The 55,826-nt window shown below is 63.6% G+C and carries 58 protein-coding genes (2 of these 58 running past the window's edge); 33 read left to right on the forward strand and 25 right to left on the reverse strand.

Annotation, left to right across the window (positions count from 1 at the left end):
• The 4 genes from FJ986_RS21820 to petA all read right to left on the reverse strand — a co-directional run.
• Positions 1-4: the 5' end (the start) of an alpha-hydroxy acid oxidase gene (locus FJ986_RS21820; protein WP_140517004.1), read on the reverse strand. The gene continues 1,142 nt to the left of window position 1, outside the view; the window shows 4 of its 1,146 coding nt (coding positions 1-4); its start codon is at positions 2-4; its stop codon lies off the left edge, out of view.
• Positions 5-190: 186 nt separating this feature from the next.
• A complete protein-coding gene (locus FJ986_RS21825; RefSeq protein ID WP_140649708.1) occupies positions 191-1,063 on the reverse strand; it encodes a cytochrome c1 in 873 nt (290 codons plus the stop codon).
• Between the two features lie 27 nt (positions 1,064-1,090).
• Positions 1,091-2,392 (reverse strand): cytochrome b N-terminal domain-containing protein, encoded by a 1,302-nt coding sequence (locus tag FJ986_RS21830; RefSeq protein WP_140496035.1) that lies wholly within the window; start codon positions 2,390-2,392, stop codon positions 1,091-1,093.
• Positions 2,393-2,408: 16 nt separating this feature from the next.
• Entirely contained in the window at positions 2,409-2,969 is a 561-nt protein-coding gene (petA, locus tag FJ986_RS21835; protein ID WP_140496036.1) for a ubiquinol-cytochrome c reductase iron-sulfur subunit, read from the reverse strand.
• Between the two features lie 311 nt (positions 2,970-3,280).
• Here petA and FJ986_RS21840 point away from each other — a divergent pair, with 311 nt between their 5' ends.
• Together FJ986_RS21840 and FJ986_RS21845 are read left to right on the forward strand one after the other, a co-directional pair.
• The gene (locus tag FJ986_RS21840) at positions 3,281-3,625 is read left to right on the forward strand and encodes a cupin domain-containing protein (RefSeq protein WP_140496037.1); all 345 of its coding nucleotides are present in this window, start codon (positions 3,281-3,283) and stop codon (positions 3,623-3,625) included.
• A 146-nt stretch (positions 3,626-3,771) separates the two neighbouring features.
• Positions 3,772-4,656: an alpha/beta hydrolase gene (locus tag FJ986_RS21845; RefSeq protein ID WP_140496038.1), complete on the forward strand. Its 885-nt coding sequence runs from the start codon at positions 3,772-3,774 to the stop codon at positions 4,654-4,656.
• Here FJ986_RS21845 and FJ986_RS21850 read toward each other — a convergent pair.
• The 5 genes from FJ986_RS21850 to FJ986_RS21870 are packed head-to-tail and all read right to left on the reverse strand — an operon-like array spanning position 4,637 to position 9,771.
• Positions 4,637-4,948 (reverse strand): DUF6665 family protein, encoded by a 312-nt coding sequence (locus FJ986_RS21850; RefSeq protein ID WP_140496039.1) that lies wholly within the window; start codon positions 4,946-4,948, stop codon positions 4,637-4,639. The genes FJ986_RS21845 and FJ986_RS21850 overlap by 20 nt on opposite strands.
• A 2-nt stretch (positions 4,949-4,950) precedes the next feature.
• Complete coding sequence (locus tag FJ986_RS21855) at positions 4,951-5,418, reverse strand: GNAT family N-acetyltransferase (protein ID WP_140561394.1); 468 nt, start codon at positions 5,416-5,418, stop codon at positions 4,951-4,953.
• A 4-nt stretch (positions 5,419-5,422) separates the two neighbouring features.
• On the reverse strand, positions 5,423-7,306 hold the full coding sequence (locus FJ986_RS21860) for an ABC transporter ATP-binding protein (RefSeq protein WP_140675594.1): 1,884 nt from the start codon (positions 7,304-7,306) through the stop codon (positions 5,423-5,425).
• A 13-nt stretch (positions 7,307-7,319) separates the two neighbouring features.
• The gene (locus FJ986_RS21865) at positions 7,320-9,221 is read right to left on the reverse strand and encodes an ABC transporter ATP-binding protein (protein ID WP_140649707.1); all 1,902 of its coding nucleotides are present in this window, start codon (positions 9,219-9,221) and stop codon (positions 7,320-7,322) included.
• 28 nt (positions 9,222-9,249) lie between these two features.
• Positions 9,250-9,771 carry a hypothetical protein gene (locus FJ986_RS21870; protein WP_181165223.1) on the reverse strand — a complete coding sequence of 174 codons (522 nt, stop codon included), beginning with the start codon at positions 9,769-9,771 and terminating at the stop codon, positions 9,250-9,252.
• A gap of 283 nt (positions 9,772-10,054) precedes the next feature.
• Here FJ986_RS21870 and FJ986_RS21875 point away from each other — a divergent pair, with 283 nt between their 5' ends.
• Both FJ986_RS21875 and soxR read left to right on the forward strand, forming a co-directional pair.
• Complete coding sequence (locus FJ986_RS21875; RefSeq protein WP_140496042.1) at positions 10,055-10,528, forward strand: tRNA (cytidine(34)-2'-O)-methyltransferase; 474 nt, start codon at positions 10,055-10,057, stop codon at positions 10,526-10,528.
• A 150-nt stretch (positions 10,529-10,678) separates the two neighbouring features.
• A complete protein-coding gene (gene soxR / locus FJ986_RS21880; RefSeq protein WP_140496043.1) occupies positions 10,679-11,149 on the forward strand; it encodes a redox-sensitive transcriptional activator SoxR in 471 nt (156 codons plus the stop codon).
• A 69-nt stretch (positions 11,150-11,218) separates the two neighbouring features.
• Here soxR and FJ986_RS21885 read toward each other — a convergent pair whose 3' ends face one another.
• A complete protein-coding gene (locus FJ986_RS21885; protein WP_023770299.1) occupies positions 11,219-11,476 on the reverse strand; it encodes a hypothetical protein in 258 nt (85 codons plus the stop codon).
• A 119-nt stretch (positions 11,477-11,595) separates the two neighbouring features.
• Here FJ986_RS21885 and hemF point away from each other — a divergent pair, with 119 nt between their 5' ends.
• The 3 genes from hemF to FJ986_RS21900 all read left to right on the forward strand — a co-directional run bounded on the left by hemF (position 11,596) and on the right by FJ986_RS21900 (position 13,482).
• Positions 11,596-12,510 (forward strand): oxygen-dependent coproporphyrinogen oxidase, encoded by a 915-nt coding sequence (gene hemF, locus FJ986_RS21890; protein ID WP_140556107.1) that lies wholly within the window; start codon positions 11,596-11,598, stop codon positions 12,508-12,510.
• A gap of 309 nt (positions 12,511-12,819) precedes the next feature.
• Positions 12,820-13,080, forward strand: a complete 261-nt coding sequence (locus FJ986_RS21895) for a DUF1344 domain-containing protein (RefSeq protein WP_140516926.1) — start codon at positions 12,820-12,822, stop codon at positions 13,078-13,080.
• A 216-nt stretch (positions 13,081-13,296) separates the two neighbouring features.
• A complete protein-coding gene (locus FJ986_RS21900) occupies positions 13,297-13,482 on the forward strand; it encodes a DUF1059 domain-containing protein (RefSeq protein ID WP_140496047.1) in 186 nt (61 codons plus the stop codon).
• 58 nt (positions 13,483-13,540) lie between these two features.
• On the opposite strand, the gene FJ986_RS21905 is transcribed toward FJ986_RS21900, so the two are convergent.
• Genes FJ986_RS21905 through FJ986_RS21915 form a run of 3 tightly spaced genes read right to left on the reverse strand, consistent with a single transcriptional unit; the run spans position 13,541 to position 16,078 of the window.
• Positions 13,541-14,806 (reverse strand): CCA tRNA nucleotidyltransferase, encoded by a 1,266-nt coding sequence (locus tag FJ986_RS21905; RefSeq protein ID WP_140657069.1) that lies wholly within the window; start codon positions 14,804-14,806, stop codon positions 13,541-13,543.
• Positions 14,803-15,435 carry a CoA pyrophosphatase gene (locus tag FJ986_RS21910; protein ID WP_140524963.1) on the reverse strand — a complete coding sequence of 211 codons (633 nt, stop codon included), beginning with the start codon at positions 15,433-15,435 and terminating at the stop codon, positions 14,803-14,805. Before FJ986_RS21910 ends, FJ986_RS21905 begins: the two co-directional genes overlap by 4 nt.
• 13 nt (positions 15,436-15,448) lie before the next feature.
• Positions 15,449-16,078: a DUF1285 domain-containing protein gene (locus tag FJ986_RS21915; protein ID WP_140675691.1), complete on the reverse strand. Its 630-nt coding sequence runs from the start codon at positions 16,076-16,078 to the stop codon at positions 15,449-15,451.
• A gap of 135 nt (positions 16,079-16,213) precedes the next feature.
• Here FJ986_RS21915 and FJ986_RS21920 point away from each other — a divergent pair, with 135 nt between their 5' ends.
• The 4 genes from FJ986_RS21920 (at position 16,214) to FJ986_RS21935 (ending at position 23,165) form a co-directional block, all read left to right on the forward strand.
• Positions 16,214-17,218 carry a MoxR family ATPase gene (locus FJ986_RS21920; RefSeq protein ID WP_140496049.1) on the forward strand — a complete coding sequence of 335 codons (1,005 nt, stop codon included), beginning with the start codon at positions 16,214-16,216 and terminating at the stop codon, positions 17,216-17,218.
• Complete coding sequence (locus FJ986_RS21925) at positions 17,218-18,204, forward strand: DUF58 domain-containing protein (protein WP_140675597.1); 987 nt, start codon at positions 17,218-17,220, stop codon at positions 18,202-18,204. The genes FJ986_RS21920 and FJ986_RS21925 overlap by 1 nt, the downstream gene beginning before the upstream one ends.
• The gene (locus FJ986_RS21930; RefSeq protein WP_140496051.1) at positions 18,201-21,023 is read left to right on the forward strand and encodes a DUF4159 domain-containing protein; all 2,823 of its coding nucleotides are present in this window, start codon (positions 18,201-18,203) and stop codon (positions 21,021-21,023) included. Before FJ986_RS21925 ends, FJ986_RS21930 begins: the two co-directional genes overlap by 4 nt.
• A 63-nt stretch (positions 21,024-21,086) precedes the next feature.
• Positions 21,087-23,165, forward strand: a complete 2,079-nt coding sequence (locus FJ986_RS21935; protein WP_140675600.1) for a hypothetical protein — start codon at positions 21,087-21,089, stop codon at positions 23,163-23,165.
• Positions 23,166-23,211: 46 nt separating this feature from the next.
• Here the strand turns inward: FJ986_RS21935 and clpS are convergent, their stop codons facing one another.
• From clpS to FJ986_RS21955, 4 genes are all read right to left on the reverse strand, one after another.
• Positions 23,212-23,517 (reverse strand): ATP-dependent Clp protease adapter ClpS, encoded by a 306-nt coding sequence (clpS, locus tag FJ986_RS21940; RefSeq protein WP_140496053.1) that lies wholly within the window; start codon positions 23,515-23,517, stop codon positions 23,212-23,214.
• A 100-nt stretch (positions 23,518-23,617) separates the two neighbouring features.
• A complete protein-coding gene (locus FJ986_RS21945; protein ID WP_140675603.1) occupies positions 23,618-23,941 on the reverse strand; it encodes a hypothetical protein in 324 nt (107 codons plus the stop codon).
• 212 nt (positions 23,942-24,153) lie between these two features.
• Positions 24,154-24,387 carry a hypothetical protein gene (locus FJ986_RS21950; RefSeq protein ID WP_140496055.1) on the reverse strand — a complete coding sequence of 78 codons (234 nt, stop codon included), beginning with the start codon at positions 24,385-24,387 and terminating at the stop codon, positions 24,154-24,156.
• Between the two features lie 38 nt (positions 24,388-24,425).
• Positions 24,426-24,728, reverse strand: coding sequence for a hypothetical protein (locus tag FJ986_RS21955; protein ID WP_140556114.1), 303 nt, complete (start codon positions 24,726-24,728; stop codon positions 24,426-24,428).
• 280 nt (positions 24,729-25,008) lie between these two features.
• On the opposite strand from FJ986_RS21955, the gene FJ986_RS21960 reads away from it, so the two are divergent.
• Together FJ986_RS21960 and FJ986_RS21965 are read left to right on the forward strand one after the other, a co-directional pair.
• Entirely contained in the window at positions 25,009-25,725 is a 717-nt protein-coding gene (locus tag FJ986_RS21960) for a response regulator transcription factor (protein ID WP_140561408.1), read from the forward strand.
• Positions 25,722-27,131, forward strand: coding sequence for an ATP-binding protein (locus tag FJ986_RS21965; protein WP_140496058.1), 1,410 nt, complete (start codon positions 25,722-25,724; stop codon positions 27,129-27,131). Before FJ986_RS21960 ends, FJ986_RS21965 begins: the two co-directional genes overlap by 4 nt.
• Before the next feature lie 15 nt (positions 27,132-27,146).
• Here the strand turns inward: FJ986_RS21965 and choV are convergent, their stop codons facing one another.
• The 4 genes from choV to FJ986_RS31115 all read right to left on the reverse strand — a co-directional run bounded on the left by choV (position 27,147) and on the right by FJ986_RS31115 (position 30,417).
• Positions 27,147-28,328 (reverse strand): choline ABC transporter ATP-binding protein, encoded by a 1,182-nt coding sequence (choV, locus tag FJ986_RS21970; RefSeq protein WP_140631799.1) that lies wholly within the window; start codon positions 28,326-28,328, stop codon positions 27,147-27,149.
• Positions 28,325-29,179, reverse strand: a complete 855-nt coding sequence (gene choW / locus FJ986_RS21975) for a choline ABC transporter permease subunit (protein ID WP_140516938.1) — start codon at positions 29,177-29,179, stop codon at positions 28,325-28,327. The genes choV and choW overlap by 4 nt, the downstream gene beginning before the upstream one ends.
• Before the next feature lie 139 nt (positions 29,180-29,318).
• Positions 29,319-30,254: a choline ABC transporter substrate-binding protein gene (locus FJ986_RS21980; RefSeq protein ID WP_140496061.1), complete on the reverse strand. Its 936-nt coding sequence runs from the start codon at positions 30,252-30,254 to the stop codon at positions 29,319-29,321.
• A gap of 37 nt (positions 30,255-30,291) precedes the next feature.
• Positions 30,292-30,417, reverse strand: coding sequence for a hypothetical protein (locus tag FJ986_RS31115; protein ID WP_263483040.1), 126 nt, complete (start codon positions 30,415-30,417; stop codon positions 30,292-30,294).
• Between the two features lie 75 nt (positions 30,418-30,492).
• Here FJ986_RS31115 and FJ986_RS21985 point away from each other — a divergent pair, with 75 nt between their 5' ends.
• The 8 genes from FJ986_RS21985 (at position 30,493) to FJ986_RS22020 (ending at position 41,556) form a co-directional block, all read left to right on the forward strand.
• A complete protein-coding gene (locus FJ986_RS21985; RefSeq protein WP_140516940.1) occupies positions 30,493-31,104 on the forward strand; it encodes a thymidine kinase in 612 nt (203 codons plus the stop codon).
• A gap of 136 nt (positions 31,105-31,240) precedes the next feature.
• Complete coding sequence (locus FJ986_RS21990; protein WP_140556116.1) at positions 31,241-31,630, forward strand: cytochrome c family protein; 390 nt, start codon at positions 31,241-31,243, stop codon at positions 31,628-31,630.
• Between the two features lie 326 nt (positions 31,631-31,956).
• Positions 31,957-33,045: a hypothetical protein gene (locus FJ986_RS21995; protein ID WP_140496064.1), complete on the forward strand. Its 1,089-nt coding sequence runs from the start codon at positions 31,957-31,959 to the stop codon at positions 33,043-33,045.
• Positions 33,046-33,086: 41 nt separating this feature from the next.
• Positions 33,087-34,232: a hypothetical protein gene (locus FJ986_RS22000; RefSeq protein ID WP_140516944.1), complete on the forward strand. Its 1,146-nt coding sequence runs from the start codon at positions 33,087-33,089 to the stop codon at positions 34,230-34,232.
• 772 nt (positions 34,233-35,004) lie between these two features.
• The gene (locus FJ986_RS22005) at positions 35,005-36,915 is read left to right on the forward strand and encodes an ATP-binding protein (RefSeq protein WP_140516946.1); all 1,911 of its coding nucleotides are present in this window, start codon (positions 35,005-35,007) and stop codon (positions 36,913-36,915) included.
• Between the two features lie 42 nt (positions 36,916-36,957).
• Entirely contained in the window at positions 36,958-38,256 is a 1,299-nt protein-coding gene (locus FJ986_RS22010) for a DUF6638 family protein (protein WP_140516948.1), read from the forward strand.
• 103 nt (positions 38,257-38,359) lie between these two features.
• Positions 38,360-39,484 carry a DUF2333 family protein gene (locus FJ986_RS22015; protein WP_140516950.1) on the forward strand — a complete coding sequence of 375 codons (1,125 nt, stop codon included), beginning with the start codon at positions 38,360-38,362 and terminating at the stop codon, positions 39,482-39,484.
• A gap of 392 nt (positions 39,485-39,876) precedes the next feature.
• Complete coding sequence (locus tag FJ986_RS22020; protein WP_140496069.1) at positions 39,877-41,556, forward strand: formate--tetrahydrofolate ligase; 1,680 nt, start codon at positions 39,877-39,879, stop codon at positions 41,554-41,556.
• Positions 41,557-41,625: 69 nt separating this feature from the next.
• Here FJ986_RS22020 and FJ986_RS22025 read toward each other — a convergent pair whose 3' ends face one another.
• Positions 41,626-42,270 carry a cysteine hydrolase family protein gene (locus FJ986_RS22025; RefSeq protein ID WP_140516952.1) on the reverse strand — a complete coding sequence of 215 codons (645 nt, stop codon included), beginning with the start codon at positions 42,268-42,270 and terminating at the stop codon, positions 41,626-41,628.
• A gap of 132 nt (positions 42,271-42,402) precedes the next feature.
• Here FJ986_RS22025 and FJ986_RS22030 point away from each other — a divergent pair, with 132 nt between their 5' ends.
• Complete coding sequence (locus FJ986_RS22030; protein WP_140675606.1) at positions 42,403-43,398, forward strand: helix-turn-helix domain-containing protein; 996 nt, start codon at positions 42,403-42,405, stop codon at positions 43,396-43,398.
• 15 nt (positions 43,399-43,413) lie between these two features.
• Here FJ986_RS22030 and FJ986_RS22035 read toward each other — a convergent pair whose 3' ends face one another.
• Positions 43,414-43,971, reverse strand: coding sequence for a sugar O-acetyltransferase (locus FJ986_RS22035; RefSeq protein ID WP_140675609.1), 558 nt, complete (start codon positions 43,969-43,971; stop codon positions 43,414-43,416).
• 133 nt (positions 43,972-44,104) lie between these two features.
• Here FJ986_RS22035 and FJ986_RS22040 point away from each other — a divergent pair, with 133 nt between their 5' ends.
• The 6 genes from FJ986_RS22040 (at position 44,105) to FJ986_RS22065 (ending at position 51,828) form a co-directional block, all read left to right on the forward strand.
• Positions 44,105-44,566, forward strand: a complete 462-nt coding sequence (locus FJ986_RS22040) for a DUF4126 domain-containing protein (protein WP_140666039.1) — start codon at positions 44,105-44,107, stop codon at positions 44,564-44,566.
• The gene (locus tag FJ986_RS22045) at positions 44,563-45,939 is read left to right on the forward strand and encodes an FAD-containing oxidoreductase (protein ID WP_140675612.1); all 1,377 of its coding nucleotides are present in this window, start codon (positions 44,563-44,565) and stop codon (positions 45,937-45,939) included. Before FJ986_RS22040 ends, FJ986_RS22045 begins: the two co-directional genes overlap by 4 nt.
• A 198-nt stretch (positions 45,940-46,137) precedes the next feature.
• Positions 46,138-47,313, forward strand: coding sequence for an MFS transporter (locus FJ986_RS22050; RefSeq protein WP_140675615.1), 1,176 nt, complete (start codon positions 46,138-46,140; stop codon positions 47,311-47,313).
• A gap of 95 nt (positions 47,314-47,408) precedes the next feature.
• The gene (locus FJ986_RS22055; protein ID WP_140657054.1) at positions 47,409-48,464 is read left to right on the forward strand and encodes a succinylglutamate desuccinylase/aspartoacylase family protein; all 1,056 of its coding nucleotides are present in this window, start codon (positions 47,409-47,411) and stop codon (positions 48,462-48,464) included.
• A 221-nt stretch (positions 48,465-48,685) separates the two neighbouring features.
• Positions 48,686-50,875, forward strand: a complete 2,190-nt coding sequence (locus FJ986_RS22060; protein WP_140675618.1) for an anthranilate synthase — start codon at positions 48,686-48,688, stop codon at positions 50,873-50,875.
• 5 nt (positions 50,876-50,880) lie between these two features.
• Complete coding sequence (locus FJ986_RS22065; protein WP_140631781.1) at positions 50,881-51,828, forward strand: cation diffusion facilitator family transporter; 948 nt, start codon at positions 50,881-50,883, stop codon at positions 51,826-51,828.
• A gap of 338 nt (positions 51,829-52,166) precedes the next feature.
• On the opposite strand, the gene FJ986_RS22075 is transcribed toward FJ986_RS22065, so the two are convergent.
• The gene (locus FJ986_RS22075) at positions 52,167-52,370 is read right to left on the reverse strand and encodes an AbrB/MazE/SpoVT family DNA-binding domain-containing protein (protein ID WP_246678996.1); all 204 of its coding nucleotides are present in this window, start codon (positions 52,368-52,370) and stop codon (positions 52,167-52,169) included.
• A 108-nt stretch (positions 52,371-52,478) separates the two neighbouring features.
• On the reverse strand, positions 52,479-53,570 hold the full coding sequence (locus FJ986_RS22080; RefSeq protein WP_140675621.1) for a hypothetical protein: 1,092 nt from the start codon (positions 53,568-53,570) through the stop codon (positions 52,479-52,481).
• A gap of 102 nt (positions 53,571-53,672) precedes the next feature.
• Here FJ986_RS22080 and FJ986_RS22085 point away from each other — a divergent pair, with 102 nt between their 5' ends.
• The 5 genes from FJ986_RS22085 to FJ986_RS22105 all read left to right on the forward strand — a co-directional run.
• Positions 53,673-54,110, forward strand: coding sequence for a DsrE family protein (locus FJ986_RS22085; protein WP_140675624.1), 438 nt, complete (start codon positions 53,673-53,675; stop codon positions 54,108-54,110).
• 68 nt (positions 54,111-54,178) lie between these two features.
• Entirely contained in the window at positions 54,179-54,970 is a 792-nt protein-coding gene (locus FJ986_RS22090) for an SDR family oxidoreductase (RefSeq protein ID WP_140516976.1), read from the forward strand.
• Positions 54,971-55,033: 63 nt separating this feature from the next.
• Positions 55,034-55,342 (forward strand): putative quinol monooxygenase, encoded by a 309-nt coding sequence (locus FJ986_RS22095; protein WP_140496083.1) that lies wholly within the window; start codon positions 55,034-55,036, stop codon positions 55,340-55,342.
• Positions 55,343-55,347: 5 nt separating this feature from the next.
• A complete protein-coding gene (locus tag FJ986_RS22100; RefSeq protein WP_140675627.1) occupies positions 55,348-55,575 on the forward strand; it encodes a type II toxin-antitoxin system prevent-host-death family antitoxin in 228 nt (75 codons plus the stop codon).
• A gap of 86 nt (positions 55,576-55,661) precedes the next feature.
• On the forward strand, positions 55,662-55,826 hold the 5' end (the start) of the coding sequence (locus FJ986_RS22105) for an AbrB family transcriptional regulator (RefSeq protein ID WP_140675629.1). The gene runs 939 nt beyond the window's last position; 165 of the gene's 1,104 nt are visible here — the first part of the coding sequence; it begins with the start codon at positions 55,662-55,664; its stop codon lies beyond the right edge, outside the window.

Below are 55,826 nucleotides of genomic sequence, written 5' to 3' on the forward strand. Positions count from 1 at the left end.
GCATCATGGAACCCCAAACGCCCTATAGGCGGCAAAGCTTTCGCCGCCGTCGGGGCGTCGAATAGCAATCGCCTGCCGCGCTGCCAACCGGCTTGTTCGACAACAAAGCGATCACCTCACGCGCCAGCCTCTTCGGCAAGCAAAAAGGGCGCTTCGCGGGCGCCCTTTCTTCAATCTCCGGCCGCGCGGCTTAGTGCGCGACTGCTTCCCAAACCTTGCGCTTGGTCATGTAGACCAGTGCGCCGAACAGGAGCAGGAACACCAGCACCCGGAAGCCGGTTTTCTTGCGGGCTTCCATATGCGGCTCAGCCGCCCACGCCAGGAAAGCGGCGACGTCGCGGGAGTACTGGTCGACGGTCTGCGGCGCGCCGTCGTCATAAGTCACCTGGCCGTCGGAAAGCGGCTTGGGCATCTTCAGCGACACGCCGGACATGAAGTACGGATTGTAGTGCGTGCCTTCCGGGATGACCATTCCAGCCGGAGGCGTCTGGTCGTAGCCGGTCAGCAGCGAGTGGATGTAGTCAGGGCCGCCGGCATCATACTGGGTGAAGATGTCGAAGACGAACTGCGGAAAGCCGCGCTCCACGCCCCGCGCCTTGGCCAGCAGCGACATGTCGGGCGGGGCTGCGCCGCCATTCGAGGCTGCCGCGGCTTCCTCATTGGCGAACGGCGCCGGGAAATGGTCCGACGGCTTGCCGGGACGGTCGAACATGTCGCCGGCGTCGTTGGGGCCGTCATGGATGGTGTACTCGGCCGCCAGCGTCTTGATCTGTGCGTCGGAATAGCCGAGGTCCGAAAGCGTGCGGAATGCCACCAGGTTCATCGAATGGCAGGCCGAGCAGACTTCCTTGTAGACCTTGAGGCCGCGCTGCAGCTGCGCCTTGTCATAGGTGCCGAACGGGCCGGTGAAGCTCCAGTCCATTTCCTTCGGTTCGTTGATCGGGAAATGCGTCGGCGCCGCCGCGTTATGCGCCTCTTCGGCCGCGGTCGCCCAGGTGCCCGGAGCCCCAAGGCCGGCGGCCACAAGGCCGATCAGCGCAAGCGAGGTGAGAATCTTTTTCATGCCAAATCCCCTTAGATTCTCTACCGCTCAGCCCTTGGTCTCAGGTGCTGCCGTGGCGCCCGCCGGATGCCCGCTGCCGCCCTTGTTCTTCTCGAGCACCGCCTCGGTGATCGAGTTCGGCAGCCTGCGTGGCGTCTCGATCAGGCCGAGCACCGGCATGATGATCAGGAAGAAGGCGAAGTAGAACAGCGTCGCCATCTGCGCCATGAACACGTAGCTGCCTTCCGCCGGCTGCGAGCCCAGCCAGCCAAGCAGGATGGCATCGGCCACGAACAGCCAGAAGAACAGCTTGTACCAGGGCCGGTAGACCGCCGAGCGCACCTTGGAGGTGTCTAGCCACGGCACCAGGAACAGCATGGCGATGGCGCCGAACATGCACAGCACGCCGCCGAGCTTGGAGTTGATCGGCCCGATGTTGAAGGTGATGGCGCGCAGGATCGCGTAGAACGGCAGGAAGTACCATTCCGGAACGATGTGGGCCGGCGTCTTCAGCGGGTTGGCGACCGTGTAGTTGTCAGGGTGGCCGAGATAGTTCGGCAGGTAGAAGACGAAATAGGCGAAGAAGAACAGGAACACGATCATGCCGAACGCGTCCTTGATGGTCGCGTAAGGGGTGAAGGCGACGGTGTCGGTCTTCGACTTCACCTCGATGCCGGTCGGGTTCGACTGGCCCACGACATGCAACGCCCAGATGTGCAGCACGACCACGCCGGCGATCATGAACGGCAGCAGGTAATGCAGCGCGAAGAAGCGATTGAGGGTCGGATTGTCGACCGCGAAACCGCCGAGCAAAAGCTGCTGGATCCAGTCGCCGACTAGTGGAATGGCGCTGAAGAAGCCGGTGATGACGGTGGCGCCCCAGAAGCTCATCTGGCCCCACGGCAGCACATAGCCCATGAAGCCGGTCGCCATCATCAGGAGGTAGATGATGCAGCCGAGGATCCACAGCAGCTCGCGTGGCGCCTTGTAGGAGCCGTAATAGAGGCCGCGGAAGATATGGATGTAGACCGCGACGAAGAAGAACGACGCGCCGTTGGCATGCATGTAGCGCAGCAGCCAGCCGGAATTCACGTCGCGCATGATCTTTTCGACTGAATCGAAAGCCAGATTTGTGTCGGACGTGTAGTGCATGGCCAGCACGATGCCGGTCAGGATCTGCGCCACCAGCATGATCGACAGGATGCCGCCGAAGGTCCAGGCATAGTTGAGGTTGCGCGGCACCGGATAGGCGACGAAGCTGTCATAGATCAGCCGCGGCAGAGGCATGCGCGCATCGAACCAGCGCTCGATACCGGTCTTGGGCGTGTAGGTCGAGTGTCCCTCGCTCATCGAAATATCCCCTGCCTCAACCGATAAGGATCTTGGTATCGGAAATGAACTTGAATACCGGCACAGCCATGTTCTCGGGCGCCGGGCCTTTGCGGATGCGGCCGGCGGTGTCGTATTGCGAACCGTGGCACGGGCAGAACCAGCCGCCGAAATCGCCTTCCTGGCCGAGCGGAATGCAGCCCAGATGCGTGCAGACCTGAACCATCACCATCCAGGCTTCCTTGCCGGGCGTGGTGCGGTTGGCGTCGGTCGCCGGCGCGTCGGCCGGCAGGTTGGCGTTGCGGGCGATCGGATCCTTGAGATCGGCGAGATTGACGGCCTCGCCGTCCTTCATCTCCTTTTCGGTGCGGTTGCGCACCACGACCGGCTTGCCGCGCCACTTGACGATCAGCGACATGCCCGGCGTCAGCGAGGAGACGTCGACCTCGACCGAGGCGAGCGCCAGCGTCGAGGCATCGGGGCGCATCTGGTCGATGAACGGCCACGCGACGGCGCCCGCGCCGACCACGGCGGCCATGCCCGTGGCGACGTAGAGAAAATCTCGACGGTTGGGATCCTGGGTGTCGGTTGCGCTCACGGGTGCCTGATCCTTTCGCCTCTTCCGTGCCGGTGGGCGAGCCTTGTTCCCCGCTCATTCACGCCAACCCGACAGCGCATGGCGAACAGGCTAGCGAATTCCTCCGGCATTTGGACTTCGGTTTATGCGTGAAGCCCGTTTTTGTCCAGACGGGTGAAGGCACAAGGGCAGATTGTCGCGGGGACGAAATCCGGCACCCCGCGACAAGACGGCGGATGACCGTGAAACACCGCCAAACAGCGGGGAACAGTAGCGAATCCGGGGGTCAGCTTCGCCTCGACACCTGGCTCCGGGGGGTCTATCCTGCCCCCATGGCGCATGTCATAGACCGCGAGGAATGGGCTGTTCGCCCCGACCGCTGGAAGGGCGAGTTGCAATGTGCCCCCTACGGTTCCAACTCCTGCCTGATCTTCAACTACCTGCCGGAGACCGGCGGCGGACCGCGCCTGCATTCCCATCCCTACGCCGAGATCTTCATCATCCGCCAGGGCATCGGCCTGTTCACGGTCGGCGGTGAGGAGATCGAGGCCTCTGCCGGCCAGATCGTCATCGTGCCGCCCGGCACGCCGCACAAATTCACCAATCTCGGCCCCGGCCCGCTGGAAACGACCGACATCCACGAGAACGGCACTTTCATTACCCAGTGGCTGGAGTGATCCAGGACCAGGTGATTCCTGGAAAAGCGCAATTCCTGGAAAAGTATGAAACGGTTTCCGTCCGCAAACGGGTCAAACAATCCAGCCCTGTCGGTCTTCCGATCGCCGCCTAGATCTATGGCATAGGCAGCCGGCAGGGTCAGGACATGCAAACCTCGAACATCGAAATCGAAGGGCTTAGCATAGCGATCCGCGAGGCGGGCCCGGCTGAAGCGCCTGCATTCCTGCTGCTGCACGGCTGGCCGCAAAGCTCCTATGCGTTCGAAGGGGTGATCGGCCGGCTGGCTGCCGAGTACCGTGTCGTCGCACCTGACCTGCCGTGCATCGGCGGCTCGCAAGGCATGCCTGAGGCCGGCGACAAGAGAACTCTGGCGAGGCTGATGAGAGGCGTTGCCGAGGCCTGCGGGCTGCGGCACCTCTTGGCGGCCGGTCATGATGTCGGCGGCCAGATCGTGTTCGCCCTGCTGCGCGACCATCCCGAGATCCTTTCCGGCGCGGCGATCATGGATGTCGCTGTTCCGGGTGTCGCGCCATGGGAAGAGGTCATTCGCAATCCGCGGATCTGGCACTTTGCCTTCCATGCCGTCCCGGCGCTGCCGGAAACGCTGGTGAGCGGCCACCAAAGCACCTATTTCGACTTCTTCTTCAATGTGCTTTCGAAGGATCGGACATCGATCCCGGCGCAGGCCAGGGAAATCTATGCGAGAGCCTATTCCCGGCCTGAAAGCCTCCAGGCCGGTTTCGATTGGTATCGCGCCTTCCCCGAAGATGCCAAAGCCAATGCCGCGCGGCCCGCGACGCCTACAGCGATTCCGGTGCTGTATCTCAGGGGCTCGGCCGAGTCCGGCGACATCGGCGACTATGTCGAGGGCCTCAGGGCCGCCGGGCTGTCGAATGTCGAGGGCGACATCATTGCCGACAGCGGGCACTTCGTCCCCGATGAGAACCCCGAAGCGCTCGCCAGCCGCCTGGCGAGATTCCACAGGGAGATCGGCGCGGCAAGCGCCAACCCTACATGGCGCCGAGCCTGACCAGCACCGCCTTCGGGATGTTGTATTCGCGGATGACGGCATCGTGCTTTCGAAGGCCGCACAGTTCGCGCTGGATGAAGTAGCCATGCACCGCCACCGCCGCCTCCTTGAGCAGCCGGGGACGCAACTGCTCGTCGCCATTGTTGCGCAGTCGGGCCAGCGTTTCTTCGACGCGTTGTCCGGCGCGGCCGAGTGCCGCCGCCTTCTCGGCAAGGACTTCATGGCCGAGCGCGTCGAAGGCGGCTTCGGCGGCCGAGGCACTGGTCAGACGGGACGGCGGGCGCAGGGACATTTTCAACCTCCTTTCTCGAAGATCATCCGGTGCGTGACGAATTCTTCGCCCGCCACCGGCGCGAAGCCAAGCCGCTCATAGAAGCCGAAGGCTTCCTGCGGCGCACGGGTGTTGAGCACGGCGAAATAGCGGCGTGCCCTGTCGACAACGGTCTCGACCAGCATGCGGCCAAGGCCCGTGCGCCGATGGCGCGCGCCGACGAACAAATGCCGGACCCGGCCATGGTCCCTGCCCTCGAAATAGGGATCGATGTTCAGCCCGCACACGCCGGCGAGTTCGACGCCGTGCCATGCTCCGAACAGTGCCTCCCCCTGTTTCAGGAACTTGTTGCGGCCGCCTGCCCAGCCGTCGCGGAGCCGCACCAGCATCCAGTAGCCTTCCCGCCGGCTCTCTTCCATCAGCGCATCGAAGGCCGGTGTCGTCGGCCGCAGCCGTTTCAGCAGATAGTCGGTCTCATGCGTCGCGCCCATGCCGCTACTCCGCCGGCCGCGTCTCTTCCAGCACGGCTTCCTCGTGATAGAGGAAGCCGCCGGACTGACGCTTCCACAGCCGCGCGTAGAGCCCGTCGAGCGCCACCAGTTCGTCATGCGTGCCTTGTTCGACAATGCGGCCGCCGTCGAGCACGACGAGGCGGTCAAGCGCGGCGATCGTCGACAGCCGGTGGGCGATGGCTATGACCGTCTTGCCTTCCATCAGCCGCGTCAGGTTTTCCTGGATCGCCGCCTCGATGTCGGAATCAAGTGCCGAGGTCGCCTCGTCCAATATCAGGATCGGCGCATCCTTGAGGAAGACACGCGCGATCGCCACGCGCTGGCGCTGGCCGCCCGACAGTTTGACGCCGCGCTCGCCGACATAGGCCTCGTAGCCCTGTCGGTCGCGATTGTCGCGCAAGGTCAGGATGAAATCATGCGCCTCGGCTTTCCTGGCCGCCGCGATCACCTGCGCGTCGGTGGCGTCGGGCATGCCGAGTTTGATATTGTCGCGCAGCGAACGGTGGAAAAGTGCCGTGTCCTGACTGACGACGCCGATATTGGCGCGCAGCGAATTTTGCGTCACCTGCGAGACATCCTGGCCGTCGATGGCGATCTTTCCGCCTTCGAGTTCGTACAGCCGCAGGATAAGGTTGGCGAGCGTGGTCTTGCCGGCGCCGGACGGCCCGACCAGCCCGACCTTCTCGCCCGGCCGCACCACGAGATCGATGCCGTTGAGCACGCCGAACCCCTTGCCGTAGTGGAACTCGACATTCTTCACCTCGATGCGCCCGCCGGCCACGACCAGTTCCCGGGCGTCGGGTGCGTCGACCAGACCGAGCGGCTGCGAGATCAGCGCCTTGGAATTCTCCAGCACGCCGAGATTGCGCAGGATGCTGTTGAGCTGCATCATCAGCCGGCCAAGCAGCATGTTGAGCCGCAGCACCAGCGACAGCGTGAAGGCGACCGCCCCGACGGTGATCGAGCCCTCGACCCAGAGATAGACGGCAAAGCAGCCGATCGCCGTGATCATGATGCCCGACAGCGTCGTCAGCGCCATGCGCACGCCGGTCAGCCGGCGCGTGAACGGGCGCAACGCGTCGAGATAGATGTCGAAGCCGCTCCTGATGTAGCGGTCGTCGCCATCGGCGGAGAACAGTTTCAGCGTCTGTACGTTGGAGTAGGAATCGACGATGCGGCCGGTGATCATCGACCCCGCCTCGGCGGTCGCCTCGGCATGTTTGCGGATTGCCGGCAGATAGAGCCTGGCCAGCCAGGCGAAGGCCGCGATCCAGATCACCACCAGCACTGCGAGCCTGATATCGAGCCCCGCGACCAGCGCCAGCGTCGTCACCGTATAGACGACCATGAACCAGACGACCTCGATGAAGCTTTCCATCAGGTCGCCGGTCGCTTGCCCAGCCTGCCAGACTTTTGTCGCGATGCGGCCGGCGAAATCGTTCTGGAAGAAGGAGTAGGACTGGCGCGCCACGTGCCGGTGCGCCTGCCAGCGCACCAGATTGTAGAAGCCGGGCGTAATTGTCTGCTCGTCGACCAGGGCCGACAGGCCGACGACGATGGTGCGGACGACCAGCACCACGACGATCATGAACACAAGTTCCGGCCCGGCGGCCGTCCACAGCGCATGCCAGCTGCGTTCGCCGGGAAGCTGGTCAAGGATGTCGACCAGCCGCCCGACAAAGTAGAACAGCCCGGCCTCGACCAGCGGCGCGATGCCGCCGATGACCAGCATGGCGAAGAAGGCGAACTTGGCCTGGCCGACATAGTGCCAGAGAAAACCGGCGACGCCGGACGGCGGCCGAAGATTCGTGGGCTCCCTGAACGGATAGACCCAGTTCTCGAACCAGCGATAGACGGCTGTCATCATGCGGCGGCGGCCATCATTCAGCGGCTTGTCCCTTTGCGCCAACGTCATTGGCAACAACGTCGTTTGCGGCACCGATCGGGCCGTCATCCAGCAGGAAACCGCCCGACTGGCGCTGCCAGAGCTGCGCGTAGAGCCCGCCCTTGGCCACCAATTCCTCGTGCGAACCTTCCTCGATGACGCGGCCTTGGTCCATCACCACAAGCCTGTCCATCGCCGCGATGGTCGACAGCCGGTGGGCGATGGCGATGACGGTCTTGCCTTGCATGAGCTTGTAGAGGTTCTCCTGGATGGCCGCTTCCGCCTCGGAATCCAGCGCCGACGTCGCCTCGTCAAGGATAAGTATGGGCGCGTCCTTCAACATAACGCGAGCGATGGCGATGCGTTGCCGCTGGCCGCCGGACAGTTTGACGCCGCGGTCGCCGACATAGGCGTCGAGTCCCTTGCGGCCGCTATGGTCCGAAAGCCCGGCGATGAAGTCCAGCGCCTCGGCGCGCCGCGCAGCCTCGACAAGCATGTCGTCGCTGGCGTCGGGCCGGCCATAGAGGATGTTTTCGCGCACCGAACGATGCAGCAACGAGGTGTCCTGCGTGACCATGCCGATCTGGGCGCGCAGCGAATCCTGTTTCACCGCCGCGATCTCCTGGCCGTCGATCAGGATACGGCCGGCTTCGAGGTCGTAGAACCGCAGCAGAAGATTGACCAGCGTCGACTTGCCGGCGCCGGAGCGGCCGACAATGCCAACCTTCTCGCCCGGCTTCACCGCCAGCGACAGGTTCTCGATGACGCCCTTCTGCTTGCCATAGTGGAAGCGGATGTCCTCGAAGCGTATCTCGCCTTTGGAGACCGTGATCTCCTTCGCACCGGGCCTGTCCTCGACAAGGCGCGGCAGCGAAATCGAGGCGATGCCGTCCTGCACCGTGCCGATATTCTCGAACAGGCCCGACATTTCCCACATGATCCACTGCGACATGCCCCACATCCGCAGAACCAGGCCGATGACCACGGCGACCGCGCCGATCGTCACCGCCTGGCCCAGCCACAGCCACAACGAGATGGCGGTAACCGAGAACAGGAGAAGCGCATTCAGGATGTAGAGCGAGCCGAACAGCACCGTCACCAGCCGCATCGACCGGTAGACCGTGTCGAGGAAGCCCATCATGCCCTCCTTGGCGAAGGAGGCCTCGCGGCGGGCATGGCTGAACAGTTTGACCGTCTGGATGTTGGAGTAGCTGTCGACAACGCGGCCGGTCATGACCGAGCGCGCATTGGCCTGTTCCTCGCCGACCTTGCCCAGCCGAGGAATGAAATAGCGCAGCAGAAGGATGTAGCCGACCATCCACACGCCGAGCGGTGCGGCCAGCCGCCAGTCGGCCGAGCCGACGATGAGCAGCATGCCGAGGAAATAGACGATGACGTAGTTCAGGACGTCGATCACCTTGATCACGCATTCGCGCACGGCGAGCGCCGTCTGCATCAGCTTGGTGGCGATGCGGCCGGCGAATTCGTCCTGGTAGAAGCTCATCGACTGCTTGAGCAGATAGCGATGCACCTGCCAGCGGATACGCATGGGATAGTTGCCCATCAGCGTCTGCTGGTTGAGCAGCGAATGCAGCCATACCGTGCCAGGCAGCGCGAACAGCACGATGAAGGCCATGCTGGCGAGCTTCCAGCCCTCCGTCTGCAGGAAGGTTTCGCGGTTCTGCGCCGAAAGCCAGTCGACGATGCGGCCGAGGAAGCCGAACATCCACACTTCCGCGATGGCGATTGCCGCCACCAGCACCGCATCGACCAGGATATAGGGCCATGCGCCGCGCGTGTAATGCAGGCAGAAGGCAACCAGCGTCTTGGGCGGCTCGACCGGCTCCGCGCCCGGGAACGGATCGAGCCTTTTTTCAAACCAGCTAAACAACAACATAGGTCATGCTCATGAAATCTGTTTCCGCTCACGCGGCGCGTGAACGTGCGAAGTCCTCGGACCGCATGGCGCCGAGGGCCGACGGTCCGGAATCATCCGGACCGTCGGCCCTGCTTCGCGCTATATAGGGGTTCGCGGGCTTTTCGCCGACAGGCTCTTTTGTTGATCCTGACGGTGCGGTGTCGACAAGGCGGATCTTCGCGCCCGGCCGGATCGCCCGGATGAGACGGCGCACCAACGAGGGCCGGCTCGGGTCGGGAACCGCGCGCGAGAAATCGACATCCGGCAGCATGCCGCGATGCGGACGCCGGCGAACCTCGGCGTGGACCGCCGACGAATAGGTTTCGCCGATCAGCAGCGCCCAGGTCGGCAGCCGGTGGATATGCAGGCTCCTCGAGCCCGGTATTCTGTAGGGATCGAACATCGGTCCGTCCTCCGTGCGAAAATAGAGATAAAAAGGGTGTTCGACGTCCTGCCGCGGGATCGGCAGCTGATCAGTCGAGACGCGTTGGGGCGGGGCCATCGGCCCCTTCGGCAGCTTGAAAAACATCGCAGGATTCCTTCGAAGACCAGGGAATGGTTTCGGCGGAAATCGGTGCGGAAGCGTCTAAGAGATCAGGAGAACCGTCGTACCGAAACCGCCAGCGGGCATGTAGGCCCACGGAGAGGGTGCTGGATGTGCATGGCCATCATGAATTACCCCTCCTTCGGTTCGGGTTGACAATGTACGCTGTATACCCGAGTTCGCAGAAAATGGCCACCCGCAGGTCCAGCAATTTCCAAAACCGCGAAGCCGCTGTGGCCAATTTGCCACTTAATAGAAGGATGCGGAAATGAACGACCGTCTCCGCATCGCCCTCTACCAGCCTGACATCGCCGGCAACACCGGCACAATCCTGCGCTTCGCCGCCTGCCTCGGGATCGGCGTCGACATCATCGAACCGGCCGGCTTTCCGCTCTCCGATAAAGCGCTCAGGCGCGCCGGCATGGATTATCTCGAAATGGCTGCCCTGACCCGGCATGTCGACTGGCACGCCTTCGAGGAGTGGCGCAAGGCCCGCGCGCGCCGGCTGGTGCTGCTGTCGACCAAGGCCGCGACCCCATACACCAGCTTCAACTTCGCCACTGGCGATATCCTTTTGTTCGGCCGTGAATCCGCAGGCGTGCCGGATCCGGTCCATCAGGCGGCGGACGCGCGGCTGACGATCCCGATGCAGGCCGGCGCGCGCAGCATCAATGTGGCCCTCTCCGCCGCCATGGTGGCCGGCGAAGCCACGCGACAACTGGGCCAGAATGCCATCCGCTGAAGCGGCGGCCACGGTCCCGCCGGCGCCCGCGACACGGCCCTCGCCCGTCATTCTCACCCAGGCGCACATAGCCATCTCCTGTCGTTTGCATGTCGATGGCTTCTTCGCTACAAGCTCAACTTAACTTGAGGTCAAGCGGAAAAGTGCGAGATGGCGCCAGCAGCGGAATTAACGGTTGGCCAAGTGGCCGCGCGCAGCGGTGTCGCGGTGTCGGCGCTGCATTTCTACGAAGCTCGCGGCCTGATCCGCAGCCACCGCACGTCAGGCAACCAGCGCCGCTACGGCCGCGACGTGCTAAGGCGCGTGGCCATCATCAAGATCGCGCAGGAGGTCGGCATTTCGCTGGCCGAGATAGCGACGGCGCTTCAATCCCTACCCGAGGGCCGCACCCCGACGCGCGACGACTGGAGCCTGCTGTCGACCGCCTGGCGCGACGGGCTCGACCGCAAGATCGGTCAATTGAAGAAATTGCGCGACGGGCTGACCGACTGCATCGGCTGCGGCTGCATGTCGATCGACAAATGTCCGCTCCGCAACAAGGATGACCGGCTGGCCAGGGAAGGAACAGGGGCGAGAAGGCTGGTTCTTCCTTCTCTCGGTTCACGGAGAGAAGGTGCCTGAGCGTAGTGAAGGCGGATACAAGGGGCCGCGCCTGTATTGGGTTGTCCCCGTAAACAGGGCGAGGAAATCCTAATCCGCCGCCGGCAGGCGCCTTATGGTGAATTCGATCAAATCGCCCGGCCGTTCGAACCAGCTTTCGATCTCGGTCCAGTAAGCCTGCTTGGGGAAGCGCTCGAACCATTCCTTTGCCTTGAGGCGAGCGTCCGAACGCGGCAGGACGAAGGTCTCGCGCAAAAATCCGTCGCGCGGCATGCGCGCGCGTTCAGCCCGGCTTTGATCGAGCCTTTTCTTCAGGCCATCCAACGGCGGTCTTGCCGGGGTGCGCACGAAGGTCTCCTTGCTCCGATCAGATCAGACTTGACCCTTTCCCCTAAGAGATTAGGGATCGCGCCGGCAAAAGACGAGTCATTTGTAGGGGCCGGCCGCCCCGAAACCGGAGACAGCACTTGGAACGACCTGAAATACCGGTTGGCCTGCCCGCCGACATCGAAGAAAAGAAGATGAAGGCACGGCTGTGGTTCGAGGCGCTGCGAGAACGCATCTGCGGCGCCTTCGAGCAGATCGAGCAGGATCTCCAGGGCCCGCTCGCTTCATGGTCGCCGGGCCGGTTCGAAAGGACGCCGTGGGAGCGTGACTCCGGCAAGGGCGGTGGCGGAACCATGTCGATGATGCACGGCCGAGTCTTCGAGAAGGTTGGCGTCCACACCTCGACGGTTTACGGCGAATTCTCGCCCGAATTCAGGAAGCAGATGCCCGGCGCCGAGGAGGACCCGCGCTTCTGGGCATCCGGCATTTCGCTGATCGCGCACCCTTGGAACCCCAACGTTCCGGCCGTGCACATGAATACGCGCATGGTCGTCACCTCGCGCCACTGGTTCGGCGGCGGCGCCGACCTCACCCCGGTGCTCGACCGACGCCGCACACAGGACGACCCTGACACAATGGCCTTCCACCGCGCCATGCAGTTCGCCTGCGAGAAGAACGCCGGCATCGCCGACCATGCGAAATTCAAGGCCTGGTGCGACGAGTATTTCTTCCTTCCGCATCGCAACGAGCCGCGCGGCACCGGCGGCATCTTTTTCGACTGGCTGCATTCGGGCGAGGACAAAGGCGGCTGGAATGCCGATTTCAACTTCGTCCAGGATGTCGGGCGCGCTTTTCTCGTGGTCTACGGCCATCTGGTGCGGGGTAATTTCAACGAGAACTGGACCGATGGCGACCGCGACGAACAGCTCATCCGTCGCGGCCGTTACGTCGAGTTCAACCTGCTTCACGATCGCGGCACCATCTTCGGCCTGAAAACCGGCGGAAACGTCGCCTCGATCCTCTCCAGCCTGCCGCCGGAGGCTCGCTGGCCGTAAAAAGATGGTGAGCGCGCCGTGAGCCGCATTGATGTCCCATTCGCTGCGAAATGGGCACCGAATGTGGCGCGGGAGCCGTCGCAAAGTTTCTTTTTCGTCTAATAGGCATCGGAAAAGACTAGGCTATTTGTCGGGACGGGTCGGGAAGCGCCGGCGGTTCGCCTGCGCAATTCCAGGAGTGCAGAGCGGTTCTCCGTTCGGAATTGCGTCAGAACGAAGCGGATCGCGACTCGACGCAACCGGACGGCCCAGGACGATGCGGGACACCTCTGCCAAAAGGGTGCCCGCGCTTTCCAGGAGTACTTCGCAATGCGCAAGATCATTGTTTCGGCCGCAGCGGCTGCCCTTCTTGCTTCCGGTTCGGTGGCATTCGCCGCCGTCAAGCACACCACCGGCACGATCAAGACCTTTGATACGGCGGCCAAAAGCCTGGTTCTCGACAATGGATCGTCTTTTACGCTTCCCCGGACCTTCAAGGATCCTGGCCTGAAGGTCGGCGAGAAGGTCAGAGTTTCATGGGACATGAGCGGCAAGGATAAGGTTGCCGAGGCAGTCAAGATCATGAAGTGATGACCTGCCCATAGGGCTGGCGTAAGAGGGCGGAGCAGCGCTGCTCCGCCTTTTTTTCCGTTGACGGCAATCAATGCCACCCCATCTGTGTTATGGTTTCACCCGCTTGCGGTCCAACCGGTCTTAGGGTCGGACAACGTGCCAAGAAGATGCGGAGTCCCTGCCGCCTTTTGCAGGACGGTCGACCGGACTCCATGGAGGAAAAGGAGAAATCCCATGAAGGAATTCCACTGCGGCTCGCTCGTTCCAGGTTGTGAATGGCACACGCGCGCCGAGGAGGAAGCCGAGGTCATGCGCCGTGCCGTCGAACATATGCGCGAGACGCATGGCGAGACGATCATCCGCGAAACGATGATCGAAGCGATCCGCTCGCGCATCGAGAAGGTCCGCGACGCGGCCTGATTTGGAGCAAGTTCCGGAAATCGCGGCGATTTCCGCCCGGATTGCGTTGACGAATGCTCTATCCGGCCTTCAGGGCCTGCGCGGCGCGCTTGAGCAGCGCGTCGCGATCGGGCCCAAACCCGGCATCGACCCATTCCACTTCGAGATTCCTGAGGATCGCGCCGAGTTTTGGCCCGGGCATCCCCCCGATCGCCGTCAGATCGGCGCCCTTGAGCGGAAACACGGGCCTTTCCCATCTCAATGCGAAGGCGAGAAGTCGGGAAAAGCCGCCTGCCTCGATGAGCGCATCGGTCTGGTCCACCGCGCGCACCCGTGCCGCTGCGAGTGACAGGCGAAGCCGGTCGACGACCCCCTGCCGGTCGCCGCGGTAGAGCGTCTTGGCCAGTTCGCCTTCGGTCGTTTTCGGCTCGATTCCCGGCGTAAGCGCCCAGTCGCGCAAACGGTTTGCTTCCGCCGTCGACAGTCTCAGCCGCTCGGCCAGCGTCTTCATGCGCGCCGCATCCGGCGGCACGATCGCCTCCAGCCTGAGCAGCGGGTCCGCGGTCCAGCCCAGATCCTTCTCGGCTCTGGCCAGGCCGTGGATCGCGTCGATGCCCCATTTCTCGCTTTCCGGCAGCACGCTGGTCAAAACGCTTGCCTGCCGCATCCACAACAGCGCGCGGGACGGATCGGCCGCCGACAACAGCTTCTTGAGTTCGGACCAGACGCGCTCGGCCGAGAGCTGCACGAGCCCTCCCTTCAGCCGGGCGCAAGCCTTCAGCCCCTCAGCGTCCGGCCGGCCTTCGCCATACCAGGCGAAGAAGCGGAAAAAGCGCAGGATACGCAGATAGTCCTCGCGGATGCGCGCTTCCGGATCGCCGATGAAGCGCAGCCGGCGCCCCTCTATGTCGGCGACGCCGCCGACCAGATCGACGACCGTGCCGTCGGCTTCCGCGTAGAGCGCATTGATGGTGAAGTCGCGCCGTTCGGCATCAAGCTTCCAGTCTCGCCCGAACGACACCTTGGCGCGGCGGCCGTCGGTCTCGATATCCGCGCGCAGCGTGGTGATTTCATAAGGCTTGCCGCCGGCAATCACGGTGATCGTGCCGTGCTCGATGCCGGTCGGAACCGTCTTGAACCTCGCCGCCTCGGCGCGGCGGATCGTCTCCTGCGGCAGGCAGGTGGTGGCGATGTCGATGTCGGCGACGGGCTGGCCGATCAGCGTGTTGCGCACCGCGCCGCCGGCGACCCGCGCTGCCTCGCCGCCACTCGCCAGAATGGCAAGCAGGCGCTGCAGATGCTTGTCGCCGAGCCAGTCGGCCCTGTCAGCGATCGAGACCTTCACCCATAGAGCCTTTCATAGAGCGTGCGGATGATGCCGGCGGTGACGCCCCAGATGCGCCGGTCGCCATAGGGCATGTCATAGAAGAACCATTCGAGATCGTTCCAAATGCGGCTGTCCCTGATGTGGTTGGCCGGATCCATGAGGAAGCGCAGCGGCACTTCGAAGGCCAAGTCGACCTCCTCGGCATTGAGCGTCAGCTGGAAAGGCGGCCGCACGATGCCCAGCACCGGCGCGATCCTGTAACCACTGCCCGCGACATAATCGGGCATGCGGCCGATGACCTCGATATGGTCCCGGCCAAGGCCGATCTCCTCGAAAGCCTCGCGCAGCGCCGCCGCTTCCGGACTGGCGTCGGTCGGATCGATCGTCCCGCCGGGAAAGGCCACCTGCCCGGAATGGTTGCGCAGCGTCTCGGCCCGCTTGGTCAAAAGAACCGTGGCATCGTCCTGGTGATCGACGATCGGGATCAGCACCGCCGCTTCGCGCAGCGGTTTCGCCCGGTGGAGGCGCGGATGGCCTGGATTGAAGCGATGATCGCCATAGTCGTCGCCGGCATGCGCCTGCGGCTGCGCGGCAAAGCGCGCGCGCAAATCGGCAATGGAAAAGGGCGTCGGCGTCACCTGGTCCATCATGAACTGTCCGTCACGCGCTCAGCTGCCTCAGCCTGTCGGCCGGCATGATCGGATAGGCCTGGCCTTTCGAACGAACGGCAAACATCAACCTGCCGCCGATCTCGATCTCCTCGCCATGCTCGACCAGTTCGTACATCACCGGCCGCGCCACCAGCGCCTCCAGCCGCCCGCGCACCAGCACATAAGGCTTCAGCCCGCCGGTCTCGTGCTCGTCGACGAAGCGCAGCGGCCGCTCCGGTCCGGCCTCGACGACGTCGCCGACATTGGTGCGGAACGTGATGATCTGGCCCTCGCCGCTGCCCGAGACATCCATCTCGACGGCGATGAAGGGTGCGTCGGCGATGCGGATGCCGACCTTTTCCACCGGCGTCACCAGATAGGTCCTGCCGTCCGCGTCCTTGCGCAGCACCGAGGAAAAAAGCTGTACCAGCGGCATGCGGCCGATCGGCGTGCCGAGATAGACCCAGGTGCCGTCAGCCTTGATTTCCATATCCAAATCGCCGCAGAAGTCAGGATTCCAGCGCTCCACCGGGGCCGGCCCCTTGCCGGCGCGGGCCGCACGCGAGATCAGCGCCTCGAGGCCGCGCGCCTCGGTCGCGGCCGCCAGGCTTTGCTGTCTTTGTTCGGAGCCCTCTGCCATCGTCACGAAATAGTCACTGTTGTTGCGCTTGTCAGCCTAACTCTGTGATTTAAATTTGAAGGCAGGCGCCAGACGGAGCCGAATCGCGGCATTCTGCGTCAAGCTGGTATTTCCAACCACAAGGATCGATGCTGCATGAGCGTGATGGTCAAGGAAAGCCCGATCAGCGAAAAAGACATGATCGCCGAGGCCGAGAAGGCGCTGGCCGACATTTCCAGGGTCCGCGACGGGGTCGGTCGCATCATCTTCGGCCAGGAAAGTGTCGTCGAACGCGCTCTGGTGGCGCTTCTGGCCGGCGGCCACGCGCTGCTGGTCGGCGTGCCGGGCCTCGCCAAGACCAAGCTGGTCGAGACGCTGGGCATCGTGCTCGGCCTCGATTCGCGCCGCATCCAATTCACCCCCGACCTGATGCCCTCGGACATTCTCGGCTCCGAGGTGATGGAGCAGGACGAATTCGGCAAGCGCTCCTTCCGCTTCATTTCCGGGCCGATCTTCGCGCAATTGCTGATGGCCGACGAGATCAACCGCGCCTCGCCGCGCACCCAGTCGGCGCTGCTGCAGGCCATGCAGGAGTATCACGTCACCATTGCCGGTGCCCGCCACGACCTGCCCTCGCCTTTCCATGTGCTCGCGACGCAAAACCCGCTGGAGCAGGAAGGCACCTATCCGCTGCCCGAGGCACAGCTCGACCGTTTTTTGATGCAGGTCGACATCCTCTATCCCGAACTCGAGGCCGAGCGCCGCATCCTTTTGGAAACCACTGGGGTCGAGGACGCGAAGGCACAGAATGTGCTGCAGCCGGCGCGGCTGAGGGATATTCAGACGCTGATCCGCCGCATGCCGGTGCCTGAAAGCGTGGTCGAGGCAATCCTGGCCCTGGTGCGCTCGGCGCGCCCCGGCCAGGGCAATGCCGAAACCGACAGGCATGTCGCCTGGGGCCCGGGTCCCCGCGCCAGCCAGGCACTGATGCTGTGCACGAGGGCGCGCGCGCTCTATGATGGGCGGCTGGCGCCGTCGGTCGACGATGTGCGTGCTCTGGCCGAGCCGGTGCTCCAGCACCGCATGGCGCTGACCTTCGCCGCCCGCGCCGAAGGCACCAGCGTGCGCGACGTGGTGGCCAAGCTCGTGAAAGGGATTTGATGGCGCGCATCGGCGAGCTCCAGGCTCCGGCAGCGACGCGCGACGCGCTCGCCCGCGGCCGGTTGCGGGCTTCGCTCGTGCCCGACTTGCTGGTCGAGGCGCGCCGCATCGTCAACACCGTGATCGCCGGCTGGCATGGCCGCCGCAAGCGCGGCATCGGCGAGAATTTCTGGCAGTTCCGGCCCTATGTCGAAGGCGATTCCTCCCGCATCGACTGGCGCCGCTCGGCCCGCGACGACCACACCTATGTACGCGACCGCGAGTGGGAGGCGGCCCATACGGTGTGGCTGTGGGCCGATCCCTCGCCGTCCATGCTCTACAAATCGACCGGTGCCGCCGTTTCCAAGCAATCGCGCGGCCTGGTGCTGGCGCTGGCCATGGCCGAGCTGCTGTCGCGCAGCGGTGAGCGCATCGCCTGGCCCGGCCTTACCGATCCGTTCACCGCCCGCAACGGCGCCGAGCGCATCGCCGCCCAGCTCATGCATGCCGGCGACTTGCCGGCCAAGCCCGATCTCTCCGGCATCCGCCGCTTCTGCGACATCGTCATCGCCAGTGATTTCCTCGACCCGGTCGAGGAAACGATGGCCTGGCTCGACGTGCTCGCCCGCCATGGCGTGCGCGCGCATCTGATCGAGGTCGCCGACCCGGCCGAGGAGACATTCCCCTATGCCGGCCGCACCGAATTCACCGACCCGGAGAGCGGCGACAAGCTGACCGCCGGCCGCGCCGAGATGCTGGCCGATGAGTATCGCCTGCTCTATGGCGCCCGACGCCAGGAACTGGCCAGCTGGTGCAAGCGGCTCGGCTGGAGCTTCACCGTCAACCACACCGATCGGCTGGCTTCCGACGCCCTGGTACGCCTGCACATGGCGATGACGGATGGCGGTCAGCCCGGGCTGACCGCTATTGGCCACGTCGGCATGATCGCCGGTGGCGATCAGCCCAGGCCGATCGCTGGCGATCGCGCCGGAAAGGCCGTCGCATGAGCTGGCTGCCGCTTTCCTTTGGCGCGCCCATGCTGCTGTGGGGTCTTTTGGCGCTGCCGGTGATCTGGTGGCTGCTCAGGCTGACCCCGCCCAGGCCGCAGACCGAGGTGTTTCCGCCGCTGAAGATCCTGGCGCGCGTGCTGAAGCGCGAGGAAACCCCGCAGCAGAGCCCCTGGTGGCTGACGCTGCTCAGGCTGCTGATGGCGGCGCTCATCGTCGCCGCCCTTGCCGAACCGGTCTTCAATCCGCGCGAGAAACTGCCGGCCGAGGGCGCGGCCCTGGCGCTGGTCGTCGACAATGGCTGGGCAAGCGCCGCCGACTGGAACAAGCGCATCGCAACCGCCGAGCGGCTGATCGCCGACGCCGGTTCGAACGGCGTGCCGGTCATCATCGCCTTCACCGCCGAAAAACCCAATGCCGAGATCGGCCCCTTCGATGCGGCCGCGGCGCTCGACCGCCTGCGCGCGGCAAAGCCGCGGCCGATCCCGACCGACCGGCCGGCGGTCTACGCCCGCGTCGCCGCCGCCCTGGAGCGCCTGCCGGGCGCCAGCGTCGCCGTGCTGGCCGACGGACTGGCGGCGAAGGGCGACGAGGCCGCCTTCAACACGCTCCTGTCCAAAAACGCCGCCCGCGTCGTGTGGGCCGTTGCCGACCGGATGTCGCTGACCGGCCTGACAGGCGCCGAGAACGACGTCGACGGTTTTGCCCTCACCGCCATCCGCGCGCCCGGCGATGCGGCCCCGGCGCAAGTCACCGCTGGCGCCTTCGACGACAAGGGCCGCCGCATCGCCGATGCGACGCTGACTTTCGCACCCGGCCAATCCACCGCCACCGGCACCATGGCGGTGCCGTTCGAGCTGCGCAACGATTTCGCCTCGATCGCGCTCGATGGCGAGCGTCAGGCGGGCGCGGTGCGCGTGCTGGACGAAAGCTCCAAGCGCCGCCGTGTCGGGCTCCTGTCGCAGGCCGAGGCCGACCAGGCGCAGCCGCTTCTGTCGCCGCTCTACTATATCAGGCGCGCGCTCCAGCCCTTCGCCGACCTGGTCGAACCTTCCAGCGCCGACCTGGCCGACGCCATTCCGCAGATCCTCGACCAGAAGCCGGCGATGATCGTCATGGCCGATATCGGCACCATTCCCGCACAGATCAGGCCAAGGCTCGTCGACTGGGTTGAAAAGGGCGGCACCCTGGTGCGTTTCGCCGGGTCGCGGCTGGCCGCCGCCGGCAATGACGACGACCTTCTGCCGGTGCGTCTGCGCACCGGCGAACGCTCGCTCGGCGGCGCATTGTCATGGACCACGCCGCAGCCGGTCACCGAATTCCCCAAGGCTGGCCCCTTCGCCGACCTGGCGCCGCCGACCGAGGTGACCGTTTCCAGGCAGGTGCTGGCCGAACCGACGCCCGATATCGTCGAGCGCACCTGGGCAGCGCTTGCCGACGGCACGCCTCTGGTCACCGGCCTGAAGAAGGGCAAGGGCACGCTCGTGCTGTTCCACGTCACGCCCGAAGCGACCTGGTCGAACCTGCCGATCTCCGGCAGCTTCGTCGAGATGCTGCGCCGCATCGTGCAGTTGTCGCGCAACCAGGGCGCCGCCATCGCCAATGCGGAAGCCGCCGCCACCTCGCTGGCGCCCTACCGCATGATAGCGGCCGACGGAATGCTGGTGCCGCCGACGCCGGATGCGCGCCCGCTGGTGCCGGGCGCCGGTACACTGCCGGTGACCTTCGAAAACCCGCCCGGCCTCTATGGCTCGGAAGCCGGCGTTTTCGCCCACAATTTGCTCGATGCGACAAGCACGCTTGCGCCGCTGGCGCGCCCGCAAATCACTGTCCCGGTCACCACAATTCAGTATGCCTTTGACGAATCGCGCAATTTGAAGGGCGCGCTGGTGGCCGCCGCGCTGGCGCTGATGGTGCTCGATACGCTGGCGGTGTTCTGGATGGGCGGCCTGTTGACGCGCAGGCCGCGCCGCGCTGCGGCCGTAACCACCATGGCGGCCATTCTGATCGGGCTCGGCGCGCTGTTCGGCCATGTCGGCCCCGCGCGCGCCGACGATGCCAAGCCTGGCGACACCGCCGCCATAGAGGACATCTCCAAGACCCGGATCGCCTATGTGCTGACCGGCGTGCCCGGCGACGATTCGATCAGTCGCGCCGGGCTCGAGGGCCTGACCCGCTTCCTCATCGAGAAGACCGCGCTCGAGCCGGGCGCGCCGGCCGGCGTCGACATCTCCAAGGACGAGCTTTCGTTCTTTCCCCTCATCTATTGGCCGATCGATCCGGCCGCAGCCATGCCCAGCCAGGCCGCGATTGCCCGTATCGATGCCTATATGCAGCAGGGCGGCACCGTGCTGTTCGACACGCGCGACCAGTTCGCCAACGGCATCGGCGCCGACTCGACCAGCCCCGCCACCGAGCGGCTGCGCGACATCCTCGGCAACCTCAACGTGCCGCCGCTGGAGCCGGTGCCGTCGGATCATGTGCTGACCAAATCCTTCTTTATCCTGCCCGAATTCCCCGGCCGCTTCGCCGGCAGCCCGCTCTGGGTCGAGGCATCGCTCGACGCCAGCAATGCCGAAAACCGGCCGGTGCGTACCGGTGACGGCGTCTCGCCGATCATGATCACCGCTAATGATTTCGCCGGCGCCTGGGCCGTCGACGAGAATGGCGACCCGCTGCTGCCGACCGTGCCCAACGACCCGATGCAGCGCATCTATGCGTTGCGCGCCGGGGTCAACATCATGATGTACATGCTGACCGGCAACTACAAATCCGACCAGGTGCACGTGCCCATATTGCTTGAACGGTTGGGCCAGTAAGATGACGCTCCTTCTTGCGCTCGCTCCCCGGATCGGCCCTCCCTGCAAGGGGGAGGGTAAGGCATGAACTGGTCGATCTCCTTCGAACCGCTGATCTCCTGGCCGCTGCTGGCCCTTGTGCTGGTGCCGCTGGCCCTGCTCGCGGCCGTCGGCCTGTGGTTTCGCCAGCGCGGCGCGGTCCTGCGCCTCGTCGCATTGCTGGCGCTCGCCGCCGCTCTCTTCAATCCGGTGTTCCTCAACGAGGAGCGCGAGCCGCAGCAAAGCGTGGTTGCCCTGATCGTCGACCGGAGCCAGAGCCAGGACATCGGTGAACGGACCAAACAGACCGACGAGGCGCTGGCCGGGCTTGAGCAGCGCCTCGGCCGCTTCAAGCAGTTCGACGTCCGCGTCGTCGAGGCCGGCAAGTCGGAAGCCGCCGAGGAACGCACGGAAACGCGGCTGTTCGGCGCGCTCGAAAACGCCTTCCGCGACGTGCCGCCCTCGCGCATCGGCGGCGCCGTCATGATCACCGATGGCGAAGTGCATGACGCACCCGCCGGCGCGCCTGATTTCAATGCCCCGCTGCACGCCTTGATCACCGGCAACGACCACGAGAAGGATCGCCGCATACGTTTCGAGAACGCGCCCCGCTTCGCCCTCGTCGGCAAGCCGCTCGATATGACCTATCGCGTGATTTCAACCAGCAACGAGACCGGGCCGGTCGATGTGCGCGTTTCGGTCAATGGCGAGCAGGTCGCGGTCGAGCATGCCACCGTCGGGCAGGCCATGCCGCTGCACGTGACCATTCCCGGCGCTGGGCGCAACATCATCGAACTCGCCATCGATCGCGAGCCGGGCGAGCTCACCGACACCAACAACCGCGCCATCGCGCTGGTCGACGGCATTCGCGAGAACCTGCGCGTGCTGCTCGTCTCTGGCGAGCCGCATGCGGGCGAGCGCACCTGGCGCAATCTGTTGAAATCCGACGCCTCGGTCGATCTCGTCCATTTCACCATCCTGCGGCCACCGGAGAAGCAGGACGGCACGCCGATCAACGAATTGTCGCTGATCGCCTTCCCGACGCGGGAACTGTTCGTCGAGAAGATCAAGGATTTCGACCTGATCATCTTCGACCGCTACCAGCACCGCGACGTGCTGCCGATCCTCTATTACGACTACATCTCCGAATATGTCGAAAAAGGCGGCGCGCTGCTGATTGCGGCCGGACCCGAATATGCCGGTGAAAGCTCGATCGCGCGCACGCCGCTGATGTCGGCGCTGCCGGCGATGCCGACCGGCGAGGTCGTCGACAAGGCGTTCTACCCACGCCTCACCGACATCGGCCAGCGCCATCCGGTGACGCGCGGTCTCGACGGCTCTGCCAGCGAGCCGCCGCACTGGAGCCGCTGGTTCCGCACCATCGGTGTGCAGAATCCCGAAGGCGAGGTGGTGATGAAGGGAGCCGACAACCGGCCGCTACTCCTGCTCGACCGCAAGGGAGAAGGCCGCGTCGGCATGCTTCTGTCCGACCAGGGCTGGCTGTGGGCGCGCGGCTTCGAAGGCGGCGGCCCGCATGTCCAGCTCTACCGCCGAATCGCCCACTGGCTGATGAAGGAGCCAGAACTCGAGGAGGAACGGCTGACCGCCGACGGGCGCGGCATGGTGCTGGAAATTCGCCGCCAGACCATGGCCGACGACCCCGGCCCGGCCCAGATCATCACGCCCTCCGGCAAGACCATCACCGTCAAACTCGAGAAATCCGAACCCGGTGTCTTCCTGGGCAGCGCCCAGACCTCCGAGATCGGCCTTTACCAGGTCGGCAATGGCGACCTTACCGCTCTCGCCCATGTCGGGCCGGTCAACGCACCCGAATTCGCCGACGTCGTTTCCACGCAGGACCGGCTGAAGGCTCCCGCCGAAGCCACCAGCGGCAGCGTTCGCAGGCTTGCGGGATCGACCCTTGGAGGCGGCGACGTGACCTTGCCCTCGATCGTCCCCGTACGGTCCTCGGGAGAAGCGTCCGGCGCCGACTGGATCGGCCTGCGCACCACCGACGACAGCGTGCTCAAGGCGGTCTCGCGCGTTCCGCTGTTCGGCGGCTTTCTCGGCCTCGGCCTGCTGCTGCTGGCGATGGGTTCGATGTGGTACCGCGAAGGACGATAGGAGCATTTTCCCTCCTCCCCTTGTGGGAGAAGGGAAGAAACCTGCTCTACTCTTCCGGCTCCGTCGTGAACATCAGCGGATAGCCCTTGGCCTTGCCGGCGTCGGTGGCCCGTGTCGCCTTTGTCTCGGCGACGTCCTTGGTGAAGACGGCGACGACGCAGACGCCGCGCCGATGCGCCGTGATCATCACCCGATGCGCCTGGTCTTCGCTGAGCTTGAACTCGCCTTTCAGCACCGTCACCACGAATTCACGCGGCGTGAAATCGTCATTGAGCAGGATGACCTTGTAGAGCTTCGGCCGCTCGGTCTTGGGTAGGGTCTGCGTACGGGGCTTTGTCGTGATTTCAGGCATGGGAACCGGCAATTGCGCGAGCCTCGGCTTCGCCCCTATTTTCGCACGGGCGAAAGCGAGCGTCCAATCACAGAGCTATGTGGGAGGTATGGCCCGCGGTTCAACGGCCCTGGCGGCCGAAGCCCCGTCGGGAGGGCAAGTTTCCGGCCGCATCGGACCGGCGTTCCATCCAGGACGCAACCGGCCAGGCGACGACGCAGATCAGCGTCACGCTGGCAAGTGCGATGAGCAGCCACGTCTGCGCGGGCGTGATGTAATCCCAGTCGGTTGAAATCACAGGTGCGAACAGTGACGGCTCGGTGCGGCCGCTGGCCGGATCCGGCACGGGACTAGCGGTGAACAGGATCATAAGCCGGGCGGCGCCGGTGGCGACCAGGCCGCCGAACACGATCGAGCGCAGAACGGACGAAAGCCGCCTCTTCATGCGGATTGTCCTACGGCGCCGGCCTTGCAATCGGGTTAAGGCCGATCGAGACAAAGCCGCCGGCGCCGGCTTCGGCCACATCGTTGGGACCTGTCCGTTCGCTTCACTGCCGATACACGGCCTTCGGCTTTTTCGGACAGGAAGAAGGCCGCTCCAGCAAAACGCGACTGGAGCGGCCTTGTCATAAGGCAGGCAGTTGCGCCCGACCTGGATTAAGCCTTCGGAGCGACCTTCTTGTCGGTCTTCTTGACAGTCTTCTTCGCCTTCTTGTGCTTCTTGGCAACGACCTTCTTCACAGGAGGCTTGGCGGTCGTGGTCGCCGGAGCGGTGGTCGTCGAGGAAGCAGCCGGAGCGGCGGTCGTGGTGGCAGCGGCGTTGCCGAGAGCCGGCATGGCGAAGGCAAGAGCAACGGCGAGACCGGTGGCGGAGAGGATGGACTTTTTCATGGCTTCATTTCCTTTTCATGCGGGTCGGGTTTCGAGTGTCACTGAACCGGGTCGTTCGGTGTCACCCCCAGCAACTTCAAAGCGTTGGCGAGCATCCGGATGCCCTGTGCCTGTTTCTTGGCGGCGCAGTACCGGTTGCCCTTTCTCTGAAGTGCCTTTGCCGCGGTGACCTGCGTTGCCGTGGCATGGGTTTCGAGGGCTTCGTCGAATTGGTGGCTGAGATTGGCACACCGCTCGGTCCGGGTGGTGGGCGTCACTTTTGCATCCGATTGTCCAGCAGCGGCTGTGACGAGCGAAATGCCCATCAACGCACCCAACAAACTGATCGACAACCTTGGCATCGGTTAATCCGTGAACCCGGAGACTTGCGTCGCGGCCAAATGACCTGACCGCCACGGCACCGTTATGCCGGCCTAGTTTTTCAGGAGTTTTTCCCGATTATAGAATTTTGTTTCTGGATTGTGTCTGTGCGCCCCGGCGGGAGGCCTCCAGCGCATTCGGTGTGGAGATTGCCAGATTTACCTTGCCTTGAAATCCAAGGCACTGGCCAACATATGGCCCGAATTCTATCGTGTGGGTGGCCGCCTGCCGGCTTGGCAGGTCAACGAAGACAGGATCCCCGTGAAATCCGACGCACACATACTGATCGTCGACGACGACAAGGGCATTCGCGACCTGCTGCAGGAGTTCTTCCAGAAGCGCGGCCTGCACACATCGGTTGCCGCCGACGGCACCGAGATGGAAACGATCCTGCGCCGTGCACAGGTCGATCTCATCGTGCTCGACGTCATGCTGCCCGGCAGGAGCGGGCTGGAACTGTGCCGTGACATCCGGGCCCAGTATTCGACGCCGATCATCATGTTGACCGCCGTCACCGAGACGACAGACCGCGTGGTTGGCCTCGAGATGGGCGCCGACGACTATGTGCCCAAACCTTTCGACCCCCGCGAATTGCTGGCCCGCATACGCGCCGTGCTGCGGCGCAACGGTGCCCCCGAGCCCAAACGCGTCACATCGAAGCAGATCTACCGCTTCGCCGGCTGGACGATGGATTGTTCGCGGCGCCGGCTGACCGCGCCCGACGATGTCAGGGTCGAACTGACCATGGCGGAGTTCAATCTGTTGCAGACCTTCGTCAAGAGCGCACAGCGCGTGCTGACCCGCGATCAGCTCATCGAACTCTCCGGCGGCGATAGCGATTATTCCTTCGACCGCAGCATCGACATCCTGGTCAGCCGGCTGCGGCGCAAGATGGAAGATGACCCCAAGACGCCCAAGCTGATCCTGACGGTGCGCAGCGGCGGCTATCAGTTCCTCCCCGAAACGACTTCCGAATGAGACGTTTCCTGCCGCAGACCCTGCCTGTGTGGGTGCTGCTGATCGTCATTGCCGGCCTGTTGATCAGTCAGGTCGCGACGCTCTACATCGTGTCGCGCGACCGCGCGGCCGCCAATGACGTGGTCGATCTCTACCGCCTCAACGACCGCGCCTATTCGCTGGTGCAGCTGATGCATGCCGCCACGCCCGAGGAGCGCAAGGCGACCGCATCCGGCCTGTTCAACGCCACCTACGCTCTCACGGTTTCAGACACCCCCGCGGTCACCTCGTCGATCGCCGGCGACGATGAACTCGCCGAGCTGGAAGACATTCTCGTTGGACGGCTGTCGAAGTTCGGCGTCACCGACGCGCGCGTCCGGCGCGATCCGGCGACGCAGGAATCCGACAGCCCCGGCGGCGAGGTCATGAACAGGGACGTCGGCCAGGTGGAACGCGATCTCCTGGTGCTGGCGGCGAATTTCGCCCAGAGTGACAAGCTGACCGCCTCGCTGCGCTTCGCCGACGGCCAATGGCTGAACTTCACCGAGCCGATCACGCCGGTCGGCCCGATCCTGAGCTTCGACAGCCTGCCGCTCTATTCGCTGATAGCGGGGCTGGTGGTGATCATGTCGATCTGGTCGCTGCGCCGGCTGACCGCGCCCTACCGGATGATGGAAACCGCCGTGAACCGGATCGGCAATGACCTCAAGAGCCCGCCGATCGCCGAAAGCGGCAGCCGCGAGGTGCGCGCCGCCGCCAAGGCGATCAACGCCATGCAGGCGAGATTGCGTGAATATGTCGAGGACCGTGAGCACCTGGCCGCCGCGCTGGCGCACGACCTGCGCACGCCGATGACCAGGATGCGGCTGCGCCTGGAACTGTTGCGCAAGTCGGCGGTTCGCGAGGCGCTGGCGCACGATCTCGCCGATGTCGAGAGCATCGCCAGTTCGGTCATCGACTTCGCCACTTTCGAGGTGAACGAGGAAAAGAGCGAGCGCATTGACTTTTGGTCGCTGGTGGAATCGATCGCCGACGGCTACGCCGAGGTCTCCTTCGACAATGATGATACGCGCTCGCGCGGCCTGATCTGCATGGCGCGACCGGTCGCGCTCAAGCGCTGCGTCACCAATCTTGTGCAAAATGCAGTTACCTACGGCAAGAAGGCGCATCTCAGCCTGTACCGGTCGGGCGACATGATCACGCTGGCCATACGCGACGAGGGGCCGGGTATTCCGCAAGCCCAGATCGACGCCGTGTTCGGATCTTTCGTGCGCCTGGAACAGTCCCGCAACCGCCAGACCGGCGGCCTCGGCCTCGGCCTCACCATCGCCCGCAACATCGCGCGTGCCGCCGGCGGCGAGATCCGCCTGTCCAACCATCCGGACGGCGGCCTGCTGACGGAGCTGCGCCTGCCGCTGGCGACTTGAGACGCGACTGAGGGATTACCGCCGCAGCACCGCGCTCAGCACGTCCCTGATGCCGATCGCGCCGACGAAGCGCGACTGGTCATCGAACAGCGCCACGGGCGCAGTCTGCGACCGGTGCATGGCCAGCATCACGGTCTTCAGCGACGTTCCGGGATTGGCCCAGAACACCTGGGCCGCTTCCTCGGGCTGGCCTTCGACGTCGGCGCAGGACACCCATACCGCCGGCTTGCCGTCACGCTCAGCCGCCGCCACAAGGCCATGGTCGTCGATCTTGAAGCGCGTCGTCTTGCGCCGGTCGAGCCACACCCAGCCGTCCTTGCCCTGTTCGAGATCGCGGCGATCGCGCATCACGTTCCAGGCGGTCAGCACCGACAGCGGATTCACATTGGCGATGAAGTCGCGGACATAATCGTTGGCGGGCTTGAGCACGATGTCCTCCGCCGCGCCGGTCTGCACGATGCGTCCGCCCTCCATGATTGTGATGTGGCTGCCGATCTTCAGCGCTTCCTCGAGGTCGTGGCTGACGAAGATGATGGTCTTCTTCAGTTCGGCCTGCAGCTGCAGCAACTCGTCTTGCAGCTTGGTGCGGATCAGCGGGTCGAGCGCCGAGAACGGCTCGTCCATCAGAAGGATCGGCGCCTCGGTGGCGAAGGCGCGCGCCAACCCGACGCGCTGCTGCATGCCACCCGAAAGCTCATGCGCGTATTTCTTCGACCACTGCTCGAGATTGACCAGCTTGAGCTGCCTGTGGACGCGCTCCTTGCGCTCGGCATCCGGCACGCCGGCAAGTTCGAGGCCAAGCCCGACATTCTCTTCCACCGTCCGCCACGGCAGCAGGCCGAACTGCTGGAACACCATCGCAACCTGCTTCTGCCGCAGGCGCCGCAAGGTAGCCTCGTCGCAGGTGACGACATCGACGGTGCGGTCGCCATCCTTGACCAGAACCTGGCCGCGCGAGACGACGTTCAGGCGATTGACCGCTCTCAGCAGTGTCGACTTGCCCGAGCCGGACAGACCCATGAGGACGGAAATCTCGCCCTCATGCACGGTAAGGCTGGCGCCGGCACAACCGAGCACATTGCCGGTCTGCTCGAGGATCTCGGCGCGCGTCGCGCCCTTGTCGATGAGCGCCAGCGAACCCGCCTGGTCGGCGCCGAAGACGATATCGACGTTCCTGAAATCGACGGCGACGGTCATTTCTTGCCTCCAACGCCAATGCGGGTCATGCGGTCGAGCACGATGGCGAGCACGACAATGGCGAGCCCGGCCTCGAGGCCGAGATCGATGCGGCGCGAACCGAGCGCGCGGTTGATCTCGGTGCCGAGCCCGCCGGCGCCGATCAGCGCTGCGAACACCACCATCGACAGCGACAGCATGATCGACTGGGTCAGGCCCGCCATGATGGTGGGCAGCGCCGAGGGCAGTTCGACCTTCCACAGCAGCTGGCTCCTGGTGGCGCCGAACGCCTCGCCGGCCTCGATGATCGATTTGGGCACGGAGACGACGCCGAGATGCGTGAGCCGGACCGCGGTCGGGATGACGAAGATGATGGTGACGATGAGGCCGGGCGCGTTGCCAAGGCCGAACAGGGTCAGCACCGGGATCAGGTAGACGAAGGTCGGCAGCGTCTGCATCAGGTCGAGCACCGGCAGCATGAAGCGGTAGACCTTCGGCTTGTGCGCCGCCCAGATGCCGAGCGGCACGCCGATGGCCATCGCCATGGCGGCGGCGGCCACGACCAGCACCAGCGTCTGCACCGTCTGTTTCCACAGGTTCTGGTTGATGATGAAGATCAGCCCGAGGAAGACGCCGATCGCGAGCGGGCGCGAACGCTGCAGCAGCCAGGCGATGATGGCGATGATGAGCGCCAGCAGCACCGGCGGCACCACCAGCAGGAGGTCGACCAGGCCGTCGAGGATGAAGTTCAGGCCGTTGGAAAAGGCCCTGAAGACGTTGTCGAAATTGTCGGTGAGGAACCCGAAGAACGCCTTGCCCCATGGGCCGATGGGAATCTTGTAGCTGACCAGGAATTTGGAAATCGGATCCATCTTGCCCCCTCTCCTACCGGCATCGCTTTGCCGCGGTGTCCGCTGTCGTCACGTCATCTTCTCACAGCATATGAAAAAGGGCAGCCTTTTCCAGTGGCTGCCCTTTTGTTCTCACGCGTGCATGCCGAAGTCAGTCGGCTCAGCTCCCCAGTGCGGTCTTGATGGCCGCTGCCGCATCGCCGCCGTCGAAGGTGGTCACGCCGGCGATCCAGGGTGTCACGGCATCCGGATTTTTCTTCAGCCAGTCGGTGGCGACAGTCTGGGCGTCGCCGCCCTTGAGGATGGCGTCCATCAACTGGCCTTCCATGTCCAGGTTGAACTTGAGGTTGGCAATGAGCTTGCCGGCGTTCGGGCACTCGGTGGTGTAGCCCTTGCGCACATTGGTGTGGACGGTGGCGGCACCGAAGCCGCTGTCGCCCATGCCGTCGAGATAGGTGATCTTCATGGCGCCCATCACCGGGTGCGGCGTCCAGCCGAGGAAGGCGATCCACTCATTGTTCTTCATCGACTGCTCGGCCTGCGTCAGCATGCCGGCCTCCGAGGATTCGACCAGTTCGAAGCCTTCGAGATTGTCCTTCGGGTTCTTGATCATGTCGAGGATGATGCGGTTGCCGTCATTGCCGGCCTCGATGCCGTAGATCTTGCCGTCGAACTTGTCCTTGAACTTGCCGAGGTCGGTGAGTGTCTTGACGCCGGCATCCGCCACATAGGTCGGCACGACGATGCCGTAGCCGGCGCCGGTCAGGTTCGTGCTGATGGTCTCCACCGAACCGTCGGCCGTGTAGTCCTTGATGTCGTTGGTCATCGACGGCATCCAGTTGCCCAGGAAGACATCGAGGTCCTTGTTCTTCAGCGACGCCATCGTCACCGGCACCGACAGCTGGATTACCTGCGGCTCGTAGCCGAGCGCCGTGAGCAGCACCGAGGCGATGCCGGTCGTCGCCTGGATATCGGTCCATCCGACATCGGAAAGGCGTACCGCCTTGCAGCTAGCCGGATCCCCGGCGAAGGCAGCGCTCGTCGACAAGAAAGCCGCAAGGCCGAGGCCTGCGACGAAGGAATTCATACGCGACATGAACTTTCTCCCATTTCGATTCTTTGGCGAGGCGAAGTCACGGTTTTTGTGCCCGCCTTGTTTCGTCAGCCAAACACCATTCTCGTGCGGTTTCAAGCATTAAGGCAATCACGATCAACGGCGCTGGCTGGCCGATCAGCGACACGTCAGCCGCTTTTTCCATGCGAGCCGGCTTTTTTGGTGGAAGGCCTGCCAGGGGCCTTCCCCGGGCCCGGCCAAGTGGGCTTAAAAGGGCGCCATGGCCAAACTGTATTTCCACTACGCGACGATGAATGCGGGCAAGACGACGATGCTCCTGCAGGCGTCGTACAATTACCGCGAGCGCGGCATGACGACGATGCTGTTCGTCGCCGGCCACTACCGCAAGGGCGACACCGGCCTGATTTCGTCACGCATCGGACTGGAAACGGAAGCCGAGATGTTTCGTGACGGCGACGACCTGTTCGCCCGCGTCGCCGAACATCATCAGCACGGTGCCGTGCATTGCGTCTTCGTCGACGAGGCGCAGTTCCTCGAGGAGGAGCAGGTCTGGCAGCTCGCCCGGATCGCCGACCGGCTCGACATTCCGGTCATGTGCTATGGCCTGCGCACGGATTTCCAGGGCAAGCTGTTTTCCGGCTCGCGCGCGTTGCTGGCCATAGCCGATGAGCTGCGCGAAGTGCGCACCATCTGCCGCTGCGGCCGCAAGGCGACGATGGTGGTGCGCCTCGGCCCCGACGGCAAGGTCGCTCGGCAGGGCGAACAGGTGGCGATCGGCAAGGACGTCTATGTCTCGCTCTGCCGTCGCCATTGGGAAGAAGAAATGGGTCGCGCCGCCCCCGACGATTTCATCGGCTTTGTCGCGCCTTGACCGGGCTGTGGCATCACGGCCGCCACACTTGCCGCCATCGATCGGCTTTCGCGATCCCGCCACGATGCAGCGTTTGTTAAGGCCCCGGTCCTATTCTGCGTCCTCTCGTTCCAGCCAGAACTCGTCGGGGATAGCCATGTTTCGAGCCGCTTCGTCTGCCGCAGCCTTTCTGCTTGCCGGCGTCCTTGCCGCCCATGCCGGCGGCGATCCGGCACTGGGCAAGAGGGTCTTCAACCGATGCATGGCCTGCCATGAAGCAGCGAGCGACCGCGACAAGGTCGGCCCGCATCTGATGGGTGTCGTCGGCCGCGCCGCCGGCAGTGCCGAGAGCTTCCTCGGCCATTACTCCGAAGCGATGAAGAGTGCAGGCGCCGCCGGTCTCGTCTGGGACGAGGCCAACCTCGCCGAGTATCTGAAGGCGCCGCGGCAAAAAGTGCCCGGTAACAAGATGGCCTTTGCCGGCCTGAGCAGCGACGAGGACATCGCCAATGTCATCGCTTATCTGAAGGCCGATCCCAAGCCCTGAGCCAGGATTATTCCGTCCCCGCGATGGACGCCGAGCTGCCACCGTCCTCACCGCGCTCAATGCTCCGTCGGATTTCAGGCATTCGTGGCAGCGGGGGACTGAATGCCTGGCCGACATCCGCCGACGTTGAAGTTCAATGACAGTTGAACCACGCGTATTCCAAACGATCCTTTCGCCATGATCGCGGATCGATTGCGTTTCAAGGGCGTGGGCAAGGTTTTTGTTTTCGAAGCGCCCCTGTCTTCACGTCTTTCAATCCCCTGAAGCCCCACATATATTCGCCGCTGTTCGCAATCAGCGACCTGATGCCGGAGCGGGAGGCCCTTATGGCGACATTGCAGAATTTCGATGCCGAAATTGCCAGGACCAAGCAGGTCGTCCAGGACATGCGCACCAAGATAGACCAGTCCGGCGCCGTGCTCGACAAACTTGCCACCGCCGACAAGAAGATCGGCGACGCCAATTTCGATATCGAGAACGCCCGCATCGAAGACGTGCTGAAGCAGCAGAAGGTGATGGAAGGCAATATCGCCGACCTGATCATCGGGCTGGAGGACGCCACCAACGTTTTCGGCGCCGAGTTCGAGAGCATGAAGAACTACACCGGCTGGGAAAACTTCATCGGCATCTTCTCCAGCCAACGCAAGCAGCGTCTGCGCACCGACCGCGTCCGCAACATGTCACTGGCGGGCAACCTGCAGGAACTGCTGGCCAAGTCCGACACCATCGTCGGCATATTGAAGGCGCAGAAAGAAGTCCTCGACCAGCGCTACAAAACCTCCGAGACCAGCCTGTCGCAGGTTATCGAGCGCCGCAAGGCCACCATGTCGAACCTGGAAACCGTGCAGAAGCGCATCGAGGAGCTCAATCCGATGCTGCTCGACATCGAAAACAAGATCGCGGCCTCCACCAGCCAGAAGGAACGCACGCAGCTCGAAGGCGAACGTTCCAAGCTCGCCACGGAATACAATGAGAAGCAGGCCAAGGAACAGGAGTTGCTGGCCGAGAGCCAGACGCTGGAGCGCTACACCTCGATGTTCCAGACCTTCGTCGATTCGCTCAACAACCAGATCGCAGCGCAGTCGACGCTGATCAACAAGCTGACCATCGACACCGAGCAGCGCATCGTCCTCTACAAGGCACTGGAGGATTCGCTGAAGACCGCCGCCCAGCAGGATGTGGCCCACAAGATCAACACGCTGGGCAGCCAGGTCGACAACACCGCCGAGGAGACCATGGCCGGCATCGGCGCCGCCTCGCAGAAGCACATTGGCGACCTGCTCGAGATGCACGAGAAGAACATGGTTGCCACCGCCGACATCCAGCGCCGCAAGAAACTGGCCGACGACGCCTTCGCCCGCCGTTTCGACGAGGTGCTGAAGAAGCACAATTCGGCCAATTACGTGCAGTCGTAATTGCCGCCCGCACCGGTGCGACAATGCCAAGGCCCAATAGCATGACCTCCGAAAACGACGCGGCGGCGCGGTATTTCTCGGCAATCACGGCAGCACTCGGCGGGCTGGAAGTGTTCATGCGCGACGATCGCTCGCCGCTCTACCGGCACGGCATCGTCGCCAAGATCGTCGCCGAATACATCGCCCGGCTCGACAAGTCGTTCTCCTGCTGGCGCAACCGGCTGGGCTTCATGGACACGTTCCGCATTTCGCGCGCCGAAAGCGGATTCCCGGTGTTCCAGAACCTGCTCGAGCTCGAAAACGACCGCCGCCAGGCTGACACGCGGCTCGCCAACATCCCGCTGGCCGACGAATTGCGCGAGGAGATGGCCGACTTCATCCTGCGCCACAAGGAATTCCCCCAAGCGCTGCAGAAGTCGATGGCCGAGAGGCTTTATCTCGAGGACGTCAAGAGCGAGCAGACCTTCGGCCCCTTCACCCTGGCGCAGACGGCCAAGGTTTCCGTCAATCCGAAGACGGCGCGGCCCTACTACCTGGTCCATTGGGCGACCTTCGACGGCAGCGCCAACCTGCCGCTGGTCTACATGGTGACGGTGGAAGATTCCTCCGAAGACATGATCCGCCAGCTCGTCGACCGCAATGGCAAGCTCAACGACCAGATCGACATTCCATTGCCAGTCGATGGCCTGCTCAATCCCGAGCTTGCCCATCGCTTCGACGATTTCACCGAAAAGAACTCGGCCTACACGCTGTCGCCGGCAACCATCGCCGTCAACCTCGACAAGGACTTCGAGCCGCTGCACCCCAAGCAGCTTCGGCGCGTCGTGCTCGGCCCCTTCTATTCGGCCGGGATCACCGACAACAATTCTACTGTGACCGAGGTTCTGGCCAAGGTGCGCAAGCCGGAGAACGCCTGGCTGCTGACCTGGACCATCCAGGAGGTCTACTCCAAGGGCGAAAAACCCGGCCGCAGGGGGCTGTTTTCGAGCGAGAAGACGACGCAGGAGTTCTTCATCAACACCGACGACCTCGAGGCCGCGCGCCAGGGCGTGTCGAGCTACGAGAACCACGCGTTGATCCCGCACGAGGCATACCAGGCGCTCTATGCCGCGGGCGAAGCGCAGAAGATCTTTTCCGGATACAAGGTCCACATCCTGTCCAACGGACAGGTCATCTCGGACGTATAATGAGTAGCTCACTCGGAAATTTGCGGCATCAATTTACCTGGCTTGGGACGGCTGCAGCCGCGGCTGCAGGTCTTCAATTGTTTTCAGTTGCAGGCCCAGCGGGAGACTTTATCTCGGATACTTTATCCCGAATCGTAATTCACTACCAATTAGTATTTAACTACATATGGTCTATAGTATCAAGATTTATTTTAATTGATCTTTCAGATTTCAGAAATGACTTAACTTTTTCCTCGATAGTTTTGATTCCATATTTTTTACGACCTCACCGAGTTCGCCTTAGTGGCTTTTTTGACGACGAAAATAAGATACTAGCATTTCTCAATTTCGCATCTGTGACGATTATTAGCTCGGCCCTTTTCTCTACGCCAAGAGTCAAACCACCCAGCGATTGGTACATTGGTTTATCGCTGCTGCCATTTTCACTCACATTTCTGATACTTTCCCTACAGTCATTTCGTGACGACCCCCAATTTAGGAAGCGCATTAAACTATCGATTATTTCTATTAGTATTCTGCTAACAATAACATCGGTCGCATTAATAATAAATTCCTGGCAAGAAATTTTCGAAAGCACCCGCCCCGCTACAATTATCATTGTTACTCTGATCGTAAATTTTGCTTACATGGTAGGAATATTATTCAGAGTGGATGGATATTACCCTTTTTTGTGGGCATGCATCGTATATTTTGTGATATTTGGGATAGATTACTTTCTTAAGAACATGGCTCCGTCAATCGACAACCTACTGTCTTCAATTGGGGTATAGGAATGGATACCGGCCTGACCACCATCCCGGAAGCGGCGATCGAGAAGCACCGCGCCACCGCGCAGAGCTTCATCACCCGCATTGTCGTGCTGGAAGACCCGTCTAGCTCCTCCGGCACCGCGCTTGCCGGCACCAATCGCCGCTTCGTCTCCACCGTCTCTGTCGGTTCGGTGCGCCGCACGCGCGAGGTCGAGCTGGCGAAGACCGTCGGCGCCGTTCACCCCGACGACCAGTTGCTGACCATCCCGCAGCACACACTTTTGTTTCGCGCCCGGCGCGGCACGGCGCTCGCGCTCGCCATATCGGATGTTTTCGCCGAAGGCTCGGATCTCGAAAGCCTGCAGGCCAGGAACACCCGCGCTCCCCTCGAAGGCGACGAGGCCGCCACGTTCAAGAAGCTTCTGTCGGCCTCGGCTTACATTGCCGCCTTCAGCCTGTCCTCCTATCTGTTCCAGCTCATCGACAGCGACGGCGAGGCGCCCAACGACATTCCCGAGCCGGATTTCCTCTTCGACACGCCGCAGGACGCGGTGAAGTCGATCCTGGCCGGTCTCGACAAGGCGATTTCGGGCGCATCCGACGATGCCGACCTGATGACCAGGGCGCGCGCCTTCGCCCGTGTCGCCATCGACGGCCTCCTGGCACGAAAAGGCCGCTTCGACGGCATCGGCCCGTTCGAGAACGCGCATGTCCGCATCGATGCCGACGATTTCACGCTCGACGGCTTCGACGTCGCGCCGGGCAAGCGTTCCAGGCCCCTGGTGATGACCTTCAAGAAACCGGAAGAGGTCGTCGGCAACCACATCGCCAAATATCAGTCGGTCAAGCTCGCCAAGATGTTGATGGCCTATGACTTCGAGCGCGAGCTGAACCCGTTCGTCGAGCTCGGCGGCTTCCTGTTCACCTTCATCGGCGACGGCGCGCCGGGCACCGGCAAGACGACGCTGATCCAGATGATTGCCGGTCTCGTCAATGGTTACTGCCAGGTCGCCGGTTATCCCTTCGCCTACGAGAATTTCGGCGTCGACCAGATCTCGTCCTATCAGGGCAAGTCCGGCCAGAACTGCCGCCAGTTCATCAACAATGTGTTGAACCCGCGCGTCATCGGCTTCGGCACCATCGACGACATCGACCAGGTGGCGGCGCGCCGTTCCGACGACCGCGCCTCGGCCGGCCAGCAGGAGATCACCGGCGTGCTGATGGACGCCTTCGCCGGTGCCGCCACAGTGGTGCGCGGCAACTGCTCGTTCGGCATGTTCTCCAACTATCCCGAAAATGTCGACGATGCGCTGCGCCAGCGCGCCGGCGCCCGCTGGCTGGTCGACGGGCCGCAGACGCGTGACGATTACATCGACATTTTCGTGCTGCTCGCCGGCAAGAACCACAAGATCCCGCTCGGCGACCACGAACTCTACGCCGCGCAGGAGATCCAGCGCGCCGTGGCCGAAGCCTATGAGGAGCACGAGAAGCCGCAGGAGGACGGGCTGATGCGGGTCCATGAGCGCTACATGAAGGAGAATGGCGCGCCCAAGACCATGGCCGACATCGGCACCTATCTGCACCTGATCAAGCAGGCCGAGCCGCGCTTCACCGGCCGCGCCATCAAGAACGTCACCGACGCCATCAAGATGCGCGCCATGGACATCGAGCTTCCCGACGACTGGTTCGAAAAACCAGAGGTTTTCATGCACAAGAGCTATGACGAGAAGAAAGTGATGATCGAGCAACTGCGCGGCCCGTTCTCGATGGACATGGTCATGCAGGAGATCAACCGCTACGCCGACAGCGAGTTCCGCTACTCCGACAAGTCCGACGACTCCGCCGTGGAAAAGCTGCTGCGTGACGCGCGGCTGCGCGAACGGGCAGCGCGTGAGATGGAGGAGATGAAGAAAAAGGGGCTGTGGAATGCGTGATGCGCTCCGGCCTTTCCTTCTCCCCTTGTGGGAGAAGGAATAATGGCCCGCAAACCCGATCTCCTGCGCGACAACGAGCTCATTTACGGCCGGCTGCTCGTCGTCGACGAGCCGCATCTCATCGAGCGCTACAACAAGGCGCTTGCCGCCTTTGGCCTCGAGCCCACCAAGCTGAAGAGCTTCCAGATCGACCGCACCGGTTTTTCGCCGGAAGTGGCGGAGGAATGCGGCGACTACGGCTACCTCGATCCCAATGAGGTCAACCGCCGCTTCATCATCCTGACGCCGTCGCAGATCGACCTGCCGGTGGTGCACACCGCCTTCTCCAACACCTCGCAGCTGATGTTCGAGTTCATGTCCAGGAATCAGCGCGCCATCGACGCGCTGACCATCAAGGATGTCATCTACGGCGAGATCGAGGATTCCATTCCCAAGGTCAACGATATCGAGGATCTGCTGTCGATCAACCAGGTCGAGTTCAAGGTGCTGTCGGCCGAAGATGTGCTGGGCAAGGCCGCGGAGCTCGGCAAGCTCGTCGACCGCCTGAAACAGGAGCCTGACGCCTGGCGCGACAACGCCATGCTCACCCGCATGGTGGAACTGGCCAAGATCTGCGGCGACATCCGCGAGAACGCGCTGGTGCCCGACCAGGTAATCTTCCGCCACAACGCCTACTGGACCAGCCATTTCGGCGGGCTCTACGTGTTCGTCGACCCCGACATGACGACCGTCATCAGCGATCCGGCGGCCCCCGGTTTCCGCCGCTCGCGGCCGTGGCAGGTAAGCTATCTCTCGATCAAGGACGCCGACAAGGTGTTCAAGTTCCTCGCCGCCACCGGCCGCATCGAACTGCCGCGCGCCTCCTGGATCGAAGCCTCGGGCTATCTCGAGCACCGCGCCGAGATGGTGGTGCGCGCGCTGATCCGCGACGCCGAGCCGGATCGCAATCTGACCGACGTCGACAAGGTCTGGCTGCAGACCTGGATCCAGGGCCATGCCGACCTGATCACCAGGGACGGCAATTTCCCCTTCCTCAACGCCGCCAAGCGCGAGATTGCCCAGCTCGGCCATCTCAAGATCGAGGATGTGTTCCCGCAGCAGCGCTTCCTGGTGGTCCGCGCCAAGCCCGACCATCCCGACGCCTGGCTGACCAACCGGCTGATCTCGGATTTCGTGCCGTCGGACTTCGTCTCGCGCTACGTCTTCAACAAGCAGGGCTTCTACAAGGACTATGAGGGCTTCAGCGACGCCTGGCGATCGCATGTTGTGGACGTTCTGAAAACCACATATCTGAAGGACAAGGTGGCGTTCCGCACGCGCCTCTACGGCCTGACTGACTAGAACGAAACCGGCCGTCATTTCGTTCTAACTTGTTGTTTTGGCGCATGATGTTATCCAAAAGTCCGCAACTTTTTGACATTATGCCTTGAGGGGTGACACAGCCATGCTCGATCCGATCGTGAACTTCTTCGTCAGGATTTTCCAATGGATCGGCCGCGGCATCGGCCTCCTGATCGGCGTCATCTTGTGGCCGTTCATGTGGGCCGGCCGCTGGTATGCGCAGCGCGGTTGGATCCTCAAGGCCGTGCTCGGCCTCGCCCTGTTGGTGCTGCTCGGCCTCTACGCCAATTTCTTCTACGCCACCCAGTGGTGGAATAATTTCAATCCGAGCTATCCCGACACCTACACGTTCGAGAAGCGCAACATCTCGGCGGGCGAACAGGTAGCAGCCGGTGCCGGTGCCGACACTGCCAGGACCTGTGGCAACTCCGGCATCGCCCAGATTGCCGCCGATTTGACCGACTTCAACGTTAACCAGAATGCCTGGATCTCGTCGATGATCCTCTACAAGCTCGGCCTGTTCGGCATCAGCTGGGACAACACGCCGTGGATGGACAACAAGGCCTCGTTCCAGCGCGGCATCAACCAGGCGGTGCGCCGCACCGCGACCGAGCTCGCCGACAATCTCGGCCGTGTGCGCACGACATCGCAGATCGACGCCGACCTGCAGGATGCGCGCGGCAATCTGCAGTTCGACGAGTACACCTGGTATTTCGGTGTAAGCCCGTTCGGCCCGAAGACGCCGACCCCGAGCTATTATCGCGACGCCGTGCGCAAGCTGCGCTCCTTCAACGCCCGCCTCGCCACCTGCCAGGCCACCTTTGATGCCCGTGCCGACAATCTGAAGCAATATATCGACCGTATCGCCAGCGATATCGGCTCGACCTCGGCCATCCTCAAGGAACGTGCCGAAAACCATAACAATGGCTGGTTCGATTTCCGCGCCGACGACCGCTACTGGTTCGCCTATGGCCAGCTCTACGCCTATTACGGACTGATGAAGGGCGCGCAGGCCGACTTCGAGGACGTCATCAAGGAAAAGCACCTGCAGAGCCTGTGGGATACGATGGACGCGCAGTTCGTCTCGGCGCTGCGCATCCAGCCCTTCATCATCGCCAATGGCCGCGAGGACGGCTGGCTGCTGCCCACGCATCTGACGACCATGGGTTTCTATGTGCTCAGGGTGCGTTCCAACATGGTCGAAATCAGCAACGTGCTGACGCAGTAGGGCCGGTCGGCCCAATGCATGTCACCCAAAAGTGGTCCGGCCTGGGAAGAACGATATGCATGGAAACAAATGCCTGAAGCGCGATGCGCTTTAGGCCGGCGATGGCGGATTTGCGCCGCCGTGTCTGTCGCATTCCGTGCATTGCGCGGCTGTTTTGAGACGGCGGACGCGTCCCCGCTCTGGCTTCTATACGGCGCGGCAAGCCGAGCCAGAAAGAACCGGAGGCAGGTCGGCCCGCCGCAGAGGAATTTTCTTCATAGGAAACATAGTTGCATGAAAGTTGACGCCACGGCAGCGAGAGGGCTAGAACATGCCCTTGCCCGCGCGGCGTATCGAACATGCACCAGTGATCAACCCGTCCCCTCCACCGTCCAATCCAGAGGAAAGCCGTCATGGCAGAAGTGAAGTCCGACATCGAGATCGCCCGCGGTGCGAAGAAAAAACAGATCCAGGAGATCGGCGCCAAGATCGGCATCCCGACCGAACACCTTTTGCCCTATGGCCATGACAAGGCGAAGGTCTCCGCCGAATTCATCAAATCGGTGAAGGGCAACAAGGACGGCAAGCTGATCCTGGTCACCGCCATCAACCCGACCCCGGCCGGCGAAGGCAAGACGACCACCACCGTCGGCCTCGGCGACGGCCTGAACCGCATCGGCAAGAAAGCGATCATCTGCATCCGCGAAGCCTCGCTCGGTCCGAATTTCGGCGTCAAGGGCGGTGCGGCCGGCGGCGGCTACGCGCAGGTCGTGCCGATGGAGGATATGAACCTCCATTTCACCGGCGACTTTCATGCCATCACCACGGCGCACAACCTCCTGTCGGCGTTGATCGACAACCACATCTATTGGGGCAATGAGCTCGGCATCGACACCCGCCGCGTTGCCTGGCGCCGCGTCATGGACATGAACGACCGGGCGCTGCGCGAGATCATCTGCTCGCTCGGCGGCGTCGCCAACGGCTATCCGCGCGAGGCCGGGTTCGACATCACCGTCGCTTCCGAGGTCATGGCCATCCTGTGCCTCGCCACCGACCTGAAGGACCTGGAGAAGCGCCTGGGCGACATCATCGTCGCCTATCGCCGCGACAAGTCGCCTGTCTATGCCCGTGACCTCAAGGCCGACGGCGCCATGGCCGTGCTGCTCAAGGACGCCATGCAGCCGAATCTGGTGCAGACGCTGGAGAACAATCCGGCCTTCGTGCATGGCGGCCCGTTCGCCAACATCGCGCATGGCTGCAACTCGGTGGTCGCCACCACGACGGCGCTCAAGCTTGCCGACTACGTCGTCACGGAAGCCGGCTTCGGCGCCGATCTCGGCGCGGAAAAATTCTTCGACATCAAGTGCCGCAAGGCCGGGCTGAAGCCGGCGGCGGCGGTCATCGTCGCCACCGTACGCGCCATGAAAATGAATGGCGGCGTCAAGAAGGAAGACCTCGGCAAGGAAAACATCGAGGCGGTGAAGAAGGGCTGCGCCAATCTCGGCCGCCACATCGAGAACATCAGGCAGTTCGGCGTGCCGGCGGTAGTTGCCATCAACCACTTCTACTCCGACACGGATGGCGAAATCCAGGCGATGAAGGATTATGTCGCCTCGATGGGCGAAGAGGCGATCCTGTGCAAGCACTGGGCCAACGGCTCGGCCGGCATCGAGGATCTCGCCAAGAAAGTGGTGGCGCTGGCCGAATCCGGTGCCTCGCAGTTCGCGCCGCTCTATCCCGACGCCATGCCGCTGTTCGAGAAGATCAACACCATCGTCCAGCGCATCTATCGCGGCTCGGAAGCGATCGCCGACAAGTCGGTGCGCGACCAGTTGCACGCCTGGGAGCAGGCCGGCTACGGCCACTTGCCGGTCTGCATGGCCAAGACGCAGTATTCCTTCTCGACCGACCCGAACCTGCGCGGCGCGCCAACCGGCCACACCGTACCGGTGCGCGAGGTCAGGCTTTCGGCGGGTGCCGGCTTCGTCGTCATTATCTGCGGCGAGGTCATGACCATGCCCGGCCTGCCCAGGGCGCCGTCGTCGGAAAAGATTTTCCTCAACGAAGCCGGCCAGATCGAAGGCCTGTTCTAGAAATCCTCAATTCCAAAAAGTGCAAAGGGCGCCGCAGCGATGCGGCGCCCTTTGTATTTCCGCAGACGACTACGCAGCGTTGCGAGCCAGCGCCCGCTGGTTGGAGCCGAAGATCGTATCGCGTTCCGGCAAGGTGCCGGTCTTCAGGCACTCGATCCATTCGGCGGTCTTGAGCACGGCGGCGAAGCGCGACTGCAGGATGATTGTCACCACGCGGTGGATCTCCTCGGCCGAGGCATAGCCCGCGCTGTTGGCGTAAGGCACCGAGCCGGTCGCGTCGGACAGGAACTCGACGGCAAAGCCCATATGCACGGCATGGATGATGGTCGACAGGTCGCAATTATGCGTCATGTAGCCGACCACCACGATCGTATCGATGGCGTTGGCGCGCAGCCACTCTTCGAGATCGGTGCCGGTGAAGGCGGAAGGCAGCGTCTTCTCGACATAGTGGTCGCGTGGCCGCCTCGATATCTCGGGATGCAATTCCGCGCCATGGCTGCCCTTGGCGAAGATTGGCGACGTCTCCGGCGCCATCTGCTTGACGACCACCACCTTGATGCCGGCCGCTGCTGCCGCGTCCATTGCGCGCGCCACGTTGACGACGCTGTCGCGGAACGGCGGATGCTGGATGGCGAGATTGCCGCCGTCATAGTCATTCTGGACGTCCACGACGACGAGCGCGCGGCGCGGCGTCTTGCTGGCTGGTTCGGACATGATGCATTCCTTTCAGGCTTGATGTGATGCCCGAGCATAGGTCCGCCACCATCGGGCGAAAGTGGCCCGATTGACATCATTCGAAAGAATTGGGACAATCCGCATAACCCCGCGCAGAAATCCCCGGAAGACATGACCCACCAGATCGTCGCCGTCCTCGCCTTCGACGGCATCAGCCCGTTCCATCTCTCCGTGCCTTGCCTGGTGTTCGGCGAAGATCGCACATCGTTCGGCCTGCCGCGCTTCGACTTCCGCATCTGCGCGATCGAGGCCGGTCCCGTCCACACCGAGGCCGGGCTGAGCGTCGCCGCGCCCCATGGGCTAGAGGGCCTCGATGGCGCCGACATCATCATCGTGCCGAGCTGGCGGGATCTCGAAGATCCGCTGCCGGAACCGCTGAGCCAAGCATTGCGGCGGGCCCACCGCAATGGTGCCCTGATCGTCGGCCTTTGCCTGGGAACATTCGCAGTCGCTGCTGCCGGACTGCTTGGCGGTCGGCGTGCGGCCACGCATTGGGCCTATGCCGAGCGGCTTCAGAAGCTTCATCCCGACATCGCGGTGGATGCCGAGGTGCTCTATGTCGACAATGGCGACGTGGTGACGTCGGCCGGCGTCGCGGCCGGGCTCGACTGCTGCCTCCATATCGTTCGCGCCCGCTACGGCGCCGAGGCAGCACTGCGGCTCGCGCGGCAGATCGTGCTCTCCCCGCACCGGCAAGGCGGACAGGCGCAGTTCATCGAGCGCCCGCTGGCGAGGAGCGCCGATACCGACAGGTTCACACAAGCACTCGACGCGGTGCGTGCGACGCTCGGCGATGCGCACAGCTTGGACCGCGTCGCCGAAGCCGCCGGCATGACACGGCGCACCTTCACCCGCCGCTTCCAGAAATCGATCGGCACCAGTTTCGGCGATTGGCTGATCGAGCAACGGCTTGAACTGGCGCAGCGTCTGCTCGAGGCGACGGAAAAATCGATGGACGTCGTGGCCTTCGAGGCCGGCTTCGGCAGCGCCACCTCGCTGCGCCAGCATTTTTCGGCGCGTCTCAGGACCTCACCGGCGCAATACCGGCGTGAATTTTCCAGGCGGGCCGACCAAGGCGACCGGTCGCCGCACGCGCTTTCGCACTGAGCGCCCGCCGAGCACTCAACCGCGTTTGACCGCCAGCGCCGGATTGCCGACCACCGTCATGTTCGCGGGCACGTCGCGCGTCACCACGGCGCCGGCGCCGACGATGGCGCCCCCGCCGATGCTGATCCCAGCCAGGATGACCGCGCTGCCGCCGATCCAGGCATCGGCACCGATCTCGACCGGCCTGGCGATTTCCAGCCCGGCTTGTCGCCCCGCGGCCTCCCTGTGATGCTCGGCGCAATAGATCTGCACATTGGGGCCGAGCAGCGTTCCCTTGCCGATGCGCACGCTTGCCGTGTCGAGAATGATGCAGCCGGCATTGAGAAAGACGCCGTCCCCGAGAAAGATGTTGAAGCCATAGGCACAGTGGAACGGCGCCTCGATGCGGGCGCCCTCGCCCGCGCCGCCGAGCAGATCCCGCAAGGCAGGCCCGATGTTGCCGCGCTGACGGGGCGCAAGCGAATTGTGCTCGAATACGGCGCCCGCAGCCACGCCGCGCAGCGCCTCCAGTTCGTCATCCATGCACGTATACCACTCGCCCGCCGCCATTTTTGCGCGTTCGCTCTCAGCCATGCGGTGCCTCCGTCATCATTGCCACGCACCGTTGCGGCGTAAGAGAGCGCCTATGCAAGTACTGGCCAAATACCGGACCTATGGTAGCCTGCCTTTTCAGGGCTGTCCCGGCCCGGGATCGAGGGGGATGAACATGCTTTACATTCTTGCACTTCTGATCGGGGTCATTGCCGGCCTGCGCGCCATGACCGCGCCGGCCGCCGTCGCCTGGGGCGCCTGGCTCGGCTGGCTGCCGGTTGCCGGCACCTGGGCAAGCTTCATGAGCCACTGGGCCGCTGTCGGCATTTTCACTATCCTGGCTATCGTCGAGCTGGTCACCGACCAGTTGCCGTCGACGCCGAGCCGCAAGGTGCCGCAGCAATTCGGCGCCCGTATCCTGCTCGGTGCCTTCAGCGGCGCTGTGATCGGCGCCACTGGCGGCGCCACCATCGCCTGCCTGATCGCCGGCGCCATAGGGGCCGTTATCGGCACGCTCGGCGGCGCGGAGGCGCGCGGCCGGCTGGCGGCCGCCTTCGGCAAGGACCAGCCCGCGGCCTTCATCGAGGACGCGGTCGCGATCGTTGGCGGCCTCTTGATCGTGGCGGCGGTGGCATGACGGCGAAAACCTTCGATGCCATCGTCATCGGTGCCGGCCAGGCCGGCCCTCCGCTGGCCGGCCGGCTGACGGCGGCCGGCATGAGCGTGGCGCTGATCGAGCGCAAGCTGGTCGGCGGCACCTGCGTCAACACCGGCTGCATGCCGACCAAGGCCATGGTCGCCAGCGCCTATGCCGCGCATCTCGCGCGGCGCGCCGCGGACTATGGCGTGACCCTCTCCGGCCCGGTCGGCGTCGACTATCCCAGGGTCAAGGCGCGCAAGGACAAGGTGTCGAACGACGCCCGCGGCAATCTGGAAACCTGGATCGCCGACATGGATAAATGCACGCTCTATCGCGGCCATGCGCGTTTCGAATCCGCCAACACGGTGCGCGTCGGCGATGATCTCCTAACCGCCGGCAAGATCTTTCTCAACACCGGCGGCCGCGCATCGTTACCGGATCTGCCCGGCATTCACGACATCGACTTTCTCACCAACTCTTCGATGATGGACCTCGACGTGTTGCCGCGCCACCTCGTGGTGGTCGGCGGCAGCTACATCTCGCTCGAATTCGCGCAGATGTTCCGCCGCTTCGGCGCGGAGGTCACGATTATCGAAAAGGGCTCGCGGCTGATCGGCCGCGAAGACGAGGATGTGTCCGACGCCATCCTGTTGATCCTCGAAAACGAAGGCATCGCGGTCCATCTCGGCGCCGACGCCATAAGCTTCGCCAGGCAGGGCGAGGATATTGCTGTTGCCTTCTCCGCCGGCAAGCCGCCGGCCGTCGGCTCGCATGTGCTCCTGGCTCTGGGGCGAACGCCCAATACCGACGATCTCGGCCTCGACCAGGCCGGCATCGAGGTCGACAAACGCGGCTTCATCACCGTCGACGACCAGTTGCGCACCAGCGTGCCCGGCATCTGGGCGATGGGCGACTGCAATGGCAAGGGCGCCTTCACCCACACGTCCTACAACGATTACGAGATCGTTGCGGCCAATTTGCTCGACAATGATCCGCGCAAGGTCACCGACCGCATCGAGGCCTACGCTCTGTACATCGATCCGCCGCTCGGCCGCTGCGGCATGACCGAGGCGTCGGTGAAGAAGTCGGGACGCCGCGCGCTGGTCGGCCAGCGGCCGATGACCCGTGTCGGCCGTGCCATCGAGAAAGGCGAGACGCAAGGCTTCATGAAGATCCTCGTCGACGCCGACACAAGGGAAATCCTCGGCTGCTGCGTGCTTGGCCCCGGCGGCGATGAAGCCGTGCATTGCGTGCTTGATCTGATGTATGCCAAGGCACCTGTGGACACGCTGGCGCGCGCCATGCACATCCACCCCAATGTCTCGGAACTGCTGCCTACCATCGCCCAGGAGTTGAAGCCGCTGGTCTGAACTCCGGCTCAGCCGGTCGGTTCGGCCGCTCGGCCGGGTTCGGTCAGGGTCGTCTAGCCCGGCAGGGCACGGCACAAGCACCGCTGCCAGTGCCTCTTTGCTCTCCGCTTTCTGCATTGCTGCATTGCTGCAATGGCGCTTGTGCGCCATGGGGCGCTCGCGCAGTTTCCATTTGAACCGATTCAGTCTGGACCTCCCATGCCTTTGCCGATCCTTGCGCTTGCCATTGCGTCCTTCTGCATCGGCACCACCGAATTCGTCATCATGGGTCTGCTGCCGGAGGTCGCCGCCGACCTTGGCGTGACCATTCCCGCGGCCGGGCTGCTGGTCACGGGCTATGCGCTGGGCGTGGTCTTCGGCGCGCCAATCGTGGCGATGGCCACCGCGCATCTGCCGCGCAAGCCGGTGCTGGTCGGACTGGCCGCACTGTTCGTCGTCGGCAACCTGCTCTGCGCCATCGCGCCCAATTACTGGATGCTGATGGGCGCGCGCGTCTTCACCGCCTTCGGCCACGGCGCCTTCTTCGGCATCGGTTCGGTCGTCGCCGCCAGCCTGGTGCCCCGCAACAAGCGTGCCAGCGCCATCGCGCTGATGTTCGCCGGCCTGACGCTGGCTAACATCCTCGGCGTTCCCGCCGGAACGGCGCTTGGCGAAGCCTTCGGCTGGCGCGCCACCTTCCTGGCGGTGGTCGGCATCGGGCTGATCTCGGTCGCGGCGATCGCTTGGCTAGTGCCGCCGGATGTCACTGAACCAAGCGGCGACGGCTTGCGCGGCGAATTGCGCGTGCTCGGCAAGCTGCAGGTGTGGCTGGCCATGCTGATCGCGGCGCTCGCCTCAGCCAGCCTGTTTGCCGTCTTCACCTACATCAAACCCTATCTCACCGACGTGTCCGGCCTCTCGACTTCAGCGGTCACCTGGGTGCTCTTGCTGTTCGGCGCCGGCATGACCATCGGCAACATCATCGGCGGCCGGCTGGCCGACTGGAAGCTGATGCCGACGGTCATCGGCACGCTGCTGCTGCTGGCGGTCCTGTTTGTCGGCTTCATGCAGTTCGGCGCTATCGCCAGTGTCGCCATAGGCATCGTCTTCCTGTGGGGCATGCTCGTCTTCGTCGTCGTGCCGCCGTTGCAGATCCGTGTCGTGGAAGCCGCTTCCGAGGGACCGAACCTTGCCGCCACGCTGAACCAGGGCGCCTTCAATGTCGGCAACGCCAGCGGCGCCTGGATCGGCGGCGTGGCGCTCTCCTGGGGCGTTTCCTATGCCAACCTGCCGCTGGTGGGCGCGGCACTCGCTCTGCTGGCGGTCGCCGTGGCCGTTGCCTCGCAGGCACTGGACCGGCGCGCTCCGGCCGTCGCTCTTCAGCCTGCCGCGTAGTAGCTGCTTGCGCCCATAGCGCGACAGCCTGGACCAATCGACAAGCGCACGATCGAAGAGGCATGTCCTTCTCGCCTCTCGACGGAGAAAAGACCATGCAGAAATCGATCGAACGCATAGCCGGCGACAGCGAGGGCGTTTCCTATGAATTCCCGCTGTTTCGCTTCGCTGGAACCGACAAATCCGCGCCTTCGGCCTATCTGCAGGCAGCACTCCATGCCGGCGAACTGCCCGGAGTCGTCGCCATTGATGCACTGATGCCGATGCTGGCCAGGGCCGAGGCGGAGGGGCGCATCAAGGGCGACATCACCATCGTGCCCTGGGCCAATCCGATCGGCCGCGCCCAGTATCATTTCGGCGAACATCAGGGCCGTTTTCATCTGGGCACGCGCACCAACTTCAACCGCGGTTTTCCGCTGCTCGCCGCGCCCGACACGGCACTCCTGCCCGACACCGCGCACGGCACGCCCGACCAGCGGCTGAAGACGAGACTGGTGCAGCTTTCACTCGGCCACGACATCGTGCTCGACCTGCATTGCGACGACGAGGGTCTTTCCTACCTGTATGTCCACACCAGCCTGTGGCCGGCAATGGCCGACTGCGCCGCCGCCATGGGCGTCGAGGCGGTGGTGCTGTGGAGTGAAGACACGGACGGCACTTTCGAGGGCGCCTCGATCATGCCCTATCAGAACGTTCCCGCCGATGTGGCGAAGCTCGGCCGGCGCGTCGTCACGACGGTCGAATATCGCGGCATCCTCGATGTCGATGGCGCGTTCGCGGCGTCGGACGCCGCGGGGCTCTACCGGCTGCTGGTGGCGCGCGGCGTGGTCGCCGACCCGGCCCTGCCCTCACCCGGTGCCTTCACCGGGGTTGTCGCACCGCTCGAAAACATCGACATGATGCCGGCGCCCCGGGCAGGTGCCGTGCTTTACGACGTGGAGCCCGGCGACCGCGTGGCCAAGGATACGCGGCTTGCCGTCATCGTCCACGCACCGGGCGAAGCCGATGGCCGCACCGAGGTGTTCGCGCCGCAGGCCGGCATCGTCCTGACCCGGCGCTCGCGCCGTATCATCCGCGCCGGCGAGGATCTGTTGAAACTGGTGGGCGACAGGAAGAGCGCCGACGCAAGGTCCGGCACACTGGAAGATTGAGCCTCCACCGAATCCAGTTGCGCGGTCGCTCAATCGCCGCTATGGGAATCGCCATGAACATGCGTTCGATCAAGACCGTTTGGTGGTGGGCCTGCTGACAGCGGCCTGTTCGACGCGTGCGCGTGAAAAGAGAGGGTGGCCGCAGCGGAATGTCCGGGCGGCCATTTGTTTTTTCCAAGCCATTCCCGGGTCCGTTGCCCAAGAAGCTGATGGAGACGGCAATGACGATGAAGGTTCTGGACAACGGCGCAGAGAGTTTTGTGACCGGGGGTGGCATCACCATCACCCGCGAGCGCCACGACCGGCCCTATGAAGGCGCCATCGACGCCTATGTCGACGGGCTGAATGCGCGCCGGGGCGCGGTGTTCTCTTCGAACTATGAATATCCCGGCCGCTATACGCGTTGGGACACCGCCATCATCGACCCGCCTTTGGTGATCTCGGCGCGTGGCCGGTCCATCCGCATCGAGGCGCTGAACCGGCGGGGCGAGGTGCTTCTGCCGGTCATCGTCAAGACGCTCGGCGATATCGCCGAGATCACGATCGCCGAGGCGTCGAAAAAGCTGATCCGCCTCGACGTCGCCAAGCCGGGCCGCGTCTTCACCGAAGAAGAACGCAGCCGCGTTCCTTCCGTCTTCACGGTTCTGCGCGCCATCACCGCCTTGTTCAAGACCGCCGAAGACGCCAATCTCGGCCTTTACGGCGCCTTCGGCTACGACCTCGCCTTCCAGTTCGATCCGGTCGACTACAAGCTCGAACGCAAGCCAAGCCAGCGCGATCTCGTGCTGTTCCTGCCCGACGAGATCCTGGTCGTCGATCATTATTCGGCCAAGGCCTGGACCGATCGATATGACTACGCCGGCAAGGGTTTTTCGACCGAAGGCCTGCCGCGCGACGAGATCGCCGAGCCGTTCAAGACCGCCGACCGTATCCCGCCGCGCGGCGACCATGAACCCGGCGAATACGCCAATCTTGTGCGCCGCGCGATGGACAGCTTCAAGCGCGGTGACCTGTTCGAGGTCGTACCCGGGCAGATGTTCTACGAACGCTGCGAGACCCAACCCTCCGATATTTCGCGCAAGCTGAAGTCGATCAACCCCTCGCCCTATTCCTTCTTCATCAATCTGGGTGAAGGCGAATACCTGATCGGCGCTTCGCCCGAAATGTTCGTGCGCGTCAACGGCCGCCGTGTCGAGACCTGCCCGATCTCGGGCACGATCAAGCGTGGCGACGACGCCATTTCCGACTCAGAGCAGATCCTGAAGCTGCTCAATTCCAAGAAGGATGAATCCGAGCTCACAATGTGCTCGGATGTCGACCGCAACGACAAGTCGCGCGTCTGCGAGCCGGGTTCGGTGCGCGTCATCGGCCGCCGCCAGATCGAGATGTATTCGCGGCTTATCCATACGGTTGACCATATCGAGGGCAGGCTGCGCGAAGGCATGGACGCCTTCGACGCGTTTCTCTCGCACGCCTGGGCGGTGACCGTTACCGGCGCGCCGAAACTATGGGCCATGCGCTTCATCGAGCAGAACGAGAAGAGCCCGCGCGCCTGGTATGGCGGCGCCATCGGCATGGTCAATTTCAACGGCGACATGAACACCGGCCTGACACTGCGCACCATCCGCATCAAGGACGGCATTGCCGAGGTGCGTGCCGGCGCCACATTACTGTTCGACAGCATTCCCGAGGAAGAAGAAGCCGAAACCGAACTGAAGGCCTCCGCCATGCTCTCCGCCATCCGCGACGCCAAGACGGGCAATGCCGCCAGCACCGAGCGCACCACCGCGCGCGTCGGCGACGGCGTCAACATCCTGCTCGTCGACCATGAAGACAGCTTCGTCCACACGCTGGCCAATTACTTCCGTCAGACCGGCGCTAATGTCTCGACCGTGCGCACCCCCGTGCCGGAAGAAGTTTTCGACCGGCTGAAGCCGGATCTCGTCGTGCTGTCGCCTGGTCCCGGCACGCCCAAAGATTTCGACTGCGCCGCCACCATCGGACGAGCGCGCGCCCGCGAGCTGCCGATCTTCGGCGTCTGCCTCGGCCTGCAGGCGCTGGCCGAGGCCTATGGCGGCGAATTGCGGCAGCTGCATGTGCCGATGCACGGCAAGCCGTCGCGCATTCGCGTCTCCAAGCCCGGCATCATCTTCTCCGGCCTGCCCAAGGAAGTCACCGTCGGCCGTTACCATTCGATCTTCGCCGATCCGGTGCGGCTACCCGACGATTTCGTGGTCACCGCCGAGACCGAAGACGGCGTCATCATGGCCTTCGAGCACCGCAAGGAGCCAATCGCCGCCGTGCAATTTCATCCGGAATCGATCATGACGCTCGGCCACAATGCCGGCATGCGCATCATCGAGAACATCGTCGCCCACCTGCCGCGCAAGGCCAAGGACAAGGCCGCCTAGAGACGATGGTCGAAACGCGGGACACGACGGCGATCGCGGCGAAGGCCGCGACCAGGCGAAAGGTCGCAAGGCTTGCCTTCTGGTCGATCGTCGTCGCTTGCGTGGTGCTCGCACTCAAGCTTGCCGCCTGGTACATCACCGGTTCCGTCGCACTCTATTCGGACGCGCTGGAATCGATCGTCAACGTCATCGCCTCGGCCGCCGCTTTCTGGGCGATCCAGGTGAGCTACAAGCCAGCCGACCAGGACCATCCGTTCGGCCACCACAAGGCCGAGTATTTCTCGGCCGTCCTGGAAGGCGTGCTGATCGTGGTGGCGGCACTCCTGATCCTGAACGAGGTCTGGCAATCCTGGCTCAACCCCGTCCCGCTCCAGCAGCCATGGGAAGGCCTTGCCGTCAACGGTGTGGCGACGGTCATCAACGCTTTCTGGGCCTGGGCGCTGATCCGTACAGGGCGCAACGCAAGATCGCCGGCACTGGTCGCCGACGGCCAGCACATCATGACCGACGTCGTGACCTCGGTCGGCGTCTTCGCCGGCCTCGTCGGCGCGGTGCTGACCGGATGGCAGATCCTCGATCCGGCGCTGGCCGTGATCGTCGCGCTCAACATTCTTTGGCAGGGCTGGCATGTTATCGGCTCGTCGATGAACGGGCTGATGGACCGCGCCGTCGATACCCAGGAGCACATGCGCATCCGCGACATCATTTCGGCCAATTGCAAAGGCGCGCTCGAAGTGCACGACCTCAAGACACGCATCGCCGGCCGCGCCACCTTCATCGAATTCCATCTGGTCGTCGATGCCGACATGTCGGTTGGCGCCAGCCACGTCATCTGCGACCGCATCGAGGATTCGCTGCAGGCGGAAATCCCTTCCGTGCGCGTCACCATCCATGTCGAGCCCGATGATGAAGCCAAGCTGCCCAAGGGCACGACGGCGGTGCCGTTCGCGTGAGGCAGTTCACCACGTCTCGATTGACAGAGCTTTGATCCGCTCGAAGTCCCGGATATTGCGGGTCATCAGCGTAAGATTCCGCGAGCGCGCCTGCCCACCAGTCAACGCATCGTAGGGACCAATTGGAGTTCCCAATGTGGCAAGCGTTGCCCTCCGGCATGTCTCGCATCTTCCCGATCGAATTCGAGCACAGGAAACTGCAGAGCTCGATACGCGCCAAATTTTCGACACAATAGGCGAGACGGCAAAGTCCTGCGGCCTATGCCGTTTCAGCAGGCAAGCAGACCCTCATCGCCCCTTCATGACCGCGATGACAGCATTGGTGTCGAGCAGGTAGATCACTTGAAGACGTCTTCCAAGGCAGGTCGATCCTGCCCGTCCTGACGTTCCAGTGCTGCCTGGGCGAAATCATCATCAAGCAGTCCAATCACTTGGTCGAGCCACGCCCAGTCCTGCGCAAGCGGTTCCAAGATGACGGTTTGCCCGTGACGGCGTATCGAGACCTCCTCTGTGTCGAAACGGAACTCCTTCGGCAGGCGCACGGCTTAGGACCTGCCTGACCAGAACACTTTCGCTTTGTTCATCGTGCTATCCTCAAATGAGATATAGCAAAGATATATCCCTTCGTGCTGACCTAACCAGGGCTCCGCTTAAGGCGCGCAAGCCGATTGCGGCATCGGTTCCAGCCGGTAGATCTTGTCGTCCGACTTCGTCTTGCCGTCGGCTGCCTGTGAACAGAAATCGACGATTGCCAGGCTGTTGTTGGGATTGGCCAGCATCATCATGCCGTTGGCGCCGCGCTTGAGGAAAATCTCCTTCTGCGTGATATCGCAGGAGAAATCGCTCATCTTCGAACTCGCCGCGCAGCGCCACTGGTCGGCCTCGCCCTGGCAGGAATACGCCTGCGTGACCTTGCCCGACTTTTGCCGCGTCGTGACCGAAACGGCGATGTCGGCGCCGTCAGGCCAATTGGCAAGGTCGCCGCCCGCCGCGAATGAAGCCAGTTCGACCGGCCCACGGAACACGCGGATCGACTGGGTCAGTTGGTCGGGATGCGAACCGAAATGCGCGGCATCGTAGTCGCGTCCGTAGCAGAAGGCCTGGTCGGGCTTCAGCCGGTCGCGCAGCGGCGGACCCATCGCTGGGTCGATCGGGTCGATGCGGGCGAACTCCGCCTTGCAGGTCGCTGCCGGCATCGGGTCGAGGCGGAAATTGTCGTCCCGCGACCCCAGCGCCTGCCTGTTGTATTCAGTCGTGCCGAGTTCCTCCTCGGAACCGGCATCGAGATAGATATCGGGCTGCAGGTCCGAAAGGATCAGCCGGCCCTTGTGGTCGACTTTCAGCGACGCCAGCGTGCGGTCGCATTCCATGCCGCAATGGATCGGGTTTGATGCGCCATCCTCGGATTGGTGCCTACACCAGCCGCCGGCCCATTCCGGAGCCTTGGCGCCACGCACCGTGGTGGTGACGAAGCCATTGTAGGACGTGCCGGCATTCGCGGCCGGTTCCTCGTTCGGCCTGCTGACCGGATCATGGCCGTAGTAGAAGAAGATCCGGGCCACCTTCTGCTCCGGATGCGCCTTGAGGTGGTTGGCATCGTAGATGCGGCCGAAACAGGCGTCCTGACCGTTGGGACTGAGTTCGGTGAGCTTGGCCGCCTCGTCGGCGAAAGCCGTCGCGCCCAGCAGGCTCAACAAGGCCGCTCCGGACAGGACGCTTGCCAGTCTCTGTTCGAACGCCATGTGACCCTCCGCATCGGCAGGACGCGACGCCGATTTATGCTACACTCGGCGTCGCGGCCACGCAATTCGCGGCCATCTGTCAACCCGGGGGGAACCATCGCCATGCGTCGACGCGACATGTTCCGCGCGATTCTCGTCGGAGCCGGCACGCTGATTGGACTGCGGGTGGCGCAAGCCGCGGCCACCGAGGCCACGAGATTGAAGGTCGCCTATCATCTCAGTGACCTCGACAAGGTCAATTTCGTGCTGGGCAACATCAAGAACCATTACGAAGGCACCGGCGGCAATGTCGATATCGCGCTGGTCGTCCATGGTCCGGCTCTTGCCGGTTTCAAGTCGAAGGGCATATCGGCGGCGGTCTCCGGTCGTTTCACCGGTCTCATCCAGCAAGGGCTCGATCCGCATGCCTGCGCCAACACCATGCACGGCATGGATATTTCGCTCGCCGACCTGCTCGACGGTTTTCATGCGGCCGACAGTGGCGGCGTCGTCAAGCTCGCCGAACTGCAAAGCCAGGGCTATGCCTATCTCAGGCCTTGAAGCTGCATGGACTGAATGCAAGGGTAGCAAGACCAGCTAAGAACCGCGAAAATCCCGGAGAAACGACAGTGCCAGCGACAACCACTCCCCTCGGGCTTGTCATTCCCGATCTCGCCGGCAAGGCGGTGCTGGTCACCGGCGCCTCGACCGGCATCGGCGCGGCGCTCGCCTTGGCTTATGCGGCGCAGAAATGTCTGGTCGCACTGCACTACAATTCCAGCCGTGACGCCGCCGAGAAACTTGGCAAAGCCATTCGCGACAATGGCGGCGAGGTGTTTCTCGTCCAGGGCGATTTTTCTCTGGCCGCCGACGTCGAACGCGTCGTCGAGGACAGCGCGCAGCATTTCGGCCGCCTCGACGGGCTGGTCAACAATGCCGGCGGCATGCTCGGCCGCGTGCCCTACGCCGAGCAGACAGAGGCGCATTACGACGCGGTGATGGATCTCAACGCGCGTTCGGTGCTGACCGCGTCGCGCAAGGCGATGCCGTGGTTGAAGAGACAAGGCGGCTTCATCGTCAACACCTCGTCCATCGCCGCGCGCAACGGTGCGGGCGGTGGCGCCGGGCTCTACGGCTCGGCCAAGGCTTTCGTCTCCAACGTCACGCGCGGCATGGCCAAGGAACTGATCGGCTTCGGCATTCGCGTCAACGCGGTGGCACCCGGCACCATCCTCACGCCGTTCCACGAACGCTACTCGACCGAAGAGCAGATCAGGGGCATGGTTGCCACCATTCCGCAGGGGCGCGCCGGCACGGCTGAAGATTGCGTCGGGGCTTATCTGTTCCTCTCCTCCGATCTGTTGAGCGGCTACATCACCGGCCAGGTGATCGAGGTGAATGGTGGCCAGTTGATGCCTTGAGCCGCGACCTGCATACTGACGAACGGTATACTCTTGTCGAAAACGCTGAAGGGAGACGAAGGGATGTACGGTCTGATCGGCAAGATGCGGGCGGCCCGCGGCCAGCGCGACGCTGTCATGGACGTCCTGCGCGCCAGCACCGGCGCCCTGCCCGGCTGCCTGAGCTATATCGTTGCCACCGACCCGGCCGATGCCGATGCCATCTGGGTCACAGAAGTGTGGACTGACCAGGCAAGCCACAAAGCCTCGCTGCAGCTTCCCGAAGTCCAGGCGGCCATCGCCAAAGCGAGGCCCTTCATCGCCGGCTTCGAGTTCCAGGTGGAAACCAACCCCGTCGGCGGCTTTGGATTGGCTGACGACAAGACGGGCTGATCCGGGTGGACGACTCGACGCAGATCGTAAACATTAGCGATGCGAAGGCCAATCTTTCACGTCTCGTTCAGCGAGCCGCCAACGGCGAACCTTTCATTATCGCCAAGGCTGGCAAGTCATTGGTCAAGGTCATTCCTATGGATCAATCGGTACAATCGCGACGGGTTGGCTTTATGGCTGGTCAGTTTTCGGTGTCCGACCGTTTCGATCGCATGAGCGGTGGAGAGATCTAGCAACTGTTCGGCACAGACATCTGAGGCGATCGCTTTTCGATGCAGCGGGGGTTCGCATCCCTTACCGCTCAGTCTAAGACCAGAACATGGATTCCTCGCCCAAGCAGCCATTTCCGGGCCAGCCGGCCGTCGAGCGCATGGCGCGCATGCGCAAGCCTTGGCAATGGCTGGCCCTCCTCGTCATTTCCGTGCTGTTTGCCGGTGCGCTCGAACTGGCCGCGCTGCCGGCGGCGCTGCTCATCGGGCCGATG

The organism is Mesorhizobium sp. B1-1-1 (genome assembly GCF_006442955.1).
Classification (GTDB): Bacteria; Pseudomonadota; Alphaproteobacteria; order Rhizobiales; family Rhizobiaceae; genus Mesorhizobium.

Coding starts and splice junctions, on each gene's coding strand:
- FJ986_RS21825 (WP_140649708.1), bottom strand. CDS start 1,063: ATGAAAAAGATTCTCACCTCGCTTGCGCTGATCGGCCTTGTGGCCGCC.
- FJ986_RS21830 (WP_140496035.1), bottom strand. CDS start 2,392: ATGAGCGAGGGACACTCGACCTACACGCCCAAGACCGGTATCGAGCGC.
- FJ986_RS21840 (WP_140496037.1), top strand. CDS start 3,281: ATGGCGCATGTCATAGACCGCGAGGAATGGGCTGTTCGCCCCGACCGC.
- FJ986_RS21845 (WP_140496038.1), top strand. CDS start 3,772: ATGCAAACCTCGAACATCGAAATCGAAGGGCTTAGCATAGCGATCCGC.
- FJ986_RS21850 (WP_140496039.1), bottom strand. CDS start 4,948: ATGTCCCTGCGCCCGCCGTCCCGTCTGACCAGTGCCTCGGCCGCCGAA.
- FJ986_RS21855 (WP_140561394.1), bottom strand. CDS start 5,418: ATGGGCGCGACGCATGAGACCGACTATCTGCTGAAACGGCTGCGGCCG.
- FJ986_RS21860 (WP_140675594.1), bottom strand. CDS start 7,306: ATGATGACAGCCGTCTATCGCTGGTTCGAGAACTGGGTCTATCCGTTC.
- FJ986_RS21865 (WP_140649707.1), bottom strand. CDS start 9,221: ATGTTGTTGTTTAGCTGGTTTGAAAAAAGGCTCGATCCGTTCCCGGGC.
- FJ986_RS21870 (WP_181165223.1), bottom strand. CDS start 9,771: ATGTTTTTCAAGCTGCCGAAGGGGCCGATGGCCCCGCCCCAACGCGTC.
- FJ986_RS21875 (WP_140496042.1), top strand. CDS start 10,055: ATGAACGACCGTCTCCGCATCGCCCTCTACCAGCCTGACATCGCCGGC.
- soxR (WP_140496043.1), top strand. CDS start 10,679: ATGGCGCCAGCAGCGGAATTAACGGTTGGCCAAGTGGCCGCGCGCAGC.
- FJ986_RS21895 (WP_140516926.1), top strand. CDS start 12,820: ATGCGCAAGATCATTGTTTCGGCCGCAGCGGCTGCCCTTCTTGCTTCC.
- FJ986_RS21900 (WP_140496047.1), top strand. CDS start 13,297: ATGAAGGAATTCCACTGCGGCTCGCTCGTTCCAGGTTGTGAATGGCAC.
- FJ986_RS21910 (WP_140524963.1), bottom strand. CDS start 15,435: ATGGACCAGGTGACGCCGACGCCCTTTTCCATTGCCGATTTGCGCGCG.
- FJ986_RS21915 (WP_140675691.1), bottom strand. CDS start 16,078: ATGGCAGAGGGCTCCGAACAAAGACAGCAAAGCCTGGCGGCCGCGACC.
- FJ986_RS21920 (WP_140496049.1), top strand. CDS start 16,214: ATGAGCGTGATGGTCAAGGAAAGCCCGATCAGCGAAAAAGACATGATC.
- FJ986_RS21925 (WP_140675597.1), top strand. CDS start 17,218: ATGGCGCGCATCGGCGAGCTCCAGGCTCCGGCAGCGACGCGCGACGCG.
- FJ986_RS21930 (WP_140496051.1), top strand. CDS start 18,201: ATGAGCTGGCTGCCGCTTTCCTTTGGCGCGCCCATGCTGCTGTGGGGT.
- FJ986_RS21935 (WP_140675600.1), top strand. CDS start 21,087: ATGAACTGGTCGATCTCCTTCGAACCGCTGATCTCCTGGCCGCTGCTG.
- clpS (WP_140496053.1), bottom strand. CDS start 23,517: ATGCCTGAAATCACGACAAAGCCCCGTACGCAGACCCTACCCAAGACC.
- FJ986_RS21945 (WP_140675603.1), bottom strand. CDS start 23,941: ATGAAGAGGCGGCTTTCGTCCGTTCTGCGCTCGATCGTGTTCGGCGGC.
- FJ986_RS21950 (WP_140496055.1), bottom strand. CDS start 24,387: ATGAAAAAGTCCATCCTCTCCGCCACCGGTCTCGCCGTTGCTCTTGCC.
- FJ986_RS21955 (WP_140556114.1), bottom strand. CDS start 24,728: ATGCCAAGGTTGTCGATCAGTTTGTTGGGTGCGTTGATGGGCATTTCG.
- FJ986_RS21965 (WP_140496058.1), top strand. CDS start 25,722: ATGAGACGTTTCCTGCCGCAGACCCTGCCTGTGTGGGTGCTGCTGATC.
- choV (WP_140631799.1), bottom strand. CDS start 28,328: ATGACCGTCGCCGTCGATTTCAGGAACGTCGATATCGTCTTCGGCGCC.
- choW (WP_140516938.1), bottom strand. CDS start 29,179: ATGGATCCGATTTCCAAATTCCTGGTCAGCTACAAGATTCCCATCGGC.
- FJ986_RS21980 (WP_140496061.1), bottom strand. CDS start 30,254: ATGTCGCGTATGAATTCCTTCGTCGCAGGCCTCGGCCTTGCGGCTTTC.
- FJ986_RS31115 (WP_263483040.1), bottom strand. CDS start 30,417: ATGGAAAAAGCGGCTGACGTGTCGCTGATCGGCCAGCCAGCGCCGTTG.
- FJ986_RS21985 (WP_140516940.1), top strand. CDS start 30,493: ATGGCCAAACTGTATTTCCACTACGCGACGATGAATGCGGGCAAGACG.
- FJ986_RS21990 (WP_140556116.1), top strand. CDS start 31,241: ATGTTTCGAGCCGCTTCGTCTGCCGCAGCCTTTCTGCTTGCCGGCGTC.
- FJ986_RS21995 (WP_140496064.1), top strand. CDS start 31,957: ATGGCGACATTGCAGAATTTCGATGCCGAAATTGCCAGGACCAAGCAG.
- FJ986_RS22000 (WP_140516944.1), top strand. CDS start 33,087: ATGACCTCCGAAAACGACGCGGCGGCGCGGTATTTCTCGGCAATCACG.
- FJ986_RS22005 (WP_140516946.1), top strand. CDS start 35,005: ATGGATACCGGCCTGACCACCATCCCGGAAGCGGCGATCGAGAAGCAC.
- FJ986_RS22010 (WP_140516948.1), top strand. CDS start 36,958: ATGGCCCGCAAACCCGATCTCCTGCGCGACAACGAGCTCATTTACGGC.
- FJ986_RS22015 (WP_140516950.1), top strand. CDS start 38,360: ATGCTCGATCCGATCGTGAACTTCTTCGTCAGGATTTTCCAATGGATC.
- FJ986_RS22020 (WP_140496069.1), top strand. CDS start 39,877: ATGGCAGAAGTGAAGTCCGACATCGAGATCGCCCGCGGTGCGAAGAAA.
- FJ986_RS22025 (WP_140516952.1), bottom strand. CDS start 42,270: ATGTCCGAACCAGCCAGCAAGACGCCGCGCCGCGCGCTCGTCGTCGTG.
- FJ986_RS22030 (WP_140675606.1), top strand. CDS start 42,403: ATGACCCACCAGATCGTCGCCGTCCTCGCCTTCGACGGCATCAGCCCG.
- FJ986_RS22035 (WP_140675609.1), bottom strand. CDS start 43,971: ATGGCTGAGAGCGAACGCGCAAAAATGGCGGCGGGCGAGTGGTATACG.
- FJ986_RS22040 (WP_140666039.1), top strand. CDS start 44,105: ATGCTTTACATTCTTGCACTTCTGATCGGGGTCATTGCCGGCCTGCGC.
- FJ986_RS22045 (WP_140675612.1), top strand. CDS start 44,563: ATGACGGCGAAAACCTTCGATGCCATCGTCATCGGTGCCGGCCAGGCC.
- FJ986_RS22050 (WP_140675615.1), top strand. CDS start 46,138: ATGCCTTTGCCGATCCTTGCGCTTGCCATTGCGTCCTTCTGCATCGGC.
- FJ986_RS22055 (WP_140657054.1), top strand. CDS start 47,409: ATGCAGAAATCGATCGAACGCATAGCCGGCGACAGCGAGGGCGTTTCC.
- FJ986_RS22060 (WP_140675618.1), top strand. CDS start 48,686: ATGACGATGAAGGTTCTGGACAACGGCGCAGAGAGTTTTGTGACCGGG.
- FJ986_RS22065 (WP_140631781.1), top strand. CDS start 50,881: ATGGTCGAAACGCGGGACACGACGGCGATCGCGGCGAAGGCCGCGACC.
- FJ986_RS22080 (WP_140675621.1), bottom strand. CDS start 53,570: ATGGCGTTCGAACAGAGACTGGCAAGCGTCCTGTCCGGAGCGGCCTTG.
- FJ986_RS22085 (WP_140675624.1), top strand. CDS start 53,673: ATGCGTCGACGCGACATGTTCCGCGCGATTCTCGTCGGAGCCGGCACG.
- FJ986_RS22095 (WP_140496083.1), top strand. CDS start 55,034: ATGTACGGTCTGATCGGCAAGATGCGGGCGGCCCGCGGCCAGCGCGAC.